The sequence below is a fragment of the Micromonospora sp. LOL_025 genome, from assembly GCF_048060285.1.
In the GTDB taxonomy this organism is placed as follows: Bacteria; Actinomycetota; Actinomycetes; order Mycobacteriales; family Micromonosporaceae; genus Micromonospora.
On sequence record NZ_JBHMIR010000013.1, the window covers coordinates 57,672 to 115,342 of the forward strand.

41 protein-coding genes, 1 tRNA gene, 3 pseudogenes and 2 CRISPR repeat arrays (2 of these 47 cut by a window edge) are annotated in these 57,671 nt (G+C 69.2%); of the genes and pseudogenes, 27 read left to right on the forward strand and 18 right to left on the reverse strand.

Annotation, left to right across the window (positions count from 1 at the left end; all coding sequences use genetic code 11):
• On the reverse strand, positions 1 to 827 hold the 5' end (the start) of the coding sequence (locus tag ACFHW0_RS17880; protein ID WP_416609164.1) for a fibronectin type III domain-containing protein. The gene continues 1,747 nt to the left of window position 1, outside the view; 827 of the gene's 2,574 nt are visible here — the first part of the coding sequence; the start codon lies at positions 825 to 827; its stop codon lies off the left edge, out of view.
• A gap of 219 nt (positions 828 to 1,046) precedes the next feature.
• On the reverse strand, positions 1,047 to 4,208 hold the full coding sequence (locus ACFHW0_RS17885) for a tetratricopeptide repeat protein (RefSeq protein ID WP_416609039.1): 3,162 nt from the start codon (positions 4,206 to 4,208) through the stop codon (positions 1,047 to 1,049).
• Between the two features lie 222 nt (positions 4,209 to 4,430).
• Between ACFHW0_RS17885 and ACFHW0_RS17890 the strand changes: the two genes are divergently transcribed.
• Positions 4,431 to 4,514: transfer RNA gene (locus tag ACFHW0_RS17890), tRNA-Leu, on the forward strand.
• Here the strand turns inward: ACFHW0_RS17890 and ACFHW0_RS17895 are convergent.
• On the reverse strand, positions 4,496 to 6,178 hold the full coding sequence (locus ACFHW0_RS17895; RefSeq protein ID WP_416609041.1) for a recombinase family protein: 1,683 nt from the start codon (positions 6,176 to 6,178) through the stop codon (positions 4,496 to 4,498). The genes ACFHW0_RS17890 and ACFHW0_RS17895 overlap by 19 nt on opposite strands.
• The gene (locus tag ACFHW0_RS17900) at positions 6,175 to 6,447 is read right to left on the reverse strand and encodes a hypothetical protein (protein ID WP_416609043.1); all 273 of its coding nucleotides are present in this window, start codon (positions 6,445 to 6,447) and stop codon (positions 6,175 to 6,177) included. Before ACFHW0_RS17900 ends, ACFHW0_RS17895 begins: the two co-directional genes overlap by 4 nt.
• A 1,107-nt stretch (positions 6,448 to 7,554) precedes the next feature.
• Between ACFHW0_RS17900 and ACFHW0_RS17905 the strand changes: the two genes are divergently transcribed.
• The 5 genes from ACFHW0_RS17905 (at position 7,555) to ACFHW0_RS17925 (ending at position 14,529) form a co-directional block, all read left to right on the forward strand.
• Positions 7,555 to 8,190, forward strand: a complete 636-nt coding sequence (locus ACFHW0_RS17905) for a hypothetical protein (RefSeq protein ID WP_416609045.1) — start codon at positions 7,555 to 7,557, stop codon at positions 8,188 to 8,190.
• A gap of 16 nt (positions 8,191 to 8,206) precedes the next feature.
• The gene (locus tag ACFHW0_RS17910) at positions 8,207 to 8,941 is read left to right on the forward strand and encodes a hypothetical protein (protein WP_416609047.1); all 735 of its coding nucleotides are present in this window, start codon (positions 8,207 to 8,209) and stop codon (positions 8,939 to 8,941) included.
• A 109-nt stretch (positions 8,942 to 9,050) separates the two neighbouring features.
• The gene (locus ACFHW0_RS17915) at positions 9,051 to 11,048 is read left to right on the forward strand and encodes an AAA family ATPase (protein ID WP_416609049.1); all 1,998 of its coding nucleotides are present in this window, start codon (positions 9,051 to 9,053) and stop codon (positions 11,046 to 11,048) included.
• A gap of 1,463 nt (positions 11,049 to 12,511) precedes the next feature.
• Positions 12,512 to 13,867, forward strand: a complete 1,356-nt coding sequence (locus tag ACFHW0_RS17920) for a helix-turn-helix domain-containing protein (RefSeq protein ID WP_416609051.1) — start codon at positions 12,512 to 12,514, stop codon at positions 13,865 to 13,867.
• The gene (locus ACFHW0_RS17925; RefSeq protein WP_416609052.1) at positions 13,864 to 14,529 is read left to right on the forward strand and encodes a 2'-5' RNA ligase family protein; all 666 of its coding nucleotides are present in this window, start codon (positions 13,864 to 13,866) and stop codon (positions 14,527 to 14,529) included. The genes ACFHW0_RS17920 and ACFHW0_RS17925 overlap by 4 nt, the downstream gene beginning before the upstream one ends.
• Before the next feature lie 463 nt (positions 14,530 to 14,992).
• Here the strand turns inward: ACFHW0_RS17925 and ACFHW0_RS17930 are convergent, their stop codons facing one another.
• The gene (locus ACFHW0_RS17930) at positions 14,993 to 15,487 is read right to left on the reverse strand and encodes a DUF5956 family protein (protein ID WP_416609054.1); all 495 of its coding nucleotides are present in this window, start codon (positions 15,485 to 15,487) and stop codon (positions 14,993 to 14,995) included.
• Positions 15,488 to 15,601: 114 nt separating this feature from the next.
• On the reverse strand, positions 15,602 to 16,396 hold the full coding sequence (locus ACFHW0_RS17935; RefSeq protein WP_416609056.1) for a hypothetical protein: 795 nt from the start codon (positions 16,394 to 16,396) through the stop codon (positions 15,602 to 15,604).
• A gap of 408 nt (positions 16,397 to 16,804) precedes the next feature.
• On the opposite strand from ACFHW0_RS17935, the gene ACFHW0_RS17940 reads away from it, so the two are divergent.
• The 7 genes from ACFHW0_RS17940 to ACFHW0_RS17970 all read left to right on the forward strand — a co-directional run bounded on the left by ACFHW0_RS17940 (position 16,805) and on the right by ACFHW0_RS17970 (position 22,085).
• Positions 16,805 to 17,056, forward strand: coding sequence for a hypothetical protein (locus tag ACFHW0_RS17940; protein ID WP_416609057.1), 252 nt, complete (start codon positions 16,805 to 16,807; stop codon positions 17,054 to 17,056).
• Positions 17,053 to 17,328: a hypothetical protein gene (locus ACFHW0_RS17945; protein ID WP_416609059.1), complete on the forward strand. Its 276-nt coding sequence runs from the start codon at positions 17,053 to 17,055 to the stop codon at positions 17,326 to 17,328. Before ACFHW0_RS17940 ends, ACFHW0_RS17945 begins: the two co-directional genes overlap by 4 nt.
• Before the next feature lie 220 nt (positions 17,329 to 17,548).
• Positions 17,549 to 18,283, forward strand: a complete 735-nt coding sequence (locus ACFHW0_RS17950; RefSeq protein ID WP_416609061.1) for a GOLPH3/VPS74 family protein — start codon at positions 17,549 to 17,551, stop codon at positions 18,281 to 18,283.
• 39 nt (positions 18,284 to 18,322) lie between these two features.
• The gene (locus tag ACFHW0_RS17955; protein ID WP_416609063.1) at positions 18,323 to 19,813 is read left to right on the forward strand and encodes an APC family permease; all 1,491 of its coding nucleotides are present in this window, start codon (positions 18,323 to 18,325) and stop codon (positions 19,811 to 19,813) included.
• 12 nt (positions 19,814 to 19,825) lie between these two features.
• Complete coding sequence (locus ACFHW0_RS17960) at positions 19,826 to 20,482, forward strand: GNAT family N-acetyltransferase (RefSeq protein WP_416609065.1); 657 nt, start codon at positions 19,826 to 19,828, stop codon at positions 20,480 to 20,482.
• Positions 20,479 to 21,111 (forward strand): GNAT family N-acetyltransferase, encoded by a 633-nt coding sequence (locus ACFHW0_RS17965; RefSeq protein WP_416609067.1) that lies wholly within the window; start codon positions 20,479 to 20,481, stop codon positions 21,109 to 21,111. The genes ACFHW0_RS17960 and ACFHW0_RS17965 overlap by 4 nt, the downstream gene beginning before the upstream one ends.
• 131 nt (positions 21,112 to 21,242) lie before the next feature.
• Positions 21,243 to 22,085, forward strand: a complete 843-nt coding sequence (locus tag ACFHW0_RS17970) for a hypothetical protein (protein ID WP_416609068.1) — start codon at positions 21,243 to 21,245, stop codon at positions 22,083 to 22,085.
• Positions 22,086 to 22,589: 504 nt separating this feature from the next.
• Here ACFHW0_RS17970 and ACFHW0_RS17975 read toward each other — a convergent pair.
• Complete coding sequence (locus ACFHW0_RS17975) at positions 22,590 to 22,835, reverse strand: hypothetical protein (protein WP_416609070.1); 246 nt, start codon at positions 22,833 to 22,835, stop codon at positions 22,590 to 22,592.
• Positions 22,836 to 22,931: 96 nt separating this feature from the next.
• Positions 22,932 to 24,338: direct repeats of the CRISPR family, unit length 28 nt; unit sequence GGAAGACCCCCGCGCGTGCGGGGACGAG.
• A gap of 91 nt (positions 24,339 to 24,429) precedes the next feature.
• Positions 24,430 to 25,861: a CRISPR direct-repeat array (repeat unit 28 nt; unit sequence GGAAGACCCCCGCGCGTGCGGGGACGAG).
• An 18-nt stretch (positions 25,862 to 25,879) separates the two neighbouring features.
• Positions 25,880 to 26,056, reverse strand: a pseudogene (locus tag ACFHW0_RS17980) (type I-E CRISPR-associated endoribonuclease Cas2); the annotation flags it as partial.
• 20 nt (positions 26,057 to 26,076) lie between these two features.
• Here ACFHW0_RS17980 and ACFHW0_RS17985 point away from each other — a divergent pair.
• The 9 genes and pseudogenes from ACFHW0_RS17985 to ACFHW0_RS18025 all read left to right on the forward strand — a co-directional run bounded on the left by ACFHW0_RS17985 (position 26,077) and on the right by ACFHW0_RS18025 (position 30,477).
• A complete protein-coding gene (locus ACFHW0_RS17985; RefSeq protein ID WP_416609072.1) occupies positions 26,077 to 26,208 on the forward strand; it encodes a hypothetical protein in 132 nt (43 codons plus the stop codon).
• A 464-nt stretch (positions 26,209 to 26,672) separates the two neighbouring features.
• A pseudogene (locus tag ACFHW0_RS17990) lies at positions 26,673 to 27,192 on the forward strand (DUF4192 domain-containing protein); the annotation flags it as partial.
• Positions 27,193 to 27,216: 24 nt separating this feature from the next.
• Positions 27,217 to 27,477: pseudogene (locus ACFHW0_RS17995) on the forward strand (DUF4192 family protein); the annotation flags it as partial.
• A gap of 106 nt (positions 27,478 to 27,583) precedes the next feature.
• Positions 27,584 to 28,015 carry a DUF3085 domain-containing protein gene (locus ACFHW0_RS18000; RefSeq protein WP_416609074.1) on the forward strand — a complete coding sequence of 144 codons (432 nt, stop codon included), beginning with the start codon at positions 27,584 to 27,586 and terminating at the stop codon, positions 28,013 to 28,015.
• 72 nt (positions 28,016 to 28,087) lie between these two features.
• Positions 28,088 to 28,615: a hypothetical protein gene (locus ACFHW0_RS18005; RefSeq protein ID WP_416609075.1), complete on the forward strand. Its 528-nt coding sequence runs from the start codon at positions 28,088 to 28,090 to the stop codon at positions 28,613 to 28,615.
• On the forward strand, positions 28,612 to 28,809 hold the full coding sequence (locus ACFHW0_RS18010; RefSeq protein WP_416609077.1) for a hypothetical protein: 198 nt from the start codon (positions 28,612 to 28,614) through the stop codon (positions 28,807 to 28,809). The genes ACFHW0_RS18005 and ACFHW0_RS18010 overlap by 4 nt, the downstream gene beginning before the upstream one ends.
• Before the next feature lie 309 nt (positions 28,810 to 29,118).
• Positions 29,119 to 29,415 (forward strand): hypothetical protein, encoded by a 297-nt coding sequence (locus ACFHW0_RS18015; RefSeq protein ID WP_416609079.1) that lies wholly within the window; start codon positions 29,119 to 29,121, stop codon positions 29,413 to 29,415.
• Between the two features lie 214 nt (positions 29,416 to 29,629).
• Positions 29,630 to 30,019: a hypothetical protein gene (locus ACFHW0_RS18020; protein WP_416609081.1), complete on the forward strand. Its 390-nt coding sequence runs from the start codon at positions 29,630 to 29,632 to the stop codon at positions 30,017 to 30,019.
• A complete protein-coding gene (locus tag ACFHW0_RS18025) occupies positions 30,016 to 30,477 on the forward strand; it encodes a DUF4262 domain-containing protein (RefSeq protein WP_416609083.1) in 462 nt (153 codons plus the stop codon). Before ACFHW0_RS18020 ends, ACFHW0_RS18025 begins: the two co-directional genes overlap by 4 nt.
• A gap of 271 nt (positions 30,478 to 30,748) precedes the next feature.
• Here ACFHW0_RS18025 and ACFHW0_RS18030 read toward each other — a convergent pair whose 3' ends face one another.
• From ACFHW0_RS18030 to ACFHW0_RS18040, 3 genes are all read right to left on the reverse strand, one after another.
• Positions 30,749 to 30,985: a cold shock domain-containing protein gene (locus ACFHW0_RS18030; RefSeq protein WP_416609086.1), complete on the reverse strand. Its 237-nt coding sequence runs from the start codon at positions 30,983 to 30,985 to the stop codon at positions 30,749 to 30,751.
• A 503-nt stretch (positions 30,986 to 31,488) separates the two neighbouring features.
• Positions 31,489 to 32,697 carry a DUF2637 domain-containing protein gene (locus ACFHW0_RS18035; protein ID WP_416609088.1) on the reverse strand — a complete coding sequence of 403 codons (1,209 nt, stop codon included), beginning with the start codon at positions 32,695 to 32,697 and terminating at the stop codon, positions 31,489 to 31,491.
• On the reverse strand, positions 32,694 to 35,762 hold the full coding sequence (locus ACFHW0_RS18040) for a BTAD domain-containing putative transcriptional regulator (protein ID WP_416609089.1): 3,069 nt from the start codon (positions 35,760 to 35,762) through the stop codon (positions 32,694 to 32,696). The genes ACFHW0_RS18035 and ACFHW0_RS18040 overlap by 4 nt, the downstream gene beginning before the upstream one ends.
• 792 nt (positions 35,763 to 36,554) lie before the next feature.
• On the opposite strand from ACFHW0_RS18040, the gene ACFHW0_RS18045 reads away from it, so the two are divergent.
• The 4 genes from ACFHW0_RS18045 to ACFHW0_RS18060 all read left to right on the forward strand — a co-directional run bounded on the left by ACFHW0_RS18045 (position 36,555) and on the right by ACFHW0_RS18060 (position 50,435).
• Complete coding sequence (locus ACFHW0_RS18045; RefSeq protein ID WP_416609092.1) at positions 36,555 to 43,046, forward strand: carboxypeptidase regulatory-like domain-containing protein; 6,492 nt, start codon at positions 36,555 to 36,557, stop codon at positions 43,044 to 43,046.
• Between the two features lie 95 nt (positions 43,047 to 43,141).
• The gene (locus ACFHW0_RS18050) at positions 43,142 to 49,429 is read left to right on the forward strand and encodes a polymorphic toxin type 28 domain-containing protein (protein WP_416609094.1); all 6,288 of its coding nucleotides are present in this window, start codon (positions 43,142 to 43,144) and stop codon (positions 49,427 to 49,429) included.
• A gap of 182 nt (positions 49,430 to 49,611) precedes the next feature.
• On the forward strand, positions 49,612 to 50,202 hold the full coding sequence (locus tag ACFHW0_RS18055) for a hypothetical protein (protein ID WP_416609096.1): 591 nt from the start codon (positions 49,612 to 49,614) through the stop codon (positions 50,200 to 50,202).
• 11 nt (positions 50,203 to 50,213) lie between these two features.
• Complete coding sequence (locus ACFHW0_RS18060; RefSeq protein WP_416609099.1) at positions 50,214 to 50,435, forward strand: hypothetical protein; 222 nt, start codon at positions 50,214 to 50,216, stop codon at positions 50,433 to 50,435.
• Positions 50,436 to 50,443: 8 nt separating this feature from the next.
• Here ACFHW0_RS18060 and ACFHW0_RS18065 read toward each other — a convergent pair whose 3' ends face one another.
• From ACFHW0_RS18065 to ACFHW0_RS18095, 7 genes are all read right to left on the reverse strand, one after another.
• Complete coding sequence (locus tag ACFHW0_RS18065; protein WP_416609101.1) at positions 50,444 to 50,947, reverse strand: hypothetical protein; 504 nt, start codon at positions 50,945 to 50,947, stop codon at positions 50,444 to 50,446.
• On the reverse strand, positions 50,944 to 53,067 hold the full coding sequence (locus tag ACFHW0_RS18070) for an AfsR/SARP family transcriptional regulator (protein WP_416609103.1): 2,124 nt from the start codon (positions 53,065 to 53,067) through the stop codon (positions 50,944 to 50,946). The genes ACFHW0_RS18065 and ACFHW0_RS18070 overlap by 4 nt, the downstream gene beginning before the upstream one ends.
• Before the next feature lie 19 nt (positions 53,068 to 53,086).
• Positions 53,087 to 55,006: an Hsp70 family protein gene (locus tag ACFHW0_RS18075; RefSeq protein WP_416609105.1), complete on the reverse strand. Its 1,920-nt coding sequence runs from the start codon at positions 55,004 to 55,006 to the stop codon at positions 53,087 to 53,089.
• 331 nt (positions 55,007 to 55,337) lie between these two features.
• Entirely contained in the window at positions 55,338 to 55,895 is a 558-nt protein-coding gene (locus tag ACFHW0_RS18080; RefSeq protein ID WP_416609107.1) for an HNH endonuclease family protein, read from the reverse strand.
• A 102-nt stretch (positions 55,896 to 55,997) separates the two neighbouring features.
• Complete coding sequence (locus ACFHW0_RS18085) at positions 55,998 to 56,147, reverse strand: hypothetical protein (protein WP_416609110.1); 150 nt, start codon at positions 56,145 to 56,147, stop codon at positions 55,998 to 56,000.
• Positions 56,148 to 56,183: 36 nt separating this feature from the next.
• Positions 56,184 to 56,336 (reverse strand): hypothetical protein, encoded by a 153-nt coding sequence (locus tag ACFHW0_RS18090; protein ID WP_416609111.1) that lies wholly within the window; start codon positions 56,334 to 56,336, stop codon positions 56,184 to 56,186.
• Positions 56,337 to 56,620: 284 nt separating this feature from the next.
• Positions 56,621 to 56,746: a hypothetical protein gene (locus ACFHW0_RS18095; protein WP_416609113.1), complete on the reverse strand. Its 126-nt coding sequence runs from the start codon at positions 56,744 to 56,746 to the stop codon at positions 56,621 to 56,623.
• Between the two features lie 177 nt (positions 56,747 to 56,923).
• Here ACFHW0_RS18095 and ACFHW0_RS18100 point away from each other — a divergent pair, with 177 nt between their 5' ends.
• Positions 56,924 to 57,671: the 5' portion of a hypothetical protein gene (locus ACFHW0_RS18100; RefSeq protein WP_416609115.1), read on the forward strand. It continues 134 nt past the right edge of the window; the window shows 748 of its 882 coding nt (coding positions 1-748); its start codon is at positions 56,924 to 56,926; the stop codon falls past the right edge of the window.

The following is a 57,671-nucleotide window of genomic DNA, read 5'->3' on the forward strand; positions in this document are numbered from 1 at the left end:
ACCACGTGCACCCGCCGCTCGCCGGGCACCGTCACGGGCACGTCCGGCCCGCTGGTGCGCGCCGGCAGCGCGCCCGGCGCGGTCATCGTCAGCGGCGTGGTCCGCACCTCACCGCGCTGCACGGTCACCAGCGCCCCGGCGGTGCGGTCGAGCACCGCGACGCCGTCGTCCAGCGTGGAGACCACCAGTTCGTGGCTGGCGTCCGCGACGTCGTACGTCTCGACCTTCTTCGGGCTGAGCCCGGCACCGGCGGGAGCCGCCGACGCGGGCGCGGAGGGCAGCGGCGCGGCGGTGACCGCCGAGACGGTGCCCTCGCTGGGCACCGCGATCCACAGGCGCCCCTCGCCGTCGAAGGATCCGCCGGTGATGCCCGGCGGGTAGCGCACCGGCTCGCCGATCGGGGTCAGCGACCGCGGGTCGAGCTGCCGGATGACGCCCTGCACGGCGTCGACGACGAACGCCGCGTCCTCGTGCAGGGCCACGTTGACGCCCAGCCCCGGGGTTGTCCCGGTGGTCGCGGTGATCTGGAGGGTGGCCAGGTCCAACGAGCTGACCTGCCCGGTGTTCAGGTCCCGCAGGACCAGCAGCCGGTCGGTCTGGGTGACCTGCATCGGGTGACGGCGGGCGCCCGGGACACCGACGCGGGTGTCGACCCGCGCGGTGATGCCGTTGACGCGGGCCAGCTCGCTGCGCGCGGCGCTCCACAGCCAGGAACTCGCGTCGTGGCTCGCCACCGCGTTGTCCGCCGCCCCGAGGCCGTGAATGGTGAGCCCCATGGCGGCCAGCAGCGCGGCCACCGTCGCGATGGTGACGACCCCGCCGCGCATCCGGCGGGGCCGGCGACGCGGCGGGCCGGTGCCGGCGTGCCCGGTGTCATCGATGGTGGCCACTACCGGCTGCCTCCCGTGTCGTCTCTGGCAGGTGGCGCGCCATGTCCGGCGACCCTCCCCTGAGCCGGGTGCCATCATATGGCCGGGTCGGGGGCGTGGGAACCCGCACCGTCCCCCTGTGGACACCGTGCGTGTGCGCCACGCCGCAGTGGACGGTCAGCTCGACGGCGTGTCGCCCTCCCGTTCCGTGCAGACCTGCCCGGACGTGGCGAACGAGTCCGTCGAGTAGACCGCCAGCACGGTGAAGCAGTAGTCCACCCGCGAGTTCAGGCCGTTGACCGTGTAGCTGGTCTGCCCCGGGTCCACCGTGGCCATCACCCCCAGCGCCTGACCGGTCCGGCCGCCGGCCACCATGAACGGCACCCCGCCACCGGCCGGGTCCGTCCAGTTCAGCGTGATCGTCGCCGAGTCGTCCTTCAGCGTCAGCCCGCCCGGCGGAGGGCCGGCCGCCGACGCGGACGGCGCGGCGGCCGACGGCGAGGCGGGTCCCGACGGCGGCGCCGCGTCGCGGTTGAGCACCAGCACGCCCACGCCGACGAGCGCCGCGACGGCCAGGACCGCGACGACCACCGCGACGATGACCGCCGTGCGGTTCCGGCCGCTCTCCTCGGGCTCCGGCGCCATCGGGTACGCCGGCGGCGGCGGGAAGGCCGGCGCCTGCTGTTGCGCGGGGTGCTGGGCCGTCGACCGGGTCCGCACGGGTTGGGCCTTCATCGGGAACGTCTCGTCGATGTCCAGGTACGCCGGCGGCAGGTCGTCGATGTTCTCCCGCTCCGGCTCCGCCGGCTCGACCTCCTCGCGCTCCCGTTCCCCCTCGGCCCGTTCCAGCTCCTCCTCGACGTCCGGCTGGTCGGCGTCGGAGTCGGTCGTCGCTCCTGTGAGCGCCTGCGGGGGAGCCGTGCTGCTCCACGGCGGCGCGGACATGCTCCACGGCGGCGCGCTCACCGGCGGTTGGCCCCCGGGCGGCGCGCTCACCGGCGGTTGAACCCCGGGAGGGGCGCTGAACTGCTGCGGAGGAGCGGGCGGCGCGCTGACCGGCGGCGGCATCACCGACGGCGGAGGCGGGATCGGCGGCAGGGGGGGAACCGGCGGCGTACTGACGCCCCGCGGCGGCGCGCTGACCGGCGGGCTGCTCGTCGGGTGCGCGGGCGGTGCGCTGACGGGCGGGCTGCTCGTCGGGTACGCGGGCGGTGCGCTGACCGGGGGCGTCGGTGGTGCGCTGACGGGGGACGCTGGTGGTGCGCTGACCGGTGGTGCGCTGACCGGCGCGGCCTGCGCCGCTGCCGGTGACGTGTCGGGCGGTGGCGTCTCGGACGGCCGGGCGGGGCTGACCGGAGCATCCGGTGCGCCGGGAGTGCCGGCGGCGCGAGCGATCTCCTCGGCGAGCAGCGGTTCGATCTGCTTGACCTGGATGGTCGGCTTGGCCCATCCGGGCGCCGGCCCCGCCGGGCGCTCCGGCGCCTCGGGCGGTGCCGCCGCCTCCGAAGCCGGGGCGGTCGCCTCCGGCGCGGAGACGCGCGGGGCCTCGCCGACGGACTCGGCCAGGGGCGAGGACGGGACGTCAGGCACGGCAGGCCGGGTAGCCGGCGTGCCGGGTCGGGGTGACGCGGCGCTGGTCGTACCGGTGGTGGATGGTCCGGCGGCGGGCCCCGCTGTCGTTCCGGGCGGCGTGGTGCTGGCCGGTGACGCGGCGTCGGCCGCCGCCGTCCCGGCCGACAGGCCGCTGGTCGGGGACGCCTCGTCGACGGCCCGGTGTCGCGGCGCAGCGGTGGCTCCCGTCGGGGGCACCGCGGCCCTCGCCTGCGCGGGCGGCTCGGCGCCGGCCAGGGGAGGAACGGGCGGCTTCGGCACGGCCGGCACCGGTGGGGCGGGCGGCTCCGGGGCGGCGACGACGGGAGCGGCGGCCGCATGGCGCGGGGGCGGCGGTACGGGTGGCGTCGTGGCTGGCGGAGACGACACCGGGGCCGGTGGCGGCACCGTCCTCGGGGCCGGCACGACCGAGGCGACGCCGGCCGTCGCCGGCGGGGCGGGGCGCGGCGCAGGTGTGGCGGGACCCGGCGTCGCCGGCGGTTGGGCCGGCCCGGGAGGAGGCGCCCAGGGTGACTGCGGCGACGCCGGTGCGGGGCGTTGCGCCGGGACGACCGGGGGCGGCGGCACGGGCGCCGACGGCACCTGAGGGTGCGCCGGGGCGGCGGTGGGCGCCGACGGCACGACCGGGGGCGGCGGGATGGGCACCGCCGGGGCGTACGGCGGCTGCGCCGAGGACGGCACGGCCGGAGGCGGGGGTACGGCGGCACGGGCCGGTCCCGGTGGCGCGGGCACGACCGGCGGCGGAGGGATCGTCGGGGGTGGCGGAATCCGCTGCGGCGGGGTGGCGTACGGGGTGGCCTGTCCCCGCCCGGGGGGATGCGGTGCCTGCGGCGGGGCCGGCACGTGGGGTGGCGGCGGGGCCCACGCCTGCCGGGGCGGGGCGGGCACCACCGGCGGTGGCGGAACCTGGGCACCCTGCGGCGGGGCCGGATACGGCTGCGGCGGCACGGGCGGCATCTGTGGCGGGTGGCCGGCCGAGCGGGGCGGCTGTGGGGGCGCCGCAGGGTGCGGCGCCGGGCCGACGGGAGTGGCCCGTCCCACGCCGCGTACGCCCGGAACGGGTGGCGGCGGCGGGACCGGCGGGGTGTGCGGGGACGCCGGTGCGGCCGGCGGGGTGTTGGTGACGTGCGGCGGCATCGGCTGCGCGGTCGGCGGCTGCGCGGTCGGCGGCTGCGGGGGGCCGACCGCGGCGGGCTCGTGCGGTCGCCAGGTGGTGGAGAGCACCGCCAGCGACATCGTCGGTTCGGAGAGCGCGGACATGTCGGGCCGCGCGACCGGCGGCGCGGGCTGCGGGGCGGGAGCGGCGTCGCCGAGATACTGCCGTGCCGTGCGTACCGCAGGATGGTCGACGCCGAGCACGGCGGGCCCGAGGGTGGCGACGCGGGTGTAGTTGCGGCGCGCCTCGTGCCGGTTGCCCAACTCGTCCGCCACCGCGGCCAGCTCGAAGGAGAGCGCCAGCATCAGCGGATCGGACGGTGGCCAGAGGCGCTCGCCGGCGGCGAACGCCTCCTCCAGCACGCGGCGGGCCGCACTCGGGTCGTCCGCCTCCCGGTGCAGGCGGGCCAGCAGGTGCGCGGTGCTCAGCACATCCGGGTGGTCCTTGCCGTACGGCGGCCGGGCGGAGGCGACGGCGTCGTTGAGCAGTCGACGGGCGGAGTAGAGATCGCCCGCGGCGCGTAGGGCGAGGGCCCGGTGCTGCACGGCGGCCAGGGGAGAGGGATGGGACACGTGGCCATGCTGCCGCGTCAGGCCCGTCGGACGCTACCCAGGCCCACCGGTTGGCCGCGGCTCACACGGGTCCGGTCACCCGTCCGACCTGCGGCGACCCGTCGGCCGGAAGCTGATGTGCATGATCCACCCGGGCCGTGTACAGTAACTCCCCGTGCGGCCCACCAGGGCGGCCGGCGGGTGGAAGCTCACCTCGGTCGACACGGTAGGCTGGACATGCAGGTCCGGGTGGCGGAATGGCAGACGCGCTAGCTTGAGGTGCTAGTGCCCGTATAGGGCGTGGGGGTTCAAGTCCCCCCTCGGACACGAACCATTACCCCACGGTGCGCGCTGAGATCCACTGCGGCGCGCACCGTTTGTGTTTCCGGCTGGTAGGTGAGCCGGAGCCCGAGTTGCCGGTAGACCTCGGACTTGTCGGCAGGGTCGGCGTCGCGGAGCACGGTGGCGATGTCGCCGAGCGCCGTCATCAGGCTCGTGATCTCTGCTCGGCTCATGCGGCGTGGGCTGTTGCCCGCCTTCGCGTGGAGGTCGGCTTCGGCGCGGGCGCGTTCGGTCTGGGTTTGGGTGATCCATTCGGTGACCACCGCCGGGTCGGCACCGGCGTCGAGGGCTGCTCGGTAGCGCTCTAGCTTGGCGTCGCATTCGGTGATGATTGCCTGGGCTGCCTTGGCATGACCGGGCGGATGATCCCGGGGTTGGGCGTCGGCCATCGCGGTGATCGTCTGCTCGATGCGGTGGGGTGTGAAGGCGGAGGCCAGCCAGATGTCGAGCGGGTCAGTGAGGGCGTCCTCGCGCAGGTACACGTTGCGGGGATGGTCGACCTGGTTGGCGAGGGCGTACTCCTGGGGGAAGCGGCAGCGGTAGTAGGCGTTGCCGTGGTTGTACTGGCCCTGCATGCGTCGGTCGCAGGCTGCGCAGTAGATCAGACCGCGGAAGACGTACGGGTTGCGGGTGCGCTGCTTGACGTGTTGACCTCCAGTGCCCCGTCCGCGCTTTTCAAGGATTGCTTGGGCCTGTTCGAAGGTCGCGTCGTCGATGAGTGGTTCGTGGCTGATCTCCGTGGAGACCACCCACTTGTCGCGGGCGTTCCAGCGCATGATGCCGGTGTGGCCCATTGCTACGTCGTCGACGTCGAGCAGTACCTCGTCGGTGCGTTGTTTGTTCCATACCTGTCGCCCGGTGTAGCGGGGGTTGGTGAGGATGACGCGGACGGCGCTCTTGGACCAGGCGATGCCGCTGCGGTGGGGGTTGCGGGCGCGGTCGTGTGCGGACGGGCACGGCACGTGGTTGGCGGTAAGTCCTTCGGCGATAGCGAAGAGGCCGATGCCGGCGAGGAACTCGGCGAAGATCCGCCGGACGATCGGCGCAGTGTGGTCGTCGGGAGTGAGGCCCTTGAGGCGTTTGCCGTCGGCGGCCTTGGCGGGGTTGGGGTGGGGGCCGAGGTCGCGGAGGGTGTAGCCGTAGGGTGGGCGTCCGCCGAGGTAGCGGCCTTCGAGGAGGGTCTGAGCGGTCATGGCGGTACGCACGCGAAGCTTGATCCGGTTGCGTTCGCCCTTGCTCATGCCGCCGAAGACGGACATGACGAGTTCGTGTGCTTCGTTGTCGGGGTCGATGGGGCCGCCGATCTCGGGCACCCAAAGTTCGACGCCGTAGTGGGCGAACAATGGCACCGTGAGACCGAACTGGTTGCCGTAGAAGGCGCGGTGGGGTTCACCGACGACCACGGCGGAGAACCCGCGCTGCGGGTCGCGCAGCGCCGCGAGAAGCAGGCTTGCCTGCGTCCGGCGTTGCCACGGGAGGGAACGGCTCTGGCCGACGTCGAAGTACTCGGTGACGATGCCGCCGCCGTGGGGCTGGATGAGCGTCGTCGCCCGCGTGAGCTGCCAGCTCCGGGACGATTCGGGGTCCTGGTTGTCCTCGGTCGACACGCGGCCGTAGAAGGCAAAGGGTTTCGGTTGAGGGGTGGTCATCCGTTCTCCTCGGTCGAGTTGTTCGTGCGGCGGTCGTTGACGCCTCTGAGCAGCTTCAGTAGGGCGGCAGCGGCATCGGGGTGCAGCTCAGGTGGCTGGTGGGGAGCCTCCACCCTGATGAATGCGGTCGTCGCGGGCCCGTCGACGTCGTCGACCGTCCATGAACCGTTGCCTTCACTAGATCCGTCAAGTCGCTTGTCCGGTGCCGCGCCCGTCGCCGGATCGGGCTCCTTGCGTTGCTGATGTTGGTGATCGGACGGCAGAGTCATGCGCCTCCGTCCGGTGGCTGACCCGGCGGAGACATCCGTCGGTGGGCGTGCATCGTTCGCTCCTTGATCTCCGAGAGCCCGTTTGGATAGGGGGCGGGCTGGAGGGCGACGTAGGCATTGGCGTCGTGAGCGAGCAGGGCGGTCATGCTGCAGCTCAATGCGTTGGAGGCTCGTGCCGTGCCGGATGGGTGGGTTGTCATGGAGATGTCCTTCGAAGTTGGTTCATGTGCCGGTTGCTCCGGCGGGCATGAAGAAGCGGCCGATGCCGTCGGGCACCGGCCGCTCGCTGAGTAGGGCAGGCGTTACATCTATGCGGTTGTCATGTCCCTCAGGTGGCCTCGAGACGGCAATCGCTGCCGGGCGGCGGGGCTTGCTGGTGCGCGTCTGCGTCGACTATTGACGGTCCGGAGACCACTCATTTCACACCGAAGAGGTCACTGGTTCGATCCCAGTATCGCCCACCGTAAATTTGGCAGGTAGCGAGCCCGTCACCGGAATCCCCGGTAACGGGCTTTCGCGTTGTTGCCCCTTAAATTTGGAGCAGGTTGGGAGCAGGCGGCATTCGGCCCGGGATTGGACCGCCGTGGGCCGCACGGCGCGGTACGGAGTTGGCGGCCCACGACCGGGCCCTCCCTCTGGTTGAGGACCGGGCGCACTGGCTACCGGTACCCCGTGACGCGAGGGCGGCTCCGCTGAAGTGACCCCCTGAGACCGGATACCTCCTGACTTGGCATCCTGCCGAGGAGGAGGAAACCGCTGTGGCTCGACAGAGCAAGTACCCCGAGGAGTTCCGCCGCCAGGCCGCGGCGCCCGAAGGGATTGACCGTCGGGGAAGTGCGGCTCCGTGCGGCGCTAGCCCCTATTGGCAGCTTCTATGCGGCTTGGTTTCCGAGTTTCAGTGACCCAGCTCCGACGAACCTGAGCCGGCACGTAACCGTCCATCAAGCGGATACCAGCCACTACGCCGAGGGGAACGCGGTGATGTCGGTGCTGCTGGCCGCATCGGTAATCCGGGCGGTGCAGGAGATACACGACGGCGGGGCAAGCGTGTGACGTGCCGGCAGAACGCTGTGGCTATGCGGGTACTCGTGGCCGTACAGTCACCGTGTGGCGCTACCCCTTGACGTGTCGAAACCGTTTCGCTTTCACCGTGAGCTGCTGCAGCTCGTGAACGCGGTGCTGAACGCCGGCGGAGCGGACGAGGCCAGGTGGATCGAGTGGAAGGGGACGCTTGACCTGGCAACCGGTCCAGGGCAGCATCACCTCGCTCGGCAGATCCTGGGGTTCGCGAACAGAGACCCGGATGTCGCAGCGCGGTGGGCAGGAGGCTACGCATACCTGATCGTGGGCGCTGAACCAGGTGTCACCAAGCCGGCTGGGGTGGCGGTGGTTGATGCGGCCACCCTAGAAGGACAACTCGCGAAGTGGCTACCCGGTGAGATCGTCTGGAACATGGATTACGTCCGCATTGGCGACGCCGATGTCCTCGTGATCGCCGTTGACCCCCCTTCTTGGGGGGACCCGATCCATACCCTTCAGAAGACCATCGGCAACCATGCTCCCGGAACCGTCTTTACCCGTCATCAGGCCAGCATCGACACCGCCAACCCTGCCGATATGAGAATGCTGCAGCACCGCTACGCCGCCGGGTCCCGACGCACCCGACTGGCGATCACGCCTAGTGTCGTCGAGGTCGAGACCCGCCCTGACGTTAAACGCGTTCATCGACGAGTGGCGGGATGAAGCCAGCCTGCGGCTCATGTCCTACGTAGAAAGGCAACAACCGTCCACGGAAGCTGCTGGCATTCATCTGCGGGGGCCGAGAATTGCAGGTGTTGCGACAATCCCGGATTCCCGGACGCTTAAGGACTATACCGATCAGGTGAGGCGGTACCTCAAGGTAGCGGAATCCGCTATCGCTGACCGCGCTGATCGGCTGCTGCCGCGCCGACGTCTGACGCCCGTACAGCTCACCGTCCGGAACTTGACCGACCATACTCTCGACGACGTTGAACTGACCATGGTGTTCCACGGACAGGCACAACTGCAGCGTGTAGACCCCGATAGCCCGGTACCCGAGCTGACTAAGTTGCCAGAACCGCCGGCACCCCTCGGCAAGCCACGAACGATCGTGCACCTCCCTGCCGCCGAGCAGAGCGCCATGGCACTCGCCAAATTAGCGAGTGTATTGCCAAAGGATTCCGCCATTTCGCTAGTTACGGTGCCTCAACTCTGGCGAAAGGCGCCTGACCTGGTTACGGCCCGATCGACGCCAGGCGGCCTTGAGATCCGTTTCCTCCCCTTTGATCTTCGGGCCGAACAATCCCGTGAATTACCCGGCGTGCTACTAGACGTATTCGAACCAGAAGGAAGCACCTGCGAGCTTTCCTGGAGCGCGACCTCGAACAGCCAACCAGGCGCGGCGAAGGGCACCCTTGCCGTAAAGCTCATGAGATCGACCTTCGATTTCGGTCAACTAACCGCTCGATCTTAGTAACTTGGTCGCTCTGTATCGGCCGATCGTTGAGAAGGCCGAGACTGCGGCAGCGAGATGCGACCTGTAATCGGTGGCAACAGCCAGCGAGGGCTGGAATGATGCCTTCGTGCGGATTACCAGGATTTCGGCCACAGACTTCCTTGGCCTCAGAGCAGCAGAGGTAAGGACCGACAGACCCCTAACCTTCATCACGGGCGCGAACGGCAGCGGCAAATCCACGCTCCTACAGGCTCTCAACCTGATGGTGGACGCCGTCCACGCCAGCGTCACGGGGCCGCAGCCTCTTGACGGCGAGTGGGCAACGGCCGGCCACCACGGCGCGGAGTCGTTCGAGGTTCGTGTGGGTGTCAGGTTCGAGGCCTCAGATGAGCGTTCGCTGATCGACGCCTACTACCGGGCGGCGATACTTCACCTCCTACACCCTGAGGCCGTCGACGTGCAGACGCTCGCTGCGGCGGTTGATGCGAAGCTCACGCCCGAGTCGGCGTCGCCGATGATGATCGGCGAACTTGTGATCATCTTCGACAGACGGCAGCGGGGGCCGTGGACGGTAGGGTGGGAGTTCCAACTGCGGCATGGGCCGGTCCACGTTCAACTCCTCGGCAATGACATGGGCCGCCTGCTAGACGGTCCTGTCGTCGCTGGTCCCAGTGCGTTGCAGTACATCAGCGAGTTGTGCGCGGCAACCAACGACCTCGACTTCAAGGTCATTCAGGGACAGGTTCCGGTCGATCTGTGGGCATATGTGCCGGGCAGACGCGTCGAATTCGTTGCCGAGTATGTGAACACCGCGGTGCAGCCGGCAAGCATCGCCGCTGTCTTGGCAGAGGCTGACTCTCAGTCTCAGTCTCAGCCGCAAGGGCGGGTGCCTTTCGCGCAGGTGCTGAAGCGGCTGTTGGAGCGTCGTCTCCAAGTCACGAATAACCACCGCGCACCGATTCGTACGCACTACAAGGCGCGGGAACTCGCTCAGACGCCCAGCCTGCGGGATGGCGCACTGCTGGCGTTGGAGCTGCACCGGCTGAAGAACGGACCGGCCGGCGACCGTCGCCGTTTCACCAGAGTGCAGGAGTCCTTCAAGGAGCTGACCGAGGAGCGTGTCGACTGCACCGAACTGGTCATACCGGATGCTGAGGAAGGCGCGGAGGTGATACTCGTTCCTACCATCCAGATCCTTCGAGGCGACGATGCGTACGACGTCCCGCTACATCGCGCTGGGGCGGGAGCAGCCGAAGCGCTTCTACTTGCCACTCTGCTGGCGGACGAGCGCCGGTGCGTATTCCTCGACGAACCAGCCGTGCACCTGTCGCCGACGGCGCAACGGCGCCTGTTGGCGATGCTCCGTGCTCGCCGAAGTGCTCCTGGCCAGGCGCTTTGCGTGACCCACAACCCCGACCTGGTATCGGCGCAGACTGCTGGCGAACTGGGCAGCATTGTCCGCATGTCGAAAGCCGGTGGCCTCGTCGTGAACTCGATCGCCGTGAACACATCAGCAGACCTCGCCAACATGACGCGGCTTCTCGCTACAACTGAAGTCCGTAGCCTGCTCTTCGCGGCCGGGGTGGTGCTGTTCGAGGGCCCCACTGACCTCGCCGCTATCGGGCGCTGGCTCGACAGTGGCATAGCAGTCGAGGGGAGGCTGCTGCCTACCCCGGATGAGCGGAACGTCGCCTTCCTCTCAGTGCACGGGCAGAAGGGATTTGGGGCTTACGCATCACTGGCTGACCGGCTTGGAGTGCCCTGGGCCATCGTCGCCGACGGTCCCGCGATGCGCCCCGGCAGCGTTATGGCGAAACAGCTGGCGAACCTGGGTAGGGCGGTGCCGCAGGCCGGCGAGAAGTTGGCTGACGTCCGAGCGGAGTGGGCGGCCCAAGGTGTCTACTCCCTTGCTGACGACTTCGGTGACGACGGGTCAAAGGGCGGGGAGATTGAGGCGTTTCTGGGCCGGGTGGACACAGAGATGCTCGCCAGGGTGCAGCGAGATGTTCAAACGCAGAAGGGCGCCAGGGTAGGCGCTGCCTTCGCTGACGCCGTACCGGCGCCGCCCGAGGTAGCAGCGCTGTGGGCAGACTTGCTTGGCGCGCTAGGGCTGCTTCGGACGTGAGTGGCCGACGGGCCAACCGCGAGCCGGCCGGCTGACGCCGGGTGCACCTGGTGCGTCCGACTGACCCTTTCGAGGCATCCCCATCGGAACCCGACCTGCGGCATGGGTGGCGATCGTGGCTGCTCGGTGGCTGCTCGGGCGTCGGCGAACCGACGCGGACGTGCCGCTACGGGCTTGGACTCGACGGGAATCGCCGAGCCCACTGACCCATCGATGAGCGGGGATGGGTCTTATCGGCAGGGCGTGGACCTGCGAAGACTCTGCCGGACTTGGATGGACTCGGGAGGTTGCTAGCGGACCGAGACTTTGATAGAGCGCTACACGCGGGGAGGCTGCGTTAGCTTCTTCCTACGGATCAGAAGGTTAGGGGTTCGAGTCCCTTCGGGCGCACTTTACGATCAAGGCTGTGAACAGCGAAAACGCCGGTCACGGCCTTGATCGCTTCTACGCGTTGGGATCGATTTTCCCATGATTTTATGGTGCTCCGTTGTCACTGTGCTGTCGTGGCCGGGGGCTCGTGCGGGTCCGTTCTGACCAGTGCATTTGCGTGTCGCCTGGTCTGGATCTCGGACGAGATGCCGGTGCGTCGGGGTACGGCCGTTGTCCACGGTGGTCACCGCTGTGGATCTTTACTCCGAGGTGGGTGCCTGGGGCGGTCGGCCGCCGTTGACCTGGCCTGGCATAGGGTGACGAGCGGGGTCGGGATGTCGGCCGGAGCGAGCATCGGCGATGAAGGCGGGGATGCCCCGCATCTGATTTGTGCTCTCTGATCGCCCGGCGGCCTCGGCGAGGACCTGCACGATGACGCCGTGGCGCTTGTGCTCACAGCCGGGGTAGCAGGACCGATGTCCGCCGCTAGCGTCCACTCGGTGGGCACCGAAGACGTTGCCGGCCTCGTCGGACTCCTCGCCGTCATCGGCATCGGCTACGCATGGTTCAACCGCGACCGCGGCGACGACTACGACGACTACGATGGCGGCTACGAATAAGTTTGGTACGAGGAAGAATGACGCTACGAGGAACACTGGCGCGAAGACTGAGCCGCTGGGCTTTACTCGCCGCGATCCTCGGCGCTTGGGCTTCCGCCGCGCGGTGTGGTGCGGCAGTTGGCTATCGTCGCTCCATCCGCCCCGTTGTGAAGGGCAGGTGAAGGGCCGTCAACGACGTCAAGGCGGATGGTCCGCTTCGGGCGGCGGGATACCCGAGCCGCTGGCCAGTTGCGACATTGTCGGCATCTGCCGACATCAACTCCGACAAATTTTGACACCGCGAACTGCTCTGCAGGGGTGCCGTCGGTCTCACAATGAGACCGACGACAGGTGTGCTGTGGGCGCGACCCTGGCACTATCTGCGTTCGGCAGCGACGCGCGGCCTTCGGGTGCATGGGTGACTGTCAGAGCTGGCAGCTGTGGTCTGCACGCGTCGGGGCCGCAGCGTCTGCAGGGCGATCGGAGTTAGAAGCAATGGCCAACAGCGACGAGATCCAAGCTGCCCGTCGTGCGCTCGGCCGGCAACTCGCCGAGTTGCGAAAGGCCGCCGGTCACACTCAGCATGGTTTCGCCCGGCTCGTGCAGTACGGTCGCAGCTCCGTGGCGAACACCGAGACCGGTCATCAACACCCTGACCGCGCGTTCTGGGTCCGCTGCGACACCACGCTGCAGACCAAGGGCTTGCTTGCCGCCGAGTACGACCGCATCGCCGATCTGGACCGCCGGCAACGTCGCCTATCGGTGATGCAGGCGGTCGAGCAGACGTCTAGGCCGATGACACTATCTCCCACCAGCCCCGACGCACCGTGCGCGGACGACACCACCGTTCTGTGGGAGCACGAGGACAGCATCGACGCCCGTCGGCTGGCGCTGAAGTCCGCAGCCGACGACGACGCGCGCCTGGCGTACCTCGAGAGCGAGGTACGCCAGGCGATCTGCGACAACGAACGCCTCACCCCGGCCCTCCTCACGGCACGTATGCGACCGCTGCGCGCCTACGTCGACCAGCTCATGGCCGGCCGGCAACACCCACCGCAGCGCGCTCGGCTCTACACCGCCGCCGCCCACCTATCCGGACTCCTCGCCGCCCTCGCCTTGGACCTCGGCGCGTTCCGCCTCGCACACGCCTACGCCGCCGAAGCCTTCGACCTCGCCGACGCCGCCAAGGAGCCCGACACGCAAGCCTGGGCGCGGGCGACACAGAGCTTAATCGCGTTCTACACCGGCGACTACCACGACGCGCTGGCCTACGCCCAGGACGGCCTGCGCCGCGCCGGCACGAGTCCACACCGCATCCGCCTCACGATCAACGGCCAGGCGCGAGCCCTTGCCCGTCTCGGCGATCGCTACGGCGTCGACAGCGCTGTCGATCGAGCATTCGCCATGCTGTCCGACTACCCACCCGTCACCCAGGTCAGCACAAGCCTTGCCCTCGGCCCGTACTGCCAGGCCAGGACAGCAGCAAACGCGGCAACCGCCTACCTGGCCCTTGACCGCACCGCACACGTCAACAACCACCTCTCCATCGCCATCGCCGCGTTCGATTCAGCCGGGCTGCGGGGCCCGCAAGCACTGAGCCGCCTCGATCTGGCGACCGCGCACCTGCACGTCGACGACCCCGACCCCGAACAGGCGGCCACGCTGGTGATGGAAGCGCTCACCCTCACTGCGGACCAGCGCTTCGAGTCGGTTCACCAACGTGCCCGGCAGTTCCTCGCCATCGCCAGGCCGTTCGCCCGCCACCCGCGGCTGCGGCAGGTGGCGGACCTGCTCGCTGAGCGGACTCAGGTCGCAATCGCAACGCCGCCGGCTCTACCATCGCCGTCATGACCAGTCGGGAACTGGCCAGCCTGCACCAGCGCTGGACCGCCTACCAGGATCTGCCCGAACTCATCGAACACTGGTACTGGCGCCCGGGCTGGCGAGCCGACCGCCGGTTCTACACCTGGCACCTCACCTTTGAACGCCAGCCCGAACTCCACCGTTTCGTCACCGACCTACAGCGCCAGCTGGTGCTGCCGGGGCTGGACCTGGTGCCGCTTGATGGTCTGCACCTGACTATGCAGGGCCTCGGCTTCACCGACGAGGTCAGCGCCCCCGACCTCAACGCAATCGTCGCCGAAGTCCGGCAGCGTTGCGCCGGCTTGGCGCCGCTGGAGTTGTCCCTCGGCCCCGCCGACCCTGACGCCGAAGGAATCGGTCTGCTGGTCCAACCCTGGGACCGCGTCGAACATCTCCGCGCCACCATCCGGGACGCCATCGGCGCGGTGTGGCCAGCCGTGCCCGAGCCCGCGGACGGATTCCGGCCGCACGTCACCATCGCCTACAGCGGCTCACCGGCGCCGACAGATCCGATACGCGCTCGGCTAGCCGAACTCCGTGACCAGCCTCCGGCGCGGGTGACGGTGAGCGAGGTGACGCTGATAGCGCTACGGCGGGAGAATCGCACCTATCGCTGGACGACTGCGGCAACGGTGTCTCTGGCCGGGTGACCCCGCCCTGCCGTCAGGCGTGAGAACGGCTTGCTCCGGAACTCCGACCAACTCCGCAGGCGCGATCTAGATATACAGCCTGCGATGGGTGACATGCGTCAGGTCTCTGCTCGCTATGCCTTTCAAGATGATCCGGCCCCGTCGAAGTGCCTCGGTCGGCACCGACTCCTGCGGCCATGCAGCTGCCTGCTGATCTGGCGGATCTGGAGGGCTGGCTCATCGCCGTCCTCCGGGATGCACCTCCTGAAGAAATCTTCGCCGCTGTCGCCCGCGCCGAACCACCCGTCGGCGAACAGCTAATCCCAAGCAGGTGGCGGCGGCGATGCGTGGGAGCTGTCCTCGTCGACCAGTTGTTCCTCGCCGCCCGGCGAACCTGACGGCGGTGGGACGTCGCTGGGTCGTTACCGAAAGGGGCGTTTGAGCGGGTCCGTTCAACGGTGACGAGATGTACACCGAGGCGCAGCTACACGGCGTAGAGGCGTGCAAGCGCCGTGCGGATGGCCGGAACCGCTTCGGCGGGGTGGTGGCCGGGATGCAGGTGCATGATCGCGGCGTAGACAGCTTCGTCGATGTCTCTGACGGTGAGGCCGTTGGGTAGGCGTTGGAACCAGCGGTGGCCGGTCGGCCGCTCCGGCAATCCCACATCGCGCAGGTATGAGTTCGCTGCCTCATCGATGATCGCTTGATCGTTCGCTGTGCGTGGCGGGTGAGATGTGTGCTCTCCGGTGCTGTCGCTGACGGTGACCTCGACATGATGTTGTCGGGTTTCTCTGCACCGGGCCAATGTGGCGGGGGCGGCGAGGTAGCCGAGCATGGCATCCCAGCCGGATTCGCTCAGCTCCCAATATCGGCCATTCGGGGTGTCGATGGCGCGGTAGCGGTCGGACGTTTCCGGCGGTGGACCGGGGAACGGCTGGGCCGTGTCCCAGGCGTTGGGTGCGGCGCTGGTGTCGGCCATGCTGCTCCTTGGGGCCTCGCTACGGCCACGGTCCCGGCCTCCGTCGAGGAGGTCGGGGCCATGGTCCACGCATCCATATTGAACTGTGATGGTACGACTTGGTGCGGAACGGGATCAGAACTTGCAGGGTTCGGCGGTAGACCCGTAGCACTTGAAGCGTGCCGTCTCCAACGCAGGCGCCGTGCGGGCGGAGTAGCCCGCGGGGGTGTATTCGGTGTTGAAGGCCGCGTAGTACGCGGCGGGGTTGGTCAGGAAATTGCCGTAGATCGTGGGGCTGTTCCAGCGGTACGAGCCGGCACCGCTGAGGCGCCCCGGGTAGAGAGCGTGGTCGCCGCAGTTGGCGTCCGGCCAGTTGTCGATGACCTGGTAGCAGTTGATCCAGGAGTCGGTGAAGGTCAGCGACGGGCCGAGGTCCCAGATTAGGGAGACGGTCCACCGGCCGCGTCGGCCCTGAAGGCTATTGCGGATGATCACGTCGTAGCTGCCGATGACGCCGCTGGCGTTGCCGTACACGGCGTTGCCCTTCGTTTCACCGATGTAGCGCTGGTAGTCGATGACACGGTGACATATGCCGCTGCCCTCGCACCACGTGTCGTAGTCGTCTGCCAGCACCGACACCGGGCCAGGGGCCGGGGCGGTGGTGGCGGCAACCGGCGTGAAGGTTGTGGTGGGGGAGCCGTGGGCATCGCGGCGGGTGCTCGTCAGGCCGGCGCTGGTGCAGCTCCACTCCGGCAGCCTCTGCTGCATGGCGAGCGCGATGCACGGCGCGAGAACCTTCTGAGCGCCGTCGTAGGTGTTTTTCACGCGCTTGCCGGCCACAGCCGGAGCGTCCAGGGCCGCGACGCCGAGCATGAAAGCGAGAAGGCCGGCAACGAGAACCCCACCCCTTTTGAGACTACGAATGTCCACGCTTTCTCCTTTCACATGCGCACGTGCTGACGCGACCCATCGAACATCCCGGATGGCAATGTCGATAAGGATTGTCGGCGAGCTCCGACAATCCACTGACAGTCTCGTCTCCCTCGTGCGACCACCAGTCGGGCCGGCCAGGGACTTCGCCCTTGTTCCTTCCTGCGGTGGCAACGGTGAAAGGGTCACCCGAGGGAATGTCGCCCAGATGTCGGAACCCTTGGGCTCGGGTAGCCGACATCAATGGGTATCGCCTTTAGTCCTTGATGTTGACGTGGCGGACGAATGGCCCCGATGCCACTCGCGTTCGTCCGATTCCCGTGCAGGACTGCCCTGCACCCAACCGATCGGGGTGCGCGTCGGTGCCGGGAGGCCCGGCCGCACATGCCGCCGAAGGAGGTAGCGCCGATGCGGCGCAAGTGGTTCGCTCCCGCCGGCGACGGCGAAACCTACAGCCCTTTAGGCATTGACTGTGAAGGCGCGGCCACGCTGTTCGGGAGCCGCAGCGGCTGGGCTCGCATACACTCGGCCGACCCCGACGAGCAGACCGTCCAGGAGTTCGCCGAGACCAACCGCGCGTTCTGGGCCTTGCTCGACCAGCAACCGCCGCCACAGTCGCTTCGGCGGCTGGAGCCCCGCCGACGGAAGGGGCAGGCGTGAAAGCGGCACACCCGATCCCGCAGGTCGTCGCGGACACCCTCTTGCAGCTCGGCGGCGACGACTGGTCCCTTGGCCGGGACCTCACATCAGGCAGCCGGGTCGACGTCGTTGTTGTCAGGCTCCGCACCGACCTGGCGCACCTCAGCGACGAGTGGATGTGGGTGACCGGTCACCACCCCGAATGCCTGTACCCAAATGCCGACGAGCACCTGCCGTGCATGGAGCTGCGGGTCCGCGTTGCCGCGCTACGTCGGTACGCCAGCGCGACATGAGCCGCAGCGACGAACCCTGCGGCCCGGCCGACAGGTATGCATCCGCGCGGATGACCGACAAACAGCACGCCGACGGCCGCACCTGTTTCCACTGTAATCCCGACGGCAGCTGCGAACAGAACGCCTGGGCGCAACAGGAACTTGCCCTCCACTTCATCCGCCGCCTAGAGAACGCGGCCGCTGCAGCCATCTCGACGAGTAACCCGGAAAGGCCAGCCGCGTGCACACACATCCCGGCGTAGCCGACGACGCCCCTCGGCATTTGCGCGGTCAGCCCGCCGCGCCGCAGCGTCACGTCCGGGCTGTAGGCAACGCGCCTACTGGGCCGGCGCTGCTCGCCGACGAGTTCTGGTTCATGGCCCACGACGACCAGACCGGCCGGCCACGCCTGTTCGAGTCCGCGCTGAACCACGGCTTGGCCGCCGCGCTACTCGCCGAGCTGTACGGCGAAGGCCGGATCATCTTCAAGCAGGGGCGGATCGAAGTGCTCCAGCCCTGGCCGCCGAGGGACTGGCTGCAACACGTCGTGCTTGACCGGCTGATCGCACAGCCGCAGCACAGCGACACCCGGACGTGGTTGGCGTTCTTGGCCGCCACCGCCAGCGAGCAGGTCACCACCCGCATGTGGCAGGTCGGGCTGCTGCGTCAGCAGCAGATCGGCCGGCTGTGGCGTCAACGCACCATCCACGTGCCGACCGACATGAACGTCGCTGCGTCGTCGTGGGCGCGGCTGTCGGTCGACCTGCGCTTCACCCGCCGCCTTAACTCCTTCGACGTGGTGCTCGCGGGCCTGGCCTTGCACACGCAGCTGGACAGGGCCCTGCTCGACGGTGCGTCGCTGGCCGTCCGTACCCACTTGCGTCAGGTGGTCGCGCAGGCCCCGCCACCGGTGCGCGACCTGCTTGCCGACCTCGGCAGCGCGGTCGGCGGAAGCGTCCTGAGTCACCGCACCTGACGTGCGGTCGATCCCACCATCCCTCTCGAAAGAGGCTTCATGCGTACATCGAAACCCGACACCGTCTCGGCTGTGCTGGCACGTGGCCGTCTCGGGATCCCGTCCGTAGTGTTCTTCGTCATCGCCGCAGCGGCGCCGCTGACCGTTGTCGCTGGTGGCGCGACCACCGGGTACGCCGTCACCGGCGTCGTCGGCATCCCCGTGTCCTACCTTGTCGTCGCCGCGATCCTGGCTCTGTTCGCCGTCGGCTACGTGGCCATGTCCCGACGCATCGTCAACGCCGGCGCGTTCTACACCTACGTGACGCACGGCCTCGGCAAGCCGGCCGGCGTCGCCACCGCCTTCGTCGCGCTCCTGGCGTACAACGCGATGCAGATCGGCCTCTACGGCGGGTTCGGCGCGGTGCTGGCCCAGTTCCTGCAGGACCGCTACGGCTGGAACACCACCTGGTGGCTGTGTGCCCTGGCCGCGTGGGCTGCCGTGACCGTTCTCGGGCTGTTGCGTATCGACCTCAACGGCAAGGTGTTGGCTGTGGTGCTCGTCGCCGAGTGCGCCGTCGCGGTCGTCTTCGACGTCGTCATGGTCAGCAACCCGGCCGCCGGCGTCAGTTTCGACACGCTCGCCCCGTCGCACATCTTCGCCGCCGGCATCGGCGCGGCGCTGGTCACCGCGATCACCGGTTTCGTGGGCTTCGAAGGCACCGTCGTGTTCAGCGAGGAGACGAAGGACCCGCGCCGCACCGTACCGCGAGCCACCTACATCGCGGTGGCGGTCATCGGCCTGCTGTACGGGCTGCCCGCGTGGGCGATGTCCGTCGCCACCGGCCCCGACATGATCGTCGACGCCGCCCGCGCCGACGGCACCGACCTCATGTTCAACCTGGTGTCCCCGCACCTCGGCAGCAGTGTCGTCACCGTCGGCCGGGTCCTGTTCATCACCAGCCTGTTCGCCGCGCTGCTGGCGTTTCACCACACCGTCGCTCGGTACCTGTTCGCACTCGGCCGCGAGCGTGTCCTTCCCGCGTGGCTGGGCCGCACGAGCCGCCGCACCGGCGCACCGAAGGCCGGCTCAATCGTCCAGAGCGTCATCGCGGTAGCCGTCCTCATCGGCTACGCGGTGGCCGGCGCCGACCCGATCGTGCATCTGTTCTTCTGGATCACCGTCACCGGCGGGCTCGGGGTGCTGATCCTGATGACCGTCACCTCCGCCGCGGTGGTCGGATTCTTCGCCCGCACCCCACACCGCGACGGCCTTTGGCGTACCGCGATCGCGCCGCTGGCCGCTGCTGGCGCGCTGGGCGCCATTCTCGTCGTCACCATCGAGGAGTTCGACGTCCTGCTCGGTGTCTCCGCGACGTCGCCGCTGCGCTGGTGGTTCCCCGCCGCCTACGGCATCGCCGCCGTCCTCGGCACCGTATGGGCGGTGATCGTGCGCGCCACCCGTCCCGACGTGTTCACCGCGATCGGCCTCGGTGCGGACAGCGCCACCGCGCCGGTACGCACCCCCGACGCCACCCGCCAGCCGGTCTGACCAGGAGTGACCATGCAATCGAATAGCACCCTCACTGTCCGCCGGGCCACACCCGACGACGCCGGCCCGCTCATCACCGTGCTGGTGGAGGCGTTCCTCGACGGGCCTGTTGCCGACTGGCTCGTGCCCGACCTGAACGACCGCCGCACGGTCTACTTCCGCTACTTCAAGCACGTTCTCCATCACGGGCTTCAGTACGGGCGCGTAGACACCACCTCCGACCTGTCGGCGGTCGCGATCTGGTACACCCGCGACGAGGTTCCCCTGCTGGCGTCAACCGACCACTACTACGCGGTGGAAAAGGCGACCGGCAAGTACGCGCCGAAGTTCCTGCTGCTCGACGCCATTTTCGAAACACACCACCCACACGGCCCACACGACTACCTCGCCTACGTCGCCGTCGACACACGCCGCCAGAGCCGTGGCGTCGGCTCTGCGCTGCTCACCACCGCACACCAAACGCTGGACGCAGCTAACCGGGCGGCGTACCTGGAGGCCAGTAACACCCGCAGCCGGGACCTGTACCTGCGCCTCGGCTACCGCCAAGGCGAACCGATCCACCTACCAACCCAAGGACCGCTGATCTGGCGGATGTGGCGCGGCCAACCGACCGACGGCAGCCCCGCGCCGTTCCCGACGGACCTCCTACCACGCAGGCGGCCACTGTGAGCGGCCCCGCCCTGGGCACGACCATCCGCCCGGCGACACCCCACGACGTCGCCGCGATCACGGTACTGCTGGCCAGCGCACTCGACGGCGATCCCGTCATCCAGTGGCTGCTGCCCGACCCCACCGAGCGCATTACCGTCCTGCACCGCCTGCTCGCCGTCGACGTCGACCACGCGATCGAAACCGGCACCGTCGACGTGACACTGAACCTCTCGGCGGTCGCGGTATGGCGCAGACACGACCCAGACGCTGCACGATGGCCGCTCGGAGACCACCACCTGACAGCCTTCGCCGGCACCGCAGCCCACCGCCTGGCGACGCTGAACTCCACCATCGACAGCTACAGGTCTTGGGCGCCGCACCACTGGCTGTCGTGGCTCGCCGTGCACCCCGCCTACCAGCGACAGGGCCTCGCCGGCGAATTGCTGCGCCGGCACCATCAGGTCGTCGACGGCACCGGATGGCCGGTCTACACCGTGATCACTACCGAAGCCGCCCGCGACATGCTCCGGCAGCAGGGATACCACGCCGCCCTGCCACTGAACCTGCCCAGCGGACCGAAGCTCTGGCCCTTGAGCCGAGGCGCACGCCCAGCCCGCCCGCCCGATGCTTCCCTCCGCCACTGCTGATTGACCCGGTACGCCGAACGGCGCCGGGCCACCCCGATGGTTCGGCGCCGATCCCACCCGCAACGCTACGACCCAGCGAGGAACTGCACAACATGCTCGTGCCCCGACGAAACTCTCCCACCCGCCTTGTGGTGGGTCTTCTCGGCAGCGTTCTGCTCACCGCCTGCCAGTCAGGCCCGTCGGCCGGCCGGTCGACGCCGACACCAGTGTCGCCGTCGCAACCGCAGAAGCCCACCCCGATGCCACCCCCGGCCGCCACCGGATCGAACCTCACCGCGCAGCAACGGCTGACCGCCCTGGCCGCCAGCGTCGCCGTCACACCGGCCGATCACACCACCGACTTGCCCTACACTTACCTACACCTGCAAATGTGGAACCGCGCCACGAACGCGATCACCCGCACCGACCTGCGACGCTGGCGACGCGGCGCGGACAACTCCGGACGCGAGATCACCCGACGCCTACCGGACATGCTCGGCGTCGACCACCGCCCCGACGCCGACGAACGAGAACTGTTTGCACACGCGCCGCAGAAGACCACCCAGTACGGGCGGGGCACGCTGCGTCACTACCTACCCGAACCGCCACCCACCGATCCCACCGCGCTGGCCCACGCGCTGGCGCCACCGATACTGGCCAACGAATCCGCGTACCCCCTCCTGCTCGCCTGCGGCATCGTCGGACTCGCCACCAGCCAATACCTCAACCAGGAACAGCGAACCGCCACCCTGCGACTCCTGGCCGGCATCCCCGCCATCACCTACCAAGGCGAGACCACCGACATCGCCCGCCGCGCAGGCCCGGCCTTCGCGGTGACCGCCGACGGGTCGACCTGGCAACTCATCATCGACGGACACACGGGCGAGCTCCTGGCCGCCCACGAACGCGTGACCGGCATACGTCCAGGACTGTTCTCGTACGTGCTCATCCTCGAACGCGGCCACACCAACACCGACGCCGACGCGCATCGCTGAACCTCCCACCCAGGTCGAGTGGAAGACGCGGAAGAATCGAACACGTGTAATGGACATGGGCGCCAGGGCTAACAGTGGCTCAAGGCCGCCAGCCTGCCGTGACCCCGGATTGCTGCCTTGCTGAGCACCTCGAACAGCCTGCCGCCCCGTACGTCGTCGGACTTCCCTTCGAAGATGAACCGGCCATACAGCTGGGCGACGCTGGTTGCGTACCCCTGATGGCCGAAGCAGCCCGGCGGCTTGCCGAACGCCCGAGACACTGGCTCCGGAACCTGGTACTCCAGCCTGGCTTGGAAGCGCCGCAGCTGCGGCGACGGTGCCAAGGGACCCGACTCTACGACTCAGTGGGATGGACCAACACCAGCGGAGTGCCGAGTGCCGCAAGCGCCTGGTCAGCCGTGAGGGGTCTGCCGAGGCGGGGCGTCGTCATTGGCTTCGTGCTTCGTCCCGTGTTGCAGGTGGCGTCGCGGGGGACGTCCGGGTGCAGCCGCCAGCCCGCGCGGTCTACTCCATAGCCTCCGGCGCCTCGCTGAGCGCGGTGTCGAGTTCCTCGGCCGACGAGTCACACTGCTGAAGGGTCAGCGACTCCTGAATCTCCCGGACGACGGACACGGCGAGCATCGTCGCGACGAGCGCGTTGACCGGGGTGTACTGGACACCGTCGACGGTATGGGCGGTGGCGTGCCGGTTCGGCCGCGAAGGAATCGTGCCGCTGCCCGGGCTGAAGTCGCATACTGCAGTCCCCGCCACGCGCGGGGTTCTCCTTCGGTCGTTCGCCCCGGAACGCAAGATTGCTGACCTTCCTCGTCCCAGGCCACCGCCGAGGCTGCACCCCCGCTGGACGCCGGAAGAGCCCCGCGCGTGCGGGTACGAGGTGGCCGACACCTTCGCGTTCAACGTCGTCGAGGGAAGAGCCCCGCGCGTGCGGGGACGAGATCTGCGGGCCGCGCGGCGGGATCTGCGGCGGGGGAAGACCCCCGCGCGTGCGGGGACGAGCAGCGGTCGCGGTGACCTCGCGCGTGCGGGGACGAGGTCAAGGCGTCCGCGACCGGCCAGCCGTTGCTGGGAAGACCCCCGCGCGTACGGGGACGAGCGGCGGCGCTGCGTCGCCAGGATCAACGCGGCGGGAAGACCCCCGCGCGTGCGGGGACGAGGGACGATGGCGAGTTGAGATGGACCATGAACGAGGAAGACCCCCGCGCGTGCGGGGACGAGACCTCCCGCGCCGTCTACAAGGCCAGCGTGACGGGAAGACCCCCGCGCGTGCGGGGACGAGGAGGCCGAGAAGGGAGCCCGCCAGGCGGTCAGCGGAAGACCTCCGCGCGTGCGGGGACGAGGTTCGCGATCTGGTAGCGGCGGGCCAGGATCCGGGAAGACCCCCGCGCGTGCGGGGACGAGCCATCAGCGCCATGTCGGCGCTGCTCACTGCTGGGAAGACCCCCGCGCGTGCGGGGACGAGACCCACTCCACGGCGGCGGCGTGGTCCGACACGGGAAGACCCCCGCGCGTGCGGGGACGAGTTCGCCCTCTTCCTGGTGTCGCTCAAGGATGAGGAAGACCCCCGTGCGTGCGGGGACGAGAGCACCGGGTATAGAGGCCGGCCGGCGGTGTCCGGAAGACCCCCGCGCGTGCGGGGACGAGCTTCCGCTTCGCCATGGTTAGCGAATGCCTCTCGGAAGACCCCCGCGCGTGCGGGGACGAGATCTCCAGGACCAAGGCCAGGGCCTCGTGGAGGGGAAGACCCCCGCGCGTGCGGGGACGAGCGTGGCGTGGCCCTCCACCAGGACGTCGACGTCGGAAGACCCCCGCGCGTGCGGGGACGAGGACCAGCGCGCCGACTCCGGCGGCCGGTACGACGGAAGACCCCCGCGCGTGCGGGGACGAGACATCGGGTTCCGCGACGGGGGTGGCGGGAAGGGGAAGACCCCCGCGCGTGCGGGGACGAGTCCCGTACCACCGGCGGTACGGGCGGTACGGGCGGAAGACCCCCGCGCGTGCGGGGACGAGCCAGGAGGACCTGGACGTCGCCGTCATCGACGAGGGAAGACCCCCGCGCGTGCGGGGACGAGACCCCGTCCGAGTACCGGGCGCTGCGCGACGCGGGAAGACCCCCGCGCGTGCGGGGACGAGACGCGGGTCAGCTTCCGCAGCTCGGCCTGCTGCGGAAGACCCCCGCGCGTGCGGGGACGAGATCACCACGACCACCCCGCCCGCCACCGACGTCGGAAGACCCCCGTGCGTGCGGGGACGAGCGGCTGCACCACGGGTCGAAGCGGCTGTCCGGTGGAAGACCCCCGCGTGCGGGGACGAGGCGACGTGGAGGGCGAGCATGAGCCGTGGTGGCGGAAGACCCCCGCGCGTGCGGGGACGAGCTCAAGACGCAGCTCGGCGGGATCGCTGCCGAGGGAAGACCCCCGCGCGTGCGGGGACGAGACTTCCTGGTTGAACCGCATCGTGACCTGCGCCGGAAGACCCCCGCGCGTGCGGGGACGAGGATGCGGTCGGCGGGCGGCCCGGCGGTGGTGACGGAAGACCCCCGCGCGTGCGGGGACGAGCCGGCCAGCGCGGTCACCTCGGCGGCGTCGAGGGGAAGACCCCCGCGCGTGCGGGGACGAGACCGCCCGCTCAGGGCATCGCTCGTCGTAGACGGGGAAGACCCCCGCGCGTGCGGGGACGAGAGGTACTGCGCGAAGTCGCCGAGAAGGAGCGTCGGAAGACCCCCGCGCGTGCGGGGACGAGAGCAGAAGGCCCCCCACGAGTCCGTGGGGGGCCGGAAGACCCCCGCGCGTGCGGGGACGAGACGCCGACCGTCAAGACGGTCAAGCCCTTCAAGGGAAGACCCCCGCGCGTGCGGGGACGAGCGCGATCGAGGGCGCGCTATGACGATGAGAGAAGGAAGACCCCCGCGCGTGCGGGGACGAGACCGCGTACCGCTGCGACTGCGGCACGGACTTCGGAAGACCCCCGCGCGTGCGGGGACGAGCGGGTAGGTTCCGCGCCGGTGCCGTAGCTGAGGGGAAGACCCCCGCGCGTGCGGGGACGAGAGGACGACCAGGCGGTCGGTGCCGCGCAGGTCCGGAAGACCCCCGCGCGTGCGGGGACGAGTGGGGGTGGGTGCGGGCGGGTGCCCGGGTGCACGGAAGACCCCCGCGCGTGCGGGGACGAGGTGACCCCGTGCCACGCGTTCGTGGCGATCTGCGGAAGACCCCCGCGCGTGCGGGGACGAGGACCTCCTCAACGGCGGCCTGCGCGGCGGACAGGGAGGACCCCCGCGCGTGCGGGGACGAGGGACGGCGTTGCCGACCTGGAGGAACTGGCTGGGGAAGACCCCCGCGCGTGCGGGGACGAGCCAGGTGACGGCGTCGAGGGCGGCCCGGTGCGTGGAAGACCCCCGCGCGTGCGGGGACGAGCGGTGCGGGCCGCGCCGGTTGGCGATGCTGCCCGGAAGACCCCCGCGCGTGCGGGGACGAGCACCAGGCGGCGTTCTCCGCCTCCTCGACCCGCGGAAGACCCCCGCGCGTGCGGGGACGAGCGGGCGGCAGCCGCACCGGTGTTGACGTTCACGGGAAGACCCCCGCGCGTGCGGGGACGAGATCGGCGACGTCGGCGAGGAGGCGGCCCACGGGGGAAGACCCCCGCGCGTGCGGGGACGAGGCCTCGACGCACTGGGCGTCGAACTCGGGCCACGGAAGACCCCCGCGCGTGCGGGGACGAGTGTGCGAATGCACACGACGGACCGACTGTCAAGGGAAGACCCCCGCGCGTGCGGGGACGAGGCTTGCTGACCTGGCGTTTTATCGGCGGGGTCGGGCTGCCAGGATTAGTCCGTCGAGGTCGACGGGTAGCCAGCGGTCGCGGCCTGCGGTGCGGATTGCCCATCCTTGTTCGTTGCGGGCTGGTTCAACCATGATTGCTTGTCCGTCTCCTACCCGGGTGGAGAGGACGGTCCACAGGCGGTTGCGTACTCGGGTGCTGGGGTTGCCGGTGCGCGGTGCTGTGGCTGCGCCCCGCCGACCTGGCCGGGCACACCTTCACCCACACCAGCACGCTGATGGTCGCCGACCCCATCGAGGCGGCCGATGCGATCGCCGACGCCGCCGTCACCGCACTCGAACACGCCTGACCACGGGCCCCCGCGAGACACGAGCTAGGCGAGGCCAAGGCTCGCACTCACGCTAGGCGGCGCTACTCGGAAACGCCCCTCACCCCCGGGACGGACCACGCCGCCCGCAGCGCGAACCACGGCATCAAAGAAGCCGCCGGCCTCGCAGCCGCCCCCACCCAACCACCGCCTGGGGCCTCGACATCGAGGCGAAGCCTGCGCGACTGGCAACGCCGAGGTGCCGCCGGGCTGCTGCCCGACGCCCAGCTGGCCGCCCCTCCGCCACCGCTGTTCGCTAAGGCCCGCCCATCGGCGCCCGCCTCGGCCCCGGCGCTTCTCCTCGCGATCACCGCAGATGACCAACCCCTGACCTGAGCCAACAGGCGGCGACAGTCACGAAGCCTTGATCTGCCGCCGGCACACCACCTCGAAGCTCCGCACGCCAACGGCGGCGGAGCCCTCTCTCTAGAAGGAGTAATCCCACCATGACGCACGACCAGCCGGCCCGGCTGCCGGTGACCTCGATCAGCGACCTGCTCGCCGCCGTGCCGTACCTGCTCGGCTTCCACCCCGCCGACAGCCTCGTCATCGTCGGCCTCACCGGACAACGCATCACCGTGGCCGGCCGCGCGGACCTGCCCGATCCCGCCGCGATCACCGACTGGGCGCCCGTCACCGCACGGCAGTACCTTGACCTGCTACGCAACGTCGAGGCCACCAGCGCGATCCTCATCGGCTACGGACCCGCCACCGCCGTGACCCCGGTCATCGACGCCCTCACCTCGCGCGTGCACGCCGCCGGCATCACCCTGCTCGACACCCTGCGCGTCACCGACGGCCGCTACTACTCCTACCAATGCCCGGACCCCGGCTGCTGCTCACCTGACGGAGTGCCGTTCGACCCGCACTACAGCCCCACGGCGGTGCACGCGATCGTCGCCGGGCAGACCGCCCTGCCCGACCGGGCCGCTCTCGTGGCCAGCATGGCCCCCCGGCGCCGTCACCGCCGAGGCAAGCCGACCGGCACAGCACCGCGCACTCGCCATCATGACCTCTGGCGGGCGGGTGGCGCTCATCCGCGCCGGCAGGAAAGCCGTAGACGAGGCGCTCGCCCGCTACGCCGCCGCTCCCGCCACCCTGCTCGCCCTCACCGCTTGGCGGCACGGCCAAGGCGCCCTCGCCAGCGTCGCCCTCGACCGGGCGCTCGCGGCCGACCCCGACTACCGCCTCGCCCACCTCATCGACCACGCCCTGCACCACGGCATCCCACCCACAGCCCTCAACGACTGACCCACCTCCAGCAACCCGCCCGGTAACCCGCGGGCACCTCAAACCCCGGCGCCAACCCGCCCGTCCGGCTACCCGGAGTCCTTCCGCCACACCGCAAGGAGAGCTGATGGCACTGCACCTGTACTTCGACCTCACCGACACGCTACGGCTGGCCGAACACGCCGTCGCCGCCGACGAGCACGCCCCGACCTTCACCGAACGCGAAGAGCAGACCCCCTGCCGGGGCGCGCTGGAGTGGGTCCACGACCACGGCGTCTACCTCATGTCCAGCGGCCTGCCCCGCCTCAAGGACCCGAACCAGCCCCAGACGAACCTCATCGTCTACGCCCACGGCTGGAACCCCGACACCGACGGCCACCGCCACGACCCCAACCTCGGCGGCGACGACTTCATCGAACACCTACACCTCACCGAGGCGCCCACACCGCTGATCGACACACTCCGCGCCGCCCACGCCGCCAGCTACCGGTGGCTACACCTGACCGTCAGCGCCGACACCTACGAGGCGCGCGTCGCCCGCACCCGCCGCCCCGACTGACCACCCCGCCCGACGGCCCCGCCCCCACCCGAGGGCGGGGCCCTCGACTTCTTCACCGACCTGGGAGACCGCATGTCCACCCCTGACACCCACGAGCAACAACCAACGAGCCTCGAGGCAGTCCTGCGCGACGCGTGGGACGCATTCCACCCCGGCCAACCAGCTCCGCTGGGATGGCTCACCCACACCGCCGCACGCATCCACGACCACCTCCACGCCCAGCAGCCTGCCCCGACCGTGACCACTCCGCCTGCGGTCATCGACGACCAGTCGGCGGCCCTGCGCCGGCACGTGTGGCAGACACTGCGCGACGCCGCCGCCGAGGACCACATCGACCCGGACGCCGCCGACCGGATCCTGCATGCCCTGGAGTTGCCAGGACTGCCGCGCCACTGGCAGGTCCGCCTCACCCTGCCGCTGATGATCGAGGTCACCGCCACCAGCCAGGACGACGCCGTCGAGGCCGCCGAGGACGCCATCGACGCCGCCCTCACCGGCACGAGCCACGACATCCACCTCGACTGGGACAACACCACCCGAGACGACGCCACCCCCGGCGACATCGACACCACCACCGACACCCCCGCCGGCCTGCGATGACATCCTCATCCGCCGACATCGCCGCCGGGCACGCCTGGTCGTGGACCGACTGCGCCAGGGCCTGTCCGTACTGCACCCACGGCACGTGCGCGTTCCCCGCACACGACCACACCACCGCCTACGACCCCGACGGTCACGACATCAGCCAGGCGCAGCCGATGCGCTGCCGGCACTGCGGGCAGCCCGCCCACTAGGACGCCCGCCTCGGCGACAACCGCCACGACGACCCCGCCACGCCCGACTGCTCCCTCATCCATCGCGACGACTGAACCCACCCCTGACATCGAGCGGCCCGCCTCGGCGATGCTCCAGCCGGATCGCCCATGAGTACATCGACAAATACCGCCCGGGGCCGGCCGGCGACTTGATCGATACGCAGAGTCGAGCGTGACTGCACCTCGGCCCTGCCACCCCTGCGGCGCGCCCGACCGCGACAACCCATGCCGCTGCCGCAGAGATGGCGGCCCGAATCCGCCGAACCCAACGGAAAGGGGCATCAACTCATGGTCTCCCAGCACCGCCGCGCAATACCGCACGCGGTCACCGACATCCTGCTGTGGCTGCTCGCCAGCGACGTCGCCGCCGCCCACCAACCGCAGCCGCACTCGCCCGGCCGCTGCAGCAACCTGCGCTGCGCCGGCCAGGCGTACCCCTGCCCACCCACACGCGACGCCCACCGTGCCCAGCAAGCCGCCAGCCGCCCCCAGCCGCAAGCGCGAGGCCGCGCCCGGGTGCTCACCACCGCCAACCCACTCAACGGCTGGTTCCGACCAGCCCACACCCAGCCCCGCGCCGCCTGAGCAACGGCAGCGCCCGTACGCCCAGCGAACAGTCCACACGCCCGTTACAGGGCAGTGACTGCGCTTCGACCAGCCTGGCCCGCCAGGTGCAGTCAGCGGGCCGCCAGCCCAGCACCGGCGCCAGCAGCCGCACCCATTCGCACCACATCTCAGCCGACACCAGGGAGCGTCGCCATCCGGCGACGCTCCCTGCCGTGAGACGAAGGAAGCCGTCATGCAACACGTGCCTACCCCCGGCGACGGACCTGTCGAACCGAATGTTGACGAGCCCCTCAGCGTCGGCGATCCGGTCCTGGGAAAGTCGCGGCTGCTGTCGCGGCAATGCGACACCTGCATCTTCGCCCCCGGCAACCGTATGCACCTCGAAGCGGGACAGTTGCGTGCCCTCGTCACGCAGGCCCGCGAGCAAGAGCGCTACATCATCTGTCACGACACCTTGCCGCATTACCTGTACCCGCACGCCAAACCCGCGATCTGCCGCGGGTTCGCCGACCGCTACCGCACCCGAGCCCTGGAACTCATCGAGCGGCTCTGGGGCTTCGTCGAGGTCGACCCACCCCAACCGCCCGAGCGTCACGACAGAACGGAAGGAGCTGACCGGTGACCACCATCGAGGACTTCATGCGCCACCAGAGCGAAATCATCGACCGGGTCGGCTGGTCGGTGACACTCGTCCACCCCGGCGCGGACGACACCGACGACAGCGTCCCGTTCGCCTACACCGTCGGGCTGACCAACCACGGCTATCCCGAACTGCTGATCGCCGGCCTCGACCCCGCCATCTCCCAGCAACTGCTCAACGACCTAGCCGCCCGCGCCTACGACCAGGCCGAGCGCTTCACCCACGGCCAGCGGCTCGGCAACCTGATCGCCGGCTACGACGTGACCATCATCGACGGCGCCCCCACCGAACAACTGCACCCGGCCGCCGCGATTGCCCGATACGGCCACCAGCAGGTCCGCGTGCAGCAGATCGCTTGGCCCGACCCGGCAGGCTGCTTCCCCTGGAACGACGGCTACGCCTACCCGGCGTCGGTGCAGCCGGTCATCGGCTGTCCCTGAACGGTCGGACGCGCCGTCGAGCAAGGAAGCGCCCGCTGACGGACAGAAGCCCAGGGGCGTAGCCACGGCGTCGGCAGCCTGATTCCGGCACCTTGATTCGGTACCACTTGGGCAGGTTCTTCGGGCACCAGCTGTGGTGTACGGCCGCTGAATCTCAGCCTGTCGGTGCCGAAGATCGACATGTGAACTCGGCACCAGCCTGAGGGCCACACTCTTGATCGACAAGTAGATCTCGACACCGCCGCGGAGGCGTTACGCCGGCTGCTGTGGGTTAGAGGATGGTGACCTCGACCGCCCGGGCGGGGTAACCGTCCTGGCCCGGGACCTCGTAGTGGCATCGCACCTGCTGACCCGGTGTCAGGCTCCGGTACTCGGTCGGCCCTGTGACGATGTGGCTGTAGTGCACCCAGACCGTCAGGTCAACGTGATCGAGGGCGACAGTTCCCCACCCCTGTTCGGAGTGCCAGGTCCTCACCACGCCGGTGTCCCGCAGGCCCTGATCACTCACACGCGCCAGGGTATCGGCTCGATGGAGGTCGGGCAGGGGACCGCGATGATGCTCGACCAAGGTGCCGATCAAGAAGGCACGCCGAGTGGTGCCCAGAGAAGCTAACCATCAACAGCCGCCGATCAACTATGACGGCAAGTGGTGCCCGAAGAACCTGCCCGGGTGGTGCCCGTTCAACCTTCCGGAATCAGCAGCCGCAGGCACAGCGCGCACTGCCGGGAACCACACCTGACGGGTGCCCCTTTGCGGCCCCACGATGAACGGTGGGCTGGGCAGGGCCCCTGTCCAGCCCGCCGCCGCACCTCGGTTCCTTCTCATGCATGCAACTCGGTCCGGCTGGACCTGACCGGCGCCTGGGAGCAGGAGACGGAACCTTTTGTCGTTCGGTCGCGTCATCCGGGGTCCGCCGTCGGCGATCCGGTCGCGCCTGCCCAGCGGGCCGGGGTGGACTCGGACCCGGCAGCGGCGATCCGTCTGCTCCGAGGCGGGTTTGGCGTGGCTCGTTAGCGGCGGAGGCTGTCGGCGAGGTGACCGTTGACGTGCGGTGTGCCGCCTGGTGGCGGTGGCGGCCAGTACCGGCGGACGGTGCGCTCGGACCGGCCGATCCGTGCGGCGATCTGGGCGGGGCGGAGGCCGGGGTCTCGGCGGTGCCAGTACGCCACAGCGGCGGCGGATCCCGAGGGCACCTCGTGCTCTTCCAGCGTCCCATCTGGGGTCCGCACGGGCTGTCCGTCGGCGTCGTCGTCGGGTGGTGTCCGCAGGGTGTCGGCTGGCGGCGTCGGCGCGACTTCGTGAGTCGGGCCGCCGTGCCGGCGCAGGCGCCTTGGTTCGATGTTCGGGTGGGGTGTGGGGGTTTCCTGACCAGGGAGGTCGTGTGCTGGATGACCGTGCCGGCATTGTGCTTCCGCGGGTGGAACGGATGACGATGCCTGGGCGACGATGGCGCTGTCGGCTGCTTCTGGCGCTGAGATCGGGTCGGCTGGACGTGCGGGTCCGTGAAGCGTGGCGGTGATGCCGGGCTGGGAAAGTGCGCCTGCGCCGGCCGTGAGAGCCACGGCCCCGGCGTGGTCTTGGGCGTCGCCGGCTCCTGGCGGAGGGGCGTCTCGACCTGCGGTGGGGGGCGTCGCGGCCGCGGGTGGCGTCCCTGTGCTCGGCTGCTGCAGCGCGGTGTCGGCGACGGCTGTTGCTGCGGTTGGCGGGGCTGTGGATGCTGCGGCTGGTGTGGTGTCGGACCGAGCGGCAGACGTGGGCGCGGTGGCGCGGATTCTGCCAGTGATTTCAACGAGGCTGACGCTGGCGACGATGACGAGCCCGTCCACGGAGATGGGCAGCAGGTATGAGGCTCCGGCTTCGGTTTCGCCGTAGCGGGCGGCGACGCCGACGAGGTGCCAGTAGGAGACCCAGGTGGCGATGGCGGCGACGACGGCGGTCGCGGCTATGCGGATTATGCCGAGGGAGCGGCGGTGCTGGGGGACGCGGGAGATCAGCTCGACGGTGAGCAGGAGTGCCAGGGGCGGCCACGCGGCGATGATCTGGCTGATCGGGTTCGGACGGGCGTGGAGGACGTTCGCGGCGATGGAGGCGGCCAGGCCGAGGGTGAGTGCGGCTCGTACCGCCCACCGCAGCCGACGCAACTGTTTGACAGACGCCGAGGGGTTCGCCTGGTTCACGGAGCCGTGCGCCGCTGTCGTGGTGGGCGCTGGCGTGCTCATGCGGTCGGTCCCGGCTCTTTGGAGAGGTGGCGGGCGCGGCCGTTGGACTTGCGTTGGCCCTGCTCGGTGAGGAGACGGTCGACCAGGGTGAGGGTGTCGTGATGGGGTTCGGCGTCGATCTCGGCGAGGCGGCGGGTCAGGGTGCGGTGTAGGGCGCGGACCATGTCGAGGTGACCGAGCTGCGCATGGACGCGCATCGCGGTCTGGTACAGGGTTTCGGCGTAGGGGTGTTGGTGCAGTGCGGTGTCGAGGACGGCGGCCTGGTCGGCGGGTTGTCCGGCGAGCTCATCGAGGAGGGCGACTGCGGCGTCGAAGGCTTCCTGGCGAACAGCGTGGCGGTGTGGTTCCAGCCATTCGTAGTCACAGTCCTCAGCGAGGGGGCGGTAGGTGTTCACGGCGCGGCGTAGCGCCGCGATGCGTTCGGGCCCGGCGGTGGCGGTGTCGGCGGCGCGGATTGCTGTCCGCATGCGCCACAGGTCGATGTCGTAGCGGTCGGGGTTGAGCTGGTAGCGGTGGTTGTGGTGGGTGAGGTAGGTACCGGGTCCGGCGTTGTGCCGTAGCACGGCGCGCAGGTCGGACACGTAGGTGTGGAGGCGGTGCAGGGCTTTGCTGGCGGGAGCCTCGGGCAGCAAATCGTCGAGGATCGCCTCGGTGGAGGCGCTGCCGTCGCGGACCGCCAGGTACACCAGCAGTTCAAGGGACTTGGCGCGCAGACTGCGGCCCGGGTCGTAGTCGACGAGAGCGGGCGCGCCGAGCACGTTCACCTCGACCCGGCCGCGCTGCGGCTTCTGCGGTGGGGCCTGCTCGGCTTGGGTACTGGGCTGGCCGTTGTGGTGGATGCTGGTGTCTGCGAGATCGACGTCGCCGCTGCTGTTGGCCGTCTCCTTGTGGTGATGGCCTGCCACGGGGCCGGTGGTGGTGGCGACGGCGTCCGGGTCGTGGCTGTCGCGGTTTTCGCCTTGGCAGTCTGCGTCGGGTGGCGAGCTCTCGCCAGGTTTCTCGGTCTTCGCTGCCGTGCGGGTGGGGTTTGCTGGCTCCGGCGTGCCTGGGCTGTAGTCGGGTGCCGGTTGTGGTGGGGCGGGCGTGGCGTCGGTGGGGGCGGGGGCGGGCCGTTGGCCGGTGTGGGATTCGGCGAGCGTCGTGATCAGGTCGGCGGTTTCGGTGGGGTTGAGCACGGTGAGACGGCCGAGGTCGGCGGGGTGGTGGCCGTGCCGGGCGTCGCCGTCGCCGGGGGTGGTCGCGCCGTCGGCGGCGACGTCGACGGTGTTGCCCTCGGGCCACGATCCGAGGAGCACGCCGTGGATGTCCAGGCGTTGGCCCTGGGCGAGCGCGGCGGCGATGCGGGCGCGCTGGTGGCGTTCGGTGGCGTCGGCGAGCAACATGACCGGTGCGAGGGGTTCTTCGCTGGGGTCGGCGGCCCGAAGGTCGGTGACGGTGTCGACTTCGTGCTGGTAGAGCAGTCGGGTGCGGTGCATTGCCTGTGCTTCGAGCAGTTGCAGGGCGTCGTCGAGGTTGCCGGTGATGGTCAGCCTCGGTGTGGAGGCAAGGGTGACGGTGTCAGTGTCCAGCAGGGCCGCCGCGGTCGCGGACGGCATCACCACCTGGGCGCGCGCGTCGGGTTGATCCGTGTGGCCTGCGGCTAGGGCGGCGACCAGGAAGCCGCGGGCGGCGGCTTCCGCGCCGGGCCCGGTCAGGCCCAGTCCCGCTGGCGGCCACACCGCTGACAGCGGGTGCGTCAGTGCTGGCGCCACCGGCAGCGAGCGACTGGCAGAGCCGTCGGGGCTGTTGTGGTGCCGGTCGTCGTTAGTGTTGTTGGTGACGCCCTCGGCGTTGACGTCGTCCGAGCCGCTGCCAGCTTGTGTAGGGCTTTGGTCGTTGAGGTCGTCGTCGGCGTCGCACGGAATGTCGCGGCCTGTCGTGTGTGGTGGGGCGGTGGCATGGCGCAGGCCGCGGCGGATCTGCCCGACGACGCGGGGCATGGGCGCTAGGTCCGGATCCTCGTGGCGGGGCAGCGGTGATGGGATGCGGGGTACATAGCGGCGTTGCCGGTGGATCCAGACCAGCGCGACGGCGGCGGCGATGGCCAGAGCGAGGCCGACGTCGACCCAGCTGCCGCTGGGCAGGGAGATCCCGCGCGTCCGGCCGGTGTTGGACTGGCTGGCTGAGCTTTGGCTCGCGCTCACGTCATCGGCAGGGTTGCTGGGTGTCGGTGCGGCTGTGCTCCCGCCGTCGGGTGCCGCCATCGTGCTGCTAGGAGCGGGGGCGTGTGGCTTGCTCGGCGCGGCCGGCTCCGCAGGGGGCGTGACGTCGCGGGCCGGAGGTGTTTTCCCCACCTCTGGGGGTGTGGGCGTTGAGGGTTTGGGGCGGGGCCGGTGACCAGGCGGCGGGGTGGCGTCGGCGGGCAGGTCGAGGGTCCAGCCGGGGTGGATGACGTTCGGGTTGCGCAGGGTGCCGCCAACGTCGGCGAAGCGGGTGCCGCGGTTGAGGGCGAAGATGTCCGGCCAGCGGTTGGCATCGCCGAGCCACTGCTCGGCGATCTCGGACAGGGTGTCGCCGCGTTTGACGGTGTAGGTGTATTCCCGGCCGGCTGCCACAAGCGTCAGCGCCCGATCGGCGTTCACCTCTTGGCTGGGCAAGCTAGTGGTCGAGTGCCGGGTGGTGCGCTGGTCGGTGTCGTGGCTGGTTCCGGCTGCCGGCGCGGCGGATGCCGGGGTTGCCGCGGCTGCAGAGCTGACGGCGGTGGCACCGAGCAGGGCGGCGGTGAGGCCTTGCAGCGGGCCCGGGAGGCGCAGGGCAGGCAGCCAGCGCAGCGTACGGGCCATTCGTGTGTAGGCGCGGGTCAAGACGGTGGTGGCCAAGAGCAGCCACAGCACCACTGCGGCGGCCTGAGCGAGGGTGATGACGAATTCGGAGGTCAGCGGCTGCTGGACCCACTGCCGCACGGTCGCCTTGGTCGGCAGTCGAGGTGTGGGCCAGATACCGGCCGCGACCAACCAGGCGAATATTGCGGCAGTGAAAATAAGCGATGTGATGCTCGCGGAGATGACCGCTGTTCTGGACTTCACAGAGCCTCCCTGTGCGGTTCCTTTCCGCGGTAAACATCCGGGGGCGTGGCGCTCGGGTGACACGCGAAGTGCCAGCAAAGGCGCGGCGGTATCCCGGTGAGTGACTGCGGGCTACGGATGCGATGACGCTATGGCCGTGGAGGCGACTGTGGAGGACCTGAAGAGTCACAGCTCCTCACGCGGCCTCACACGGCCTTACAACCGCAGGTCAGCAGTTCACAGGCCGACCCCAGGCGTGGCCCGGTTTCGGGGCGGCGACACCCGCGCCGTTTCAAGATCACACCGTTGCCGCGCATAACAGCGCCTCCAGGTTGAGTCGTGACTACAACCACGATTCCTAGAACGCGCGAGCCGGCGGGCTGAGACGTTTTCCACGCGCCGATCGTGACAAGCCTGGATCCGGGCGAGCAGCGTGGTCAGCGGTGCCGTTCGTGGCTGAACATCCGATACTGCCTGGTTCTCGGACGTTGCGCGGGACGGCCGGACGAGTCGGGCCGCTGCCGTTCTCAAGCGCCCGCGTCCTTGATGGCGGCCTGCCATAGGACCCAGCCCGAGCGGGGCAGCCGTCGCCCAATCATCGGGGATGCCAGGCGACGTTCAGTCAGTCTACTGCCCCCTGTAGGGAGGGTTGTCCGTCTTGTGCTCACCAGTTGTAGTCGCCTCTTTACATTTAAGCATCTACATCTCTAGTGTCTGGCGCACTGTCGGACATGATCACGGGGGTGGCTGGTGGCTGGTTGGCCCATGCCTGCACGCTTTTCGCGCGTCAGATCAGGCTTTCGCCAGCGGTGGATGGCGGTTGTGGTCGTCGCGGCCACCGCTGCCTCGGTGCTCGGGGTACCCGTCGCCTCCGCTGCCGGGGTTGAGCCGGCGAGGGCCTCGTGTGTCGACGAGCAGCCTGACGCTGGCGCGGCCCGTCGGATGCTGGGGATTTGCGGCCGCCGGGTGGAGGATCTCTCGGCGCGTACGGAGTGGTCTCAGACGTTCCTCAACGTCGACGGGTCGCGGACGTTGGAGCAGAGCATCGAGCCGACCCGGGTGCGCAAGGGGGGCGCTTGGGCGCCGGTGGACACCACGTTGAAGGTGTCCGCCGACGGGGTGGCGCCGCGGGCCACCGTGCTGCCCACGGTTTTCTCCGCCGGTGGCGAGGCTCCGATCGCCCGGCTCCTCGACGGTGACCGAGAGCTCGCCATGACCTGGCCGGGCCGGTTGCCGAAGCCGGTGCTGCAGGGGCCCACGGCGGTGTACCGGGATGTCCTGCCGGACGTCGACCTGCGGGTCACCGCGCAGCCCATGGGCTTCTCCGAGGTGCTGGTGGTGCGGTCTCGCCAGGCGGCGGCGGATCCGAAGTTGGCGTCCCTACGGTTCGGTCTGCGCACCAAGGGAGTCACCGTCGGTACGGCGCCGGGGGGAGGCCTCGCGGCCCGTGACGCCAAGGGCGGCACCGTGTTCGCCGCGCCCGCGCCCCTCATGTGGGACTCGTCAGAGGCCCCGGACATCGAAGTCGATGGGGCCAAGCCGGCCGAGAAGCGGGTGCGCGTGCTCGGGGCACCGCGTAAGCCGGACGCGGCGCAGCAGCAGCGGCAGCAGGAACGGGAGCGGTCCGCGCCGGTGGCACCCGAACGCAAGGCGGTGCCTGAGTTCGCTCGTCGGGCCGTGATGCCGGTGCGGGTGGACGGTGACACGGTGACGCTGGTGCCGGACCGGGCGATGCTGGCCGACCCGCGTACGAAGTTGCCCATCTACATCGACCCCTCGTGGACCGGTGGCATCTCGAGCAACGCGTGGACGTCGGTGTGGAGCAAGCACAAGTCGAGTTCGTTCTGGCAGAACTCGACGGCGTTGAATAACGGCAAGACCTTCGGTTCGGCGGGTGCCGGTCGTACGGAGGACTGCACGGGATGCGCGGACCACATCATCCGGTCGATGTTCCGGATGAACACCTCGTCGGTACGCGGCAAGCACATCCTCGCCGCGCAGTTCCGCGTCGAGCAGCGACACGCCTGGACGTGCAGCCCGAAGACCAACGCGAAGTTGTGGATGACGGGGGCGATCTCGTCGGGCACGACATGGAACAACCAGCCAAGCTGGTACAGCAGCTACACGGCGCAAACCGTCGGCAACCGCAAGTACGGGGCTGCGCACGGCTGCCTCGGCACCGGCACCATCGAGTTCAACGTCAAGACGATGGTAGCGAAGGCGGCGGCTAGTAACTGGTCGACGCTGACGGTGGGTCTGCGGGCGATCGACGAGGGCACCAAGGGGCAGTGGAAGCGGTTCAACCACGCGTCGCCGAAGTTGGCGATCACCTACAACACCAACCCGAATGCGCCGTCGGACCGCAAGTCCGACGGCAAGGCCTGTGCTACCGGCACGTCGCGCCCGTACGTGCTGACCACGACGCCGATCCTGGCCGCGAGGCACTCCGACCCGGACACCTCGCAGCAGTCGCTGACCACCTGGTTCTACTGGTGGCCGGTCGGCGGTGCGCGTAACGAGACCGACAAGGTCTCCCAGGCGGCGGGTAACCCTTCGACGGTGTCGAAGACGATCCCGTCGGGCAAGCTCACCGACGGTGGCAGTTACATCTGGCAGTCCCGGACGTGGGACGGCTCCCACTACGGTGCCTGGTCCGGCACGTGCGAGTTCACCGTGGACGCGACACCCCCGCCGTCACCAGCCGGCGTCACCTCCACCAACTACACCAACGACGGCGTGCCGCGCGGTGGCGTCGGCCTGCCCGGCACGTTCAACTTCGCGCCGCCATCGGCTCGACCGCACGAGGTGCGGGAATACGCCTACAGCCTCGACTCCGGGTTGCTGACCGCGGCGAAAACGGTGCCGGCGCGCACCACCGACTACGGGGCGTCCATCAGCTTGGCGCCGCTGCACGACGGGGTCAACGTGCTCCACGTGTGGTCCAAGGACCACGCGGGTCGATTCTCGCCCCCGGTGACGTACACCTTCAGCGTCCAGGCAGGATCCGGACCTGCCGCGGAGTGGACGTTCGAGGAGACCGGCACCAACGCCACCGACGTCTCCGGGCACGGCAACACCCTGGCCATCGGCTCGGCCACCCGAGTTGCCGGCAGGTCCGGGGTGGGCTCCACGCTGTCGCTGTCGGGCACCACCGCGGCGACGAAGACCGGGACGATCAACACGCCGCACCCGGACACCGGAGTCTCCACCCCGGTCCGGACGGACGCGAGCTTCACCGTCACCGCGTGGGTCAAAATCAACTCCACGGCGGGCACGGGCGTGCAGACCGTGGTCAGCACCAGCGGTTCCCGGATGTCGGCGTACCACCTCGGCTACGCCGGCAGCAACCAACGGTGGCGGTTCACGATGGCCGCAGCCGACACCGACAACGCCGCCGGGTACAGCGTCCTGTCCGACGCCATGCCTACCGCCGGCAAGTGGACCCACTTGGCGGGCGTCTACGACGCGTCAACCAAGAAAATGACGCTCTACGTCAACGGCGTCGCGCAGACCGCCACCGCCACCCTCGTGGGCGGTTTCAACGCCACCACCGAGGTGGCGATCGGCAAGCGCAAGTTCAACGGCAACTCCGACAGCTTCTTCGCGGGAGCCGTAGACGACGTGCGGTTCTACAACTTCATCGAGACGCCGGCCAACCTCGCGAAGCTGGCCGTGCCGCTACAGCCGAAGATCACCTTCCCCAACGGCACCGCCATCACCGCTGGCGGCCAGCTCACTGTGAAGTTCGACGCCGGTGGCGACACGAACGTCACGAAGTTCAAGTACAGCGTCGACGGCACCGGCCTGGGCAGCACGGTGAACGCCACCGCCGCGGGTGGCACGGCCACCGTGACCGTCAACGTGGGCACCACCATCGGGGAGCGGCCGGTTCACGCGGTAGCGGTGGACGACGGCAACCGGGTCAGCGGCATGAACCAGGGGCAATTCACCGTCGCCCCCGCCGCGAGCCTCTCCGGCACCGTATGGGACCCGAACTTCCTGCCGCAGGCCGGAGCCGTCGTGCGGCTGCAACCCGGCGGCTACCAGGCCACCTCAGAGGCCGACGGCAGCTACGCCCTGGCCAACTTCCCCACCGGCTCGTACACCATCACCGTCACGTTCGGTGGTCGGTGCGGACTGGTGTTCAACGAGCCGATCGAGATCGACGGTCAGGGGCACATGGAAGATATCTTCCTCGCCTTCATCAGCGACGATCTGGGCCATGTCTGCGCCGAGCAGACCAGGGCGTTCACCGAGGCCGGTAACGTGCTGGCGCTGACCGGTGACGACGCCGTCGCCACGGTGCAGTTGCCGTTCGCGTTCCCGTTCTACGGCGGGGCGTACCGCAGCGCCTGGGTGGACACCAACGGTGTGCTCTCGTTCACCGACCCGGGTGGTTCGCACCCATACACCGGAGGCGGGCAGCTGCCCACGCCGGCGGACCCGAACGCGGTGGTAGCCCCGTTCTGGGACGACCTGGTGGTCGACGCGTCGGCGAGCGTGCGCACCGCCACCACCGGTACGGGCGCCGACCAGCGGTTCGTGGTCGAGTGGCGCAACGTGCACCGCAAGGGGAACACGAGCCAACGTCTGTCGTTCGAGGCGGTGCTCGCGCCGGACGGCACGGTGACGACAAACTACGACCAGCTCGACAACGACGCCGAAAAGGGCGCCAGCGCGATCGTCGGCATCGAGGCCGCGGCCGGTGAGGACGGTCTGTCGTACTCGGTCGACGAGCCGGTGCTGGCCAACACCAAGGCGATCACATTCGTCCGTCCGGACGTCGCCGGTGGGCTCGAGACCCACAACCTCTCTGGGACGCTTACCGACGCGGCCGGCGCCCCGGTCGCCGCTGCAACGGTCACGCTGGACCCCTCCGGCCTGAGCACCACCACGGGCGCGGGCGGGGCGTACAGCTTCACCGGCCTAGTCGCCGACAGCTACACCGTCTCCGTCACGCAGTCCGGCCGGTGCGGCAGCGTGGTGCGTAGCCAGGTGGAACTGTCCGCCGACACCGTGCGGAACCTGCAGCTAGGGCCGGACTACGACGGCCTCGGGTACGCCTGCTCCACGGGCACGTCCGGGTTCGTGGCGGCGTCGACGGTGCTGGCCCTGACCGGCGACGACGCGACGACCATGGTGACGCTGCCCTTCCCGATGCAGTTCCACGGCCAGTCGTACACCAGCGGTCGGGTGCACACCAACGGGCTGGTCAGCTTCGGCAGCGCCTCTGGGGAGCCGGACACCTGGGCCAACCCGACTATGCCGACGGCGACGGCTCCGAACGCGGTGGTGGCGCCGTTCTGGGACGACTTCGAAGTGGACGCGTCGGCCAGCGTGCGGACCCAGACCCTCGGCACGGCCCCGAACCGGTCGTTCGTGGTGGAATGGCGCAACGTCAACTTCCGCCCGCCAAGCACCGGGCGGCTGACCTTCGAGGTGATCTTCCACGAGGACGGGCGGATCGCGTACCACTACGGCGCGATGTCCACCCCGATCCAGCAGGGCGCGGGCGCGACGGTCGGGTTGGAAAACGCCTCGGGCACAGTGGCGGCGCTGTACTCCTTCCAAGAGGCGGTGCTGACCGGCAACAGCTCGATCACCTACACCCCGGCCCCAGCCGGCACGGTCACCGGCACCCTTACCACCGCCGTCACCGGCGGCACCTACGCCGGGGCGACGGTCACCCTGAACCCGGGCAACCGGAGCACCACGACGGGCGCTGACGGCAGGTACCAGTTCACCAACGTGCCAGTGGGCGAGTACACCCTCGCCGCGTCGACCGGGGACAACCGGTGCGTCGGCCAATACGCTAAGGAGACCGTCAACCACCCTGGCGGCACGCTGGACGTGGACCTGTCGGTGATGGTCGACGGTGACGAGTTCGGCTACAAGTGCACCGCGGGTGCGACCACCTTCGTCCCAGGTGACATCACCGAGGGCTGGAGCGGCGACGAGACGGTGTGGCCGAAGAACCCGCCGTTCCCGGTCAAGCTCTACGGCGAGTCGTACACTTCGGCGTGGATCAGCGCCAACGGTTTGATCAGCTTCAAGGACCCGGCGTACTTCGGCTGGATCGGCTCGCGGCCGGGCACGATCCCGTCGCCGGCCGCCGAGGGCTCCCCGAACGCCACCGTCTATGCGCTGTGGGACGACTGGGTGGTCGACTCGCAGGCCCGCATCGCCACGAAGGTCAGTGGCACCGCGCCGAACCGGCAGTGGGTCGTGGAATGGCGTAACGTCCACATCTACGGCGACACCAACACCCGCGCCACCTTCGAGGTGATCTTCAACGAGGGCGGCGACATCACCCTCGCCTACGCCGACATCGACCCGGCCAAGCCGATCGAACGCGGCGGCGAGGGCACCGTAGGCATCGAGAACGCCGACGGCTCGATCGGGTTCCAGTACCTGTTCCGCGAGTCGTGGCTGGCCAGCGGGCAGGGCGTCACATTCAAGCCCAACCCGCCGGGGCAGGGCAGCGTCGCCGGCACCGTCACCTGCCAGGGCACCCCGGTCGCCGGGGCGAGCGTCACGGTGGCAGACAAGACGACCACCACCGCCGTGGACGGCACCTACCAGATCGACGCCGTGCCGGCCGGCACCTGGGCAGCGATCGCCACCGTCACCGGCGCCTGTAAGGGTTCCGACGTGCGGCAGGTCGTCGTCGGCACCAACACCCAGGCCACCGCTGAATACACCTTGGGCGCCACCAACGCCGGCGGCGGATACACGCTGGCCGAGCAGGCGGTGGCCTACGCCCCGGCCAATACCACGGTGCTGCCGGTGACCGGCGACGACGCCTACACCTCGGTCACCCTGCCTTTCCCGGTAACGCTGTACGGGCAGACATACACCACCGGCTGGGTGGACAGCAACGGCGTGCTCAGCTTCATCGACCCCGGCGAACCCTCGCCGGACGCGTGGCCAATCCCGTCACCGGCCAGCCCCGAGGAACCCAACGCCGCCCTCTACCCGTTCTGGCACGACTGGGTCGTCGATAGCAGCGCCAGCGTCCGCACAACCGTGCGCGGCAGCACCGGCAGCCGGCAGTTCGTCGTCGAGTGGCGCAACGTTCACTCCTATGAAGACCCCCTCACCCGCGTGACCTTCCAGGTCATCCTCGACGAGACCGGCGGCTTCAGCTTCGCCTACACCGACAACGACGGCACCTTCCTCGAACGCGGCGGCGCCGCCACCATCGGCATCGAGAACGCCGACGGCAACACCGCCATCCAGTACACCTACCGCCAACCCGTCCTCCGACCAGGCCTCGGGCTCAGGTTCAACCCGCCCACCCCCTGACCACGCCACGGTGACCACGAGGGGACCGTCTCCCGCGAGACGACCCCTCCCAAAGCTCGCACCCTGCCGATCCTCGAAACTGTCGGAGGCTTCTGGTGATCCCGCATTCGCCCGCTTCGTCACTCTCAGCAATTATCCGAAAACTAAAAGCTAAGAAGCGGCGACGTGGTTCGCTCGCGGCGGCCGTCGCCGTCACCTTGGTCGCCGGCCTGCTTCAAAGCGTCCCGGCGCAGGCCGCCCCGACCGGCTACCAGCCGACGTCCGCTAAACCCATCCCGACCGTGCCCGTCAAGACGGTCAAGCCCGCGACGGTACCCGCGGCGAAGCTGCCGCCGCCGGCGTCGACCAAGCCCGCCTCGGCCTGGCCGCCCGCCGGCACCGCCGTGGTCGACCTCACCGGCGCCCGGCCTGACGCCAGCCCGGCCCGCGCCGGCACCCTGCCGGTACGAATTGCCCGGCCAGCCGCGTCCGCCCGCAGCACGGCACCCCCCGGTCGAGTACGCGTCGAGGTGCTTGACCGCGCCACCACAGAGCGCGCTGGAGTACGCGGCCTGCTGCTCAAGGTGGAGCGCGCCGACGGCAACGCGGCAAGCGGGAAGGTCGACCTCACCGTCGACTACGCATCGTTTGCCACCGCGTACGGAGCCGACTGGGCCAGCCGACTCCGACTCGTGTCACTGCCCGACTGCGCCCTGAAATCGCCTGAGAAGAAGCAGTGCGCGGGCACGCCGCTGCCATCTCATAACGACCCGACTGCCCGCACAGTGTCCGCCGATGTGCCCGCACGGACGGCGCAGACCATGATCGCGGTCTCGGCCGCCCCGTCCGGGCCTGCGGGCGACTACTCGGCCACCCCACTGCAGGCCTCCTCGACCTGGTCCGCAGGGGGCAACTCCGGGGCTTTCACCTGGTCATACCCTATGCGCGTGCCGCCCACGCCCGGCGGACTCGAGCCGCAGGTCGAACTGAGCTACTCCTCGCAGTCCGTCGACGGCCGCCACGCCGCCTCCAACAATCAGCCTTCCTGGGTGGGCGAGGGCTTCGAGGCGTGGCCCGGCGGCTTCATCGAGCGACGCTACAAGGCATGCGCCAGCGACATGGATGGATCGGCCAACAACAACGAGAAGACCGGCGACCTTTGCTGGGAAACCGACAACGCCGTGCTGTCGCTGAACGGCAGCTCCGGTGAGCTGATCTACAACGCTACCGAAAACCGATGGCACCTGCGCAGCGACGACGGCTCCCGGATCGAGCGGAAGAGCGGTGCGCGCAACGGTGACAACAACGGCGAGTACTGGGTCGTCACCAACACGAACGGCACCCAGTACTGGTTCGGGATCAACCGACTGCCCGGCTGGGCGTCCACGAACCCGGAAACCAACTCCACCTGGACGGTTCCGGTATTCAGCAACGACCCCGGAGAGCCCTGCCACGCCGCCGACTTCGCCGACTCCGACTGCGTCGAGGCATGGCGGTGGAACCTGGACTACGTCGTGGACGTCCACGGGAACTCGCTGTCCTACTGGTACGGCAAGGAGACCAACAAGTACGGCCGTAACCTCGACCCGGACGACGACACCATCTACGACCGGGGCGGTTGGCTTGACCGCATCGACTACGGCACCCGTCGCGTCAACGGCGTCGACTCCGTGCTAAGCACCCCGGCACCCTTTCGCGTCGATCTTGGGGAGGCCAACCGCTGCCTCAGCAACTGCACGACCCACACCGAGACGCAGTGGCCAGACACGCCCTGGGACTCCGAGTGCACCGGGTCATCCTGCGCCGACAAATTCGCGCCGACGTTCTGGACCACCAAACGGCTGTCCACCGTCACCACGCAGGTGCGCAACGGCAGCGGCTACGAGAACGTAGAGCGGTGGACGCTGAGTCACACCTTCCCCGATCCCGGGGACGGCACCCGAGCCGGCCTGTGGCTGAACAAGATCTCTCACGCCGGCCTGGTCGGCGCCACCACCAGCCTGCCAGACATCGAATTCACCCCTGTCCAGCTGTCTAACCGAGTCGACACGATCGACTTCGCCGAAGCGATGAACTGGATGCGGATCACGAAAATCCGTAACGAGACCGGCGGAACCCTCAGCATCAACTACTCTAAGCAGGACTGCCAGGCCGGGCAGACCATGCCCAGCCCGCACACCAACTCCCGCCGTTGCTACCCGGTCATTTGGGAGCCGGAGGGCTATGCCAACCCGGTCACTGACTGGTTTAACAAATACGTGGTCGACACCATCTACGAGAACGACAACACTGGGGGCGTCCCGCCGCAGGGCAGCAAGCGTGTGGCCTATAAGTACACCTACCTTGATGGTGTGGCCTGGCACTACAACGACGACGACGGCCTGATCGACAAGAAGAACAAAACCTGGTCGGACTACCGGGGGTACGGGCGCGTCGGCGTCACTGTGGGTGACCCGGGCGAGCAGACCTACACCGAAACCCGCTACTTCCGCGGCATGCATGGCGACAAGCTCGCGCCGACCGGCGGTATCCGCACCGCCACCATCGACGGGATAAACGACGAGGACTGGTTCGCGGGCATGACCCGGGAAACCAAAACCTTCAACGGCCCCGACGGGCCTGTGGTGGAGCGCGAGCTGAGCACCCCCTGGGGATCGGCGGCGACGGCGACCCGCACGATCAACGGTGACACCGTCACCGCCCGCTTCAACCGGACCGGTATCGTGACCAAGCACGCCGTCCTCGACGCCGGGCGGGGTGAGAGGGTCACCAAGACCGTCACCAGCTACGACGTCTACGGCATGACCGTGAGCGTGGACGACCTCGGCCAGGACGGCGTCAACGGCGACGAGCAGTGCACCAAGACCGACTACACCCCACGCAACACCACCGACTGGCTCATGGACCGGGCACACCGCGTACAGACCTACGCGGTCAAGTGCGCCGACATCACCGAGACCCTGGCCGACGATGACGTCATCGGGGAAACTCGCACCACCTATGACGACCACAACTTCGAGGCCGAGCCGGAACGGGGCCTCCCCACCCGCACCGAGCACATGAGCGCCTGGAACAACGGTGCGCCGACCTTCACCACCGTCGGGCGGGTAGCGTATGACGTTCACGGACGAGTCACCTCGACCTGGGACGCCAATAACTACGAGACCAAGACCGCCTACACCCCGACGACCGGGGGGCCGGTCACCGCAGTGACCCGGACCAACCCCATGCTTCACGTCACCACGACGACGCTGAACCCGGCGTGGGGGCTCGCGACAGTCGTCCGGGACGCGAACGACAAGCAGACCGAGTTGGCGTACGACGGGCTGGGACGCCTTTCCTCCGTCTGGCTGCCCGGCAGAGCCCGTGCCACCGAAACCGCCAGCGTGACCTTCGGTTATCAAATCCGTAACGACAGCGCCACGGCAGTCTCCACCTCGGAACTCGACGCCGCAGGTAACTACATTACGTCACACACCCTGTATGACGGGCTCATGCGGGAGCGGCAAACCCAGTCCGCCTCCCCCTCAGGTGGACGGCTACTGACGGACACCTTCTACGACACGGCCGGACGGCCGGTCAAGACGTTCGACAGCTACCACGCAACCGGTACCGCTGGCACGACTCTGGTCACCGCGACCGAACGGGCCCTTGTCCCCACCCAGACCCGCACCGAATACGACGGCGCAGGCCGAACCACCGCCTCGATCTTCCAGCCCTACGATGCTGAACGCTGGCGGACCACCACCTACTACGCCGGCGACCGTACCGACGTCACCCCACCCGCCGGTGGCACCGCCACGTCTACCCACACCGACGCCCTCGGTCGAACGGCCGAAATCCGCCAGTATCACGGTGCCGCGCCGACCCCTGGCACCACCGGTAGTTGGGACGCCACGACCTACACCTTCAATCGCAAGGGGCAAATGACGCAGAGCATCGACGCTCGCGGCAACAAGTGGACATACACGTTCGACATCTGGGGCCGGCAGATCGAAGTCAGCGATCCCGACAAGGGCAAAACGATCTCCACCTACGATAACGGCGGGCGGGTTACCACGATCACCGACGCCCGTGGCAAGAAGCTGGCGTACGGGTACGACCCCCTCAACCGGAAGCGGGGGGTCTACGAAAACCAGATCGGAGGCACCCCGCGGGCGCTGTGGTTCTACGACACCTTGGCGAAGGGGCAGCTAACCCAGTCGAACCGCTACGTCAACGGCGCCGCCTACCAGGTGAAGGTCAGCGGCTACACGGACAGCTACCAGCCGACGGGCACGGTAGTGGTGATCCCCACGTCCGAAACCGGGATCGCCGGCACGTACACGTTTGGCACGTCATACAAGGTGGACGGCTCGGTGGCGTCGCAAGGCATGCCGTCGACGAACGCAGACCTGCCGGAGGAGACGCTGCTGTTTGACTACAACAGCTACGGCCTGCAGACCGGCATGCGTACCCTCTACGACGGCGTCGAATCCTCGTACGTCGTTGACACCGACTACAACGCTCTCGCCGAGGTCGACCAAATGGAGCTCTACACCGGATTCGGCGGGCGAGTCTTCCAAAAGTACACCCGTGAGTTGGAGACCGGGCGCCTTACCGGAATCCGCACCGACCGCGACTCCGTGACGCCGAACATCCTCGCCGACATTCAGTACCGCTACGACAAGACCGGCAACATCACCAGGATCGCCGACGTCACCCCTGACCCTGTCGACGACACCCAGTGCTTCACCTATGACCACCTGCGCCGACTCACCGAGGCGTGGACGCCCTCCTCCGGTGACTGCGCCGAAACGCGCTCGGCCACCGCCCTGGGCGGGCCCGCCCCGTATTGGCAGTCGTGGACCTTCGACAACATCGGCAACCGACGGACCGAAACCGTCCACACCGCCACCGGAAACACCACAACCACCTACAATTACCCGGCCGACGGCACGCCCAAGCCGCACAGCCTCACCTCCACCACCGGCGGCCAAGTCGGCAGCTACACCTATGACGAAACCGGCAACACCCTGACCCGCCCCAACGGATCCTCCGCTACCCAGACGCTCACCTGGGACTCCGAGGGCCACCTCGACACGGCGACCGACTCCACCGGCCAGACCAGTTTCGTCTACGACGCCAACGGCAACCGACTGATCCGCAGGGACCCGACGGGTAAGACGCTGTACCTGCCGGGGCAGGAAATCCGCTACAACTCGGCCACGAATACCACCACCTGCACCCGCTACTACTCCTACAACGGCGTCACAATCGCGTCCCGCACGGCCGCCGGCTTGACCTGGCTGGCTGGTGACCACCATGGGACGGCCGGGGTTTCGGTCGAGGCCGCGACGCAGCAGTCAAAGATCCGGCGGGAGACGCCGTTCGGCCAGCCCCGCGGAAGCAACCCGACGTGGCCCAACGACAAGGGCTTTCTCGGTGGAACCAAGGACCCCACCGGTCTGACCCATCTCGGGGCCCGGGAATACGATCCCTCCATCGGGCGGTTCATCAGCGTTGACCCGGTAATGGATCTGACGGATCCACAGCAGTGGAACGCCTATGCCTATTCCAACAACAGCCCTGCAACCTTCAGTGACCCCAGCGGACTCATCGACACCGACTGCCTGACCATCGCCAGTTGTCCCGACTACCGCCCTGGGGATGAGAAGGGCAATCGGAAGAACAAGGCCAAGAACCCGGGTTGCTGGCCCCGATGCTCCGGCTCGAAGGACCCCCGTCGTCCGAGCGGCGGAACCACGAAATCGGAACCACCGGCGATCGGTCCCATTGTTCTTCATGACGGTGACGTCTACGACCCGGATGAACTTGCTCACCAGGTGGAGACAGAGAGGGCCAAGCTGTTGGCGGCGGGAGGAAGGCTTTCAGGTCACGAGGATCTGGACGCCATCCGGCTGCTCCTCCTCGCCTGTAATTCAACCGCCAGCACTCGTCTCTGCTCTCTAGAATTTCAAGCCTTCATCGACCAGACCTACACGGGTCTTCTGGACGTCTACGCGTCCGAGTCGGAGCTCGGCCCGATGTCGGTCCACTCGCCGACAGCGGCAGGGTCGGATGGGCGTGCGAACCCAATCGTCCGCGTTCCGCATTTCCTCAGAACCACGAAGAGTGGAAGGATTGTCGGCGACCACCTGCAGCCCAAGGATCTTGGTGCTGCGAAGAGAGAACTTCGGGGCGAGGTGGTCGCGCGTAAGGCTGACGGAACTCCATGGAACCACGTGGCTGAGGTAAGGGACGCGCAGCGAGGCTTGTTGAAGCGCGTGAACTCAATAAAGGACAGGATGAGGTTCGGGCAACGCATGACGGTGGACGAGCGCGTCAACCTGCAGGTCGAACTCTCATACGCGAGCCGGATGCTGGATTACTCGTACAAGTACGTCCCACCGGGAACAGCCTGACCTCTCACGTAGGTCAGGCACACGGGGTGCCCCCGCGCGGTCGTCGGGTGTCCTGCAGGACACCCGACGACCGTACGATGGCACAAGCCGGCGCAGGTCCCGCCGGGGGTGCCCCAGATGCGCACCCCAGCCGTCGGCCGGATCTGGATGCGGATCTAGCATCAACCTAAAAGGAGTGTGTTGTGCCAGAGCCGGACCTTGACGACCTGTTGGACCGCGCGAAGTACGGGCGGGTCTCGAAGGGTGAGGTCGAGTGGGTTGCCCAAATCATAGGAAACCCCTCGGCGCACCACGACCTGTATCGCCTGATCCACATTATCGGGCGGGCGGGAAACGCCCGAGACCACGAGGAGTTGGTGGCTCCGTTCCTGGATAGTCCAGGGGATCCCATGCTCAGTCGGATCGCGTCGATTGTGCTCGACGAGTGGGGCCTTTTTGGAAAGTACCACGACGAATACCTTGCCTTCTGCCAGGGTGTTGACTGGGACTATGAGGAAGACGTCCGAATCGTTGCTCTGACCCGGGCCGGAAAGTACCTTGCGCAGAGTAAGAGCTCTTCTCTGTTGGCCTGCCTGATCCAAACGGCCACATCTTCGGAGGAAGACGAGATCACTAGGCGTGCAGCTCTGGACGGCTTGGCCCTGGCCACCGGCGCTGCCATCCAGGATCTGCCGAGTGTCGACACATCCGTGGAATTTGACGGATCCTGGGCGGCAGGTGTTCTTCGTCAAGCCGACCAGCGGTACCGACGCGAATGCCAGACCAATCGATGAAACGTACTCTGATGACGCGCTCGCTGACCGCCCTGGCGGCCGCGGAGGGGATCCTTCTCACCGCGGCCTGCGGGGCAGCCAGCAGCAGTTCCTCGGCCGGCGGCGGCCAGCGCCCGTCGGTGGCCCCGCAGAGCACTGGCCCGGCGGTAACCGGGGTGCAGTCGCTCCATGACCTCGCTCCGGAGCTGGAGGAGCAGATCGGCGAGGTGCGAGGAGATCCCACCCCTGGGTGACCACCCACTCACCTGGCACCTGTGGTCCCTCCTGGATCTCGAAGAGACCCCACCGGGGGCGTCGATATTGGATAGCGCGGCCAGGCCGGGCCGGGCGCCTGGCGCCTCCTGGACCGGGCCGCTACCCCTGGCCGTGATTCCGTGGCGTCGCCTCCTCGGGCGGTGCCGGCGACGCCGGACTCAAGCTCCTCCGCCGTGGCGTGCGGCCAACGCGTCGAAGAAGGTGCGCAGCAGGTCGATGGGCCGGGATCCTCCCGCAACTCCTGGCCGCCGAAGCGGTAGACCTCGTAGCCACGCAGCCGTAGGCTGCGGTCCTCGGCGACCATCTCCGCGTACCGCTGAGGGCTGGCCCGGCCGAGATCGTCGGCGTAGTGCTGGACACCGTCGCACTCGATCACCACGCGCGCCCGGTTCAGCAGCAGCAGGAGGAAGTCCATCCGCTGTCGGGCAAGGGCGGTTCCGCCCTGACGCTTCGTGTACGGGTCGTAGTTGAGATAGACCTGCGGGATCAACGCGGGGATGTCGGCTCCTTGATCGCCGGGTTCAGCTCCACCGGCGCGCATCCGCAGGACGCTGTGCACTCAGCAGCTGTGCCTGGCTCTGCACGTTGACCCGTACGTCGACACGGGGTGATGAGCACGGTGGGTGGGAGTCCTGCGGCCGTGAGACGACGGTTGTAGGTGTCGGCCAGCTCGGTGGCGGTGTCGTGTTCGCCGAGCGCGGTGAGAATCTCGGTCGCTTGCTGGTGAAGGGCCTGGTTGTAGGGGTCTACGCGGATGCCGGCCTGGAGGAGTTCGAGGGCGCGTCGCGGATTCCGTTCGGCGTTGGCCAGGGCGGCGTATGCGTCCAAAACGTGGCGGCGGGTGGCCTCCCGCGTCGGGTCCAGCCACGGCCACTGGTGGCCGGCGGCGAGGTCACCGCTGTAGGCCTCAACGACTGCCTGCCAGGCGGTGGCCGGGCTGGTGACGGCGGTGGCGGCGCGCGCGGCCAGGGTACGCACCCGCCACAGGTCGACATCGCAGAGGCCGGGGTTGAGGCGGTAGCGGTTGTCTACGTGGTCGATGACGGTTAGTCCGCAGGCCGCCCGCACCGTGGTTCGTAGGTCGCTGAGGGTGGTGTAGAGGCGGCCGGTGAGCCGGTGCGCGGGCAGGCCCGGCCAGATGGCCTCGACGATCTGCTGGCTGCTGGCTCCGTCGGAGTGCACCGCGAGGAAGACCAGCACCTGCAGGGCGGCGCTGCGCCGGATCGACACGGGAGTGCCGTCGGCAACCAGGGTTGGCTTGCCAAGAACCCGCAGATCAAGCCGCCCGGCGACGGCGCGCGCGGGCGGATGGGCGTGGCGCCCGCCGTTCGCTTGGCGGGGGATGCGTGGTCGCTTGGGTGTAGTCATGGTCGCGGGCGTGGACCCGGCGCCGGGGTGTACGTCAGGTGTGTGCGCCGGGGTGATCACGGCGAGTAGGTCGGTGGCCGCCACCGGGTCGAGCACGCATAGCCGCGGCCCTACCCAGTCGGGTCGGTGTGGATCGTGGGTGTGGCCCGCCGCGTCGACATGCAAGATCACCTCGGCTGTACCGGCGCCGAGGAACACGGCGGTTGCGGCGCTCGCCGCTAACGCCACCGCGAGCGGTTCACCGCGCGGTGCGGACTCGCAGATCAGCACCGGCCGGCCGGTGTCGTCTCGTCCGGAGCTGTACCGGGCTGCGGCCGATGACGCAAGTAACACCGCGGCGTCGTCGACGCTGCCTGCCACCTGTACGCCGGGCAACGGCCGCGCCACGATGTCAGCGTCGAGCAGCAGGCTCGCCGCGACACGGGTGATCACGAAGGGTGCCGACGCTGCGGGGTGGCGCAGACCGGCGAGAGCGGCGGTGACCAGCATGCCTCTGGCCGCGGCGAGGGCACCCGGGCCAGTCAATGCGATGCGGCCTGACGGAAGCGACGCGATCGCCCCTGCGGGCCCGTCCGCTGCGATGCCGGTGGCTCGGGCCGGTGGTGTGGGGGCGACGAGGGCGGCCTGGACAGTGGTGACGGTCTCCGGCAGCGGCGCCAGGTCCGTATCGTCGCGTGCATCAGGTGGTGGGTGGGGTTGGTAGGTGCGTCGGCGGCGCAGCCACACCAAACCGGCGGCGGCAGCGACCTGCTCGGCGAACTCCCAGGGCAGCCAGCCTCCCCGCAGCACCACCCCACCGGCGTCGCCTACCTCCGACACCCCGTCGAGGCGCTCGACGCCGTTCGCGTCGGGATCGGTCGGCTGGTCGAAAGTCCCGGCTGCCACAGGCAGTGCAACCTGCTGCCCGTCAGCGGTAGCTCCGGTGTGGGCGCCGGCCCCGAACGCGGCGGCACCGGCCAAGCCGGTGGCGGTGGCCTGCAACGGGGTGGGCAACGGAACCCTGCCCAGCCACCGTGCACCCACCCGTGCCCGCGCAGCCACTCGGACGGCGACCGTGGCGGCGAGCATCAGCCACACCAGCCACGCCGCTACGGTCAACGCCACGGCCAGGCTCTGCGCGGTCAGCGGCTGCGTCACCCACTGCCGCAGGTCCGGCCAACCGTTCGCGGGCCAGCCGACAACCGTGACCAGCACCACCGGCGGACCGACAAGCAGCAATGCAAGAACAAGCAGGTACGCCACCTGCCGCGGCCAGCGCACCTCACCCACCCCCACGACACGCCGCCACGGTGGTGGTCACGGTGTGTTGCACCGGCTGCCGGGCGGGGCGGATGACGCGCGCCCACACCTGGCGGGTCCACCACACGGCGACCGCGGTCGCGTAGATCACCCCGAGGATCCCGGAGGCGGCCTGGCTGACGATCGCCGCGCTGATCACCCCCAGCGGAGCGGCGAGGATCAGCCGCAGCAGCGGCGTGGAAACGACCGCCATCACCACCCCGATACCGAGCAACAGCCCACCGACCCGGCCAGCGGCATCGATCCACAACACCAGATCCGGCCACCGATCCGCTGTCAGCGAGTACTGGATCAGCGCCATTCCCGCCGCCGCGCACACCACCGAGCCGGTCGGAAACGCCAGCACCTGCGACCAGCCACCCACAGGTTGGCGCCACTGCCGTGCGGCGATCACGGCCATCACCGCGGCGACCACGACCACCGGTGCGATCGGCATCAACGCCCACCGCAGAAACGAGCCCACCTCCTGGCCGATGTAGACGCTGCCTACCACCGCGTACAGCCCGGCCACCGCCACACCCAACGACATCGACGCCAGGATGCCCGTGCCGACCTGCCCACCCGCGGACATCGGTGCCTGGCCGGGGCGGGCGGCGAGGGCGGACGCGATCACCGTGCCCGCCCCAAGGGCGGCGACCAGCGCGAACACCGCCGCCATCGCCAGCTCACCCCAGTTGAGCAGCGCCCACCGGTGCACGTACCAGCCATTCCACTGCGCCGTGAGCAGGAACTGCGCCACTAAAGCCAGTGACGCGAAGCCCGGCACCGCGATCGCCACCGCCCGCCGTACCGGCGGCACCGGCGGCACCGGCGACTCCGCCATCTCCACCCCGGCCCCGACGCTTGCCGCGCCCGCGTCCGCCGCCCCGCAGACGGCGGCCATCGCCGGATCGGCGAGCACCACCGGCGTCACACCCACACACTCGGCGAGAGCCTCGGCCACCGCTGGCATACCAGCCATGCCGCCCACGACGTACAGGCCGGAGACCTCGGCCGCATCCACCTCCGCCGCAGCGACCGCCTCGACGGCCAACTGGGCGACGCGCTGCGCGACCGGCCGCGCGGCCTGCTCCAGCACAGTGCCGTTCACCACCACCGCAGGCCCGTCCGGCAGGGGCACCGTCACCGCGGGATGTTCACCGAGGGCATGCTTCGCGGCGCGGACACTGGCCAGCAGCACCCACTGCGTACCGTTCGATGCCGTTCCGTCCGGGATCGGCGCGTTCGGCTCACCGCCGATGAGCGCGCCGATCAACGCGTCATCGACGGCGGACCCGCCAGCGGACGCATCGGACAGGGTGGCGAGGACCTCGAACCCGGCCGGCCCGCGCCGCAGGACGCTCACCTCCGCGCCGCCACCCACATCACACACCACGACATAAGACCCGACCGGCAAATGCACACCTGATGCCAGCATCCGGGTCGCCACGGCCACCGGGGCCTCCACCAGACGAGGCTGCGGCAAGCCCGCCCGATGCGCCGCGTGCCGCAACCAGGTACGCCGCCGCGGCCCCCAACCAGCCGGCACTACCAGGCGCACATCCTCGATCTCGCCACCGGCGACGGCGCCAGCCTGCTCAGCCACCTGCCGCAACGTCGCCGCGACCAGGTCCACCGCGTCGACCTCGCCACCGGGCAGCGCCTCCCGCTGCTCGATTGAGCGGCGCGGAGCCGGAATGAAACGTTCCGGGCACCCGGCCGCGGCCTGCCAGGCCGGCTGCCCCGTGATGACGCCGCCGTCCTCGGACAGGAACACCGCGCTGGACAACGCCGATTCGGCCCCGAACGTCAACGGCGACCATGTCCCGTCAGGCCACGCCAACACCGCCGATGTGCTGGCACTGCCCCAGTCAATCGCCAGCCGCGCTTCCCCCGACCGCATAGACCCCAGTCAAGCACGATGATCACTATGCTGTCACCTACGCATCACTGCCCGCGATCGCCATGAGGTGAGGGCCGCCCCCGAACAGCGGATCAGCGAAACCCCCAACCGAACCACCACGGCACTTCCCCACGAACGCCTCTTCCCAGGCCTGGCCGCTCCCACTTCCACATGCTCAGACACCGGTGACCGCAGTACCGCTACTGCGGATGCTCAACGAACCAGGCCATTGGTGCGGGAGCCGGCACCAATCCGGTCCCCGCACCGTTCCCGTGCACAGACGACAGTCACCTCAGCGCGTGTCGACCCCTCGCCGCATGAGGGGTTCGTATCAGGACGAGCAGGTGTTGAGCATGCTCTGCAGCGCGGACTTCTCCGACGACTGCAGAGCCAAACCCCAGTTGTATTTCACGGTGATCCACATCTTGCTGTAGGTGCACCGGTAGGCGGACTGCGGCGGCTGCCAGGTCGACGGGTCCTGGTCACCCTTGGCCTGGTTGACGTTGTCGGTGACCGCGATCAATTGCGGACCGGTCAGGTCGTTGGCGAAGCTCTGCCGCCGGCTGGTCGTCCACCCGCTCGCCCCGGAGCGCCACGCCTCCGCCAGCGGCACAACATGGTCGATATCCACGTCGGAGGCGGCGGACCAGGTCGCTCCGTCGTACGGGCTGTACCAGCGCCCGGACACCGCCGCGCAGGAACTGTCCACGACAACGGAGGTGCCGTCGCGCTTAAGAACCTGCTCGCGGCTGACGCTGGTGGCTCCGGCGCCCGCCGCGCCAGCGGGTGACCGGCGGCCAGCGCCCCCGGTGGTGTTTTGCAGCCCGAACGTCGGCGAGATGACCGACGTGCCGGCACGGGATCCGGTCGGCCGCCGGTCACAGGGCAACCGGATAGACAGGGGACGCGGCCGCCGGGGCCACTGATGGCAGCACGGTGAAGCGCCCGCTGGGGACCACTACCCGGCGGGCGTTGGTCCGTGTCGCCCTGGCTACTGCGGCGGGTACTGCTGCGGCGGCGCAACGTGGGTGACGGTGGTCGTCGAGCGGCTCTTTGACTGGGCGAACCACCAGTGGATCGGCCAGATGATCCAGGCGACGCCGCAGGTGAGGAATCCGCCGACTGCGTAGAGGACGTGCATCCAGCCGGGGATCCCGCCCGAGGCGACGCTGGTCTGCTAGTAGCCCATCGGTGGCGGGTACCCCTGGGGCGGGTACTGTCCGGGCGGCGCCTGCGGCGGCGGGTACTGCGGGCCCTGCGGCGGCGGGTACGCCGCGGGCTGCGGCGGGACGGGCTGCTGCTGGCGCTGGGTGGGGTCGTCGGGTTGCATCGGCACAGGTTACGCCGGATGTCCACAGTGGGGATGCCAGCCGATCGGGCATGAAGAGGCCCGCCGACCTGCGGAATCATTCGTCGTTATGTCGTGGCCGGAGGCGGCGGCCGCCACGAGGAAGGCCGGCTCGCGGTCGAGGGCGTCCTTGTCCCGGTCGTACGGCTGGGTGGTGCGCGGGGGTCCCCGTGCCCCATGGCGCGCTGCCGGTCTTCGAGCTGGGCGCCGCGCTGCCGGCCGATGGTGTTCCAGGCATGGCGGCAGCTGTGCGGACCGATCTTCTTTCAGTCCGCGACGCCGGCGGCCTTGGCCAGCCGGCGGATGAACCTCGCCACCTGGTAGCGGTCGATTCGCTCCCATGCGGCGTTGAGGAACGACGAGGAGACCCTGCGGGTGCCCCGGGCGGCCAACGGGCTGGAGCCCGCCCAGCCCGATTGGCTCGAGCCCTGAAGGCGCCAGGTTCCGCGTAGCGATACTGTCCGACCTCACGCATACCCTGCGCGTCGAGTCGACCCCACACCGCTATGTAGCGGTTCGCACGCGGACCCGGACGGTCCGGGTCATCCCTCAGTCTCCGAGGAGCAGACGTGAGGCAGATCCTGTTCAGAGTTCTCGCCGGCGCGGCCCTGGTGTTGGCCCTCGCCGGCGTCGCCGCAGCCCCGGCCCAGGCGCAGGCCGAGGCCGCTGGGGATGTGACGGCGTCGTCCCCCTGCTACGAGCCCGCCTACGGCCGGGACTGGGTGTATTGGAAGATCACCAACAACACGACGGCCGACATCGAAGCCACCATCACCAACGACACCGGCTTCCCCCCGATGTTCACCGTCCCGGCCGGCGGAAGCGTCGTCCGGGAGACCCTCGGCGGGTACGACGTCCAGGTGCTCGTCGGCGGCGTTGTCGTCGCCTCCGCCTCCGTGACCCGCGACGCGGTGACGGCCTGCGGCACCGAAGCGGCCAACTTCAACCTGATCGTCGACTGCCGACCCAGCCCGTATCAGGTGACGCTGCGGATTAAGAACGCGACGGAACAGGCACGGTCGTACCGGCTGGTGAAGCAGCGCGGCGAGGAGCTGACCGGCACCGCCCTCCCCGGGAACACGTTCATCACCGAGGACTGGGTGAAGCCGACCGACCGCTGGAAGCTGGAGATCGCAGGGTACGGCTACGTTCGGCTGGTCAACGAGCCCCCGCTCTGCAATGCGCCCCCCACGGCGACGCCGTCCAGCACGCCCTCGCCGCCGGCGCCCACTAGCCCGTCTCCGGTGCCGACTACCCCGGCGCCGGCCACCACCCGCCCTCCGGCGCCTGATCCCACCACGACGACTACCGACCCCG

Bases quoted from the DNA above. Each gene is read 5' to 3' on its own strand.
- ACFHW0_RS17900 (WP_416609043.1), bottom strand. From the start codon at position 6,447: ATGACTCTGCCGTCCGATCACCAACATCAGCAACGCAAGGAGCCCGAT.
- ACFHW0_RS17920 (WP_416609051.1), top strand. From the start codon at position 12,512: ATGGCCAACAGCGACGAGATCCAAGCTGCCCGTCGTGCGCTCGGCCGG.
- ACFHW0_RS17910 (WP_416609047.1), top strand. From the start codon at position 8,207: ATGTCCTACGTAGAAAGGCAACAACCGTCCACGGAAGCTGCTGGCATT.
- ACFHW0_RS18085 (WP_416609110.1), bottom strand. From the start codon at position 56,147: ATGCACGTCCTCTACGCAGTCGGCGGATTCCTCACCTGCGGCGTCGCC.
- ACFHW0_RS18000 (WP_416609074.1), top strand. From the start codon at position 27,584: ATGGCACTGCACCTGTACTTCGACCTCACCGACACGCTACGGCTGGCC.
- ACFHW0_RS17925 (WP_416609052.1), top strand. From the start codon at position 13,864: ATGACCAGTCGGGAACTGGCCAGCCTGCACCAGCGCTGGACCGCCTAC.
- ACFHW0_RS18020 (WP_416609081.1), top strand. From the start codon at position 29,630: ATGCAACACGTGCCTACCCCCGGCGACGGACCTGTCGAACCGAATGTT.
- ACFHW0_RS17940 (WP_416609057.1), top strand. From the start codon at position 16,805: ATGCGGCGCAAGTGGTTCGCTCCCGCCGGCGACGGCGAAACCTACAGC.
- ACFHW0_RS18015 (WP_416609079.1), top strand. From the start codon at position 29,119: ATGGTCTCCCAGCACCGCCGCGCAATACCGCACGCGGTCACCGACATC.
- ACFHW0_RS18005 (WP_416609075.1), top strand. From the start codon at position 28,088: ATGTCCACCCCTGACACCCACGAGCAACAACCAACGAGCCTCGAGGCA.
- ACFHW0_RS18035 (WP_416609088.1), bottom strand. From the start codon at position 32,697: ATGAGCACGCCAGCGCCCACCACGACAGCGGCGCACGGCTCCGTGAAC.
- ACFHW0_RS17955 (WP_416609063.1), top strand. From the start codon at position 18,323: ATGCGTACATCGAAACCCGACACCGTCTCGGCTGTGCTGGCACGTGGC.
- ACFHW0_RS18060 (WP_416609099.1), top strand. From the start codon at position 50,214: ATGACGCGCTCGCTGACCGCCCTGGCGGCCGCGGAGGGGATCCTTCTC.
- ACFHW0_RS18090 (WP_416609111.1), bottom strand. From the start codon at position 56,336: ATGCAACCCGACGACCCCACCCAGCGCCAGCAGCAGCCCGTCCCGCCG.
- ACFHW0_RS18075 (WP_416609105.1), bottom strand. From the start codon at position 55,006: ATGCGGTCGGGGGAAGCGCGGCTGGCGATTGACTGGGGCAGTGCCAGC.
- ACFHW0_RS18045 (WP_416609092.1), top strand. From the start codon at position 36,555: ATGGCGGTTGTGGTCGTCGCGGCCACCGCTGCCTCGGTGCTCGGGGTA.
- ACFHW0_RS17960 (WP_416609065.1), top strand. From the start codon at position 19,826: ATGCAATCGAATAGCACCCTCACTGTCCGCCGGGCCACACCCGACGAC.
- ACFHW0_RS18010 (WP_416609077.1), top strand. From the start codon at position 28,612: ATGACATCCTCATCCGCCGACATCGCCGCCGGGCACGCCTGGTCGTGG.
- ACFHW0_RS17895 (WP_416609041.1), bottom strand. From the start codon at position 6,178: ATGACCACCCCTCAACCGAAACCCTTTGCCTTCTACGGCCGCGTGTCG.
- ACFHW0_RS17930 (WP_416609054.1), bottom strand. From the start codon at position 15,487: ATGGCCGACACCAGCGCCGCACCCAACGCCTGGGACACGGCCCAGCCG.